This window comes from Caproiciproducens sp. NJN-50 (assembly GCF_004103755.1).
Taxonomy (GTDB): domain Bacteria; phylum Bacillota; class Clostridia; order Oscillospirales; family Acutalibacteraceae; genus Caproicibacter.
Map to the genome: position 1 here is coordinate 2,402,665 of NZ_CP035283.1, position 57,671 is coordinate 2,460,335.

Genomic DNA, 57,671 nt, shown 5'->3' on the forward strand with positions numbered 1-57,671 from the left:
CACGGTTGTCGCAGAGATGGTAAAAGCCTGTGTAAAAGAAAACGCTTCTGCGGCGCTATCACAAGAGGACTACAACAAAAAATACAATTCGCTCGTGAAGCGGTATGAAAAGGCAACGAAACGGGTTGATGAGCTCTGCGCGGAGCGTACACGCAAGCAAGACCGTGACCGCGAGCTCCGGCTATTCATTGAGTCCATAAAGGAACAGCCTCTCATTCTCGAAAGCTGGGACGAAAGGCTGTGGATTGCACTGCTCAATAAGACTACGGTTTTCCACGACGGCAGGATGGTATTCGAGTTCAAAAACGGAGCAGAGATTGAGGTTGGGCTGTAAGGCTCAGCCTCTTTTTTTACCCTTGCACCCACCTCCAAGCATTAATGCACCCACCTCGAATTTTTGCACCCACTCACGGACAATCGTTCTGCGCGGGTATGGAAAAATGCAAAAATGCTCGGAGGCTGGGTGCGTTTTGTGCTATCAGGCAACGCAGTGCAAAGAGATAAAATACAAAAAAATCCCGTAACTACGGGCTTTTCCGGCATAAAGCAAGAACGCTAATGTTGACACCTACCGTATCAATATTAGCGTTCTTATATGGTGGACCCGAAGGGGATCGAACCCTCGAACCTCACGGATGCGAACCGTGCGCTCTCCCAAACTGAGCTACGGGCCCATGATGTATGAATTTGTTTTAATATTGCAGATAGGTTACTGTTGTGATGGCACTGAGCCCGATGTGGTTTTACGACCAATCCTCGACCTCCGCGTTGCGAACGCGGCGCTCTCCCAGCTGAGCTACGAGCCCATGTGTTATTCAATTTTGTGATGTGACCGATATGACTGCCAAGCGAGTTACGTACCGTTGCGAAAACCATTCCGCCCTGCTCTCTCAGCTGAACTACAGGTCCATGTGTTACCTCAGCAACGGTTGCTATTATATCACGTTGCGTTGAAAAATGCAACCACCAATTACATTTTTCTGCCTTTTTCTAACTAGTTAGATTCATCCAGCACATCTGAAAGACACAACCAAAAAAGAACCCCTTGCATCCCGAAGCGCCCAAATCCAGTTACAGTCCGTCCGTAGCGGTCATCATCGGGAGTAATTATCCGATTTACTGGATTTGTTTGCAGGGACAACAAGGGTAGGTTTTCAACTAATTTTTAAGATACAGTGCCGCAACGGAGTCGCCCGAATACTCCGGGAGAAGACTGGGAACATGAACACTTTTCTCAATGTATCCTGAACCGATTCCAGTGGAAGAATAAATCAGTGCAAAAAGAACGCCGGTCTGGATCCAAAGTATTGTGACATCCGTCAATCCATGGACAAAAACAGCGGCGGAAGCGGCCGCCATTAAAATGTTCATATCCATGCAGATGTTATTGCGCACTCGAAGGAACAACAGCTTTAACTGTACGCCGACATAGATCCCGATGCAGGCAAAGCCGACGATTCCGAAATTCAGCAGAACATCAAGAAATAAATTGTGACAGTGATACGTTTTGTATCCGGAAAACTGTTCGTAGATCATCTGATAGGCCATCGCACCGCGCCCAAAAAACAGGTGCTGCTCAATTCCCTTGACGGAAGCCGTCCAGATGGAAAGTCTCTGGGCCAGCGTTCGGTCAATCGCCTGCGAACCGCGTGGTAAAAGCTGAGGGAAAACAGCCAGCAATCCAACGAAAACAACAACCGAAAGAATAAAGGCAACCGCAATTTTATTTTTCTTTTTCAAAAAAAGCATAACGGCAACCGCCGCAAACATCGCGGTAAAGGATGAAAAGCTGGCGGTCAGATACAGGCCTATGAAATTAAGTCCGATCACTGCAAAATAGAAAGCGCTGAGTTCCGCATTCGTAAAAATACGGTAAAGCGCAATGATTACGACGAATTCGATGATCATGCCATAATAGTTCGCATTGATAAATACCGACACCGGACGATAATCCGGTATGGTGGAAAGCGCAGAAGCTTTTTGATACAAAGCGACAAACAGGCTTATAATGCTGCCGACACAGATCAGGTCCATCGCCTCGTTAAAGATGGAGCGCGTCATGATGCTGCGGATATAAAGCGCGCAGCTGACCACCGCGTAAATCAGAATGGAATACGCCATACCGATGTAATTATTGTATATTGCCGCGACAAAAAATGTAACAATTAAAAACGCAAACAGAAATTTTGTATAAGGCGCCTCAAATGCGCGAACCCTTTTCTTGCAGTTGATCATCGTCATCAGCGCGATCCCGATTACGACAACCATGCTGACATAAAACGGGGCAAAGATAGAAGCGGTCAGTAATATTACCAGAAGCCGATCAAAATCCGCATAGACCAGCTGAACGTTCCGCAGAAAATCAAATCGGATACTCTCTTTCACAGCTTGAAGAATAACGGTCAGCTCCTTTTCTTAAAATTTCCTCTCCTCATGCCACAACTGATAATTATATCACACCACCGGAACGAAACAAGATCAATTCTAATTGAATCGCCAAATATTAATCAAATCTATTTGTTAATTATAACGAAAAAAATGAACATAATTTTAAGTTTTTAACAATTAATTGGAAACATTCTATGATTTCATCTTTTTTATGATACGATAGAGGTAAATAAAATGTTAAAACGAAGCGGAGAAAGTTGAATGATGGAAAACACCAACTCTTATTGTGAACGGTTTCATCCGGACTATTCATCCGGGCTGAACTCGGAACAAATCAAGGCCCGGCAGAATCAGGGGCTCGCGAACGGCCGGGAAGAATCCGGCACCCGCACCACCGGTCAGATCGTGCGGAGCAATCTCGTCACTCCGTTCAATATCCTGAACTTGATTCTCGCTTCTCTGATTATTATGGTCGGCTCCTACAAAAACCTGCTGTTTCTCGGCGTGATCGTCTGCAACACCCTGATCGGCACCATACAGGAAATCCGGGCAAAAAAAATGATCGACCGCCTGTCGCTGATCACAGCGCCGAAAGCGCATGTGATCCGAAACGGGAAGGAGAGCGAAGTCCCGGTCTCAGAGCTTGTCCTGGACGACGTAATGCTTCTTTCCACGGGAAATCAGGTCTGTGCGGACTGCGTCATTTTAAACGGAGAGTGCGAGACGGATGAATCTTTGATCACCGGCGAATCCGATCCTGTGCCAAAGCGCAGCGGCGACAGCCTTTTCAGCGGCAGCTTTCTGGTCGGCGGCAGCTGCAGGGCCCAGGCGGAACACATCGGCGAAGACAACTACGCCTCCAAAATCGCCGCGAGCGCCCGCTACCTGAAAAAACCGAATTCCGAGATCATGACCTGGATGAACCGCATCATCAAAATTACAGGATTTGCCATTCTGCCGATCGGCATCCTGATGTTTTACAAACAGATGACCGTTTCCGGTCAGGCTCTCCGCCCCGCGGTAGTCAGTACGGTCGCCGCGCTGATCGGCATGATTCCGGAGGGGCTCGTGCTGCTCACCAGCGTAGTGCTCGCGGTCGGGATTCTCCGCCTTTCGCGGCATAAGGCGCTGGTGCAGGAGCTGTACTCCATCGAAACGCTCGCGCACGTGGACACTCTTTGCCTGGATAAAACCGGAACTCTGACGCAGGGCACGCTCCAAGCCGAGGCTGTCGTTCCTCTGTGCGACATTCCCCGGGAAAGAGCGGAAGAGGCCCTTTCGGCTCTCGCGGCCGCCATGGACGACCATTCTCCAACGATGAACGCTATCCGGGAGATCATGCCGCAGCCGCCCGAATGGACCTGTGAGAGCAATGTTTCCTTTTCCTCCGCCCGCAAATGGAGCGGCGCCTGTTTCAAGGACAAGGGGAGCTTTGTTCTCGGCGCGGGGCAGTTCGTTCTGAAAGACCGGTTTGAAGATGTCCGTCCTCAGGTGGAAAAATACGCGGGCCGCGGAAAACGCGTTCTTCTTCTCGCCCACTCGGACAAGCCTCTTGGGGACCGGGAGCTGCCCGAAGGCCTTAAGCCCTTGCTGCTTGTCCTGCTCAGCGACAGGATCCGGCCGGGCGTCCGGGAAACGCTCGCCTATTTCGCCGATCAGGGCGTTGAACTGAAAGTGATTTCGGGCGACGATGTCCACACCGCTGCAAGCATTGCCGAAAAAGCGGGATTGAAAAACGCGGACCGCTGCGTGGATGCATCCAGCCTGAAAAGTGAAGAGGAGGTGAAGGAAGCCGCGGAAGCCTATACGGTATTCGGAAGGGTCACTCCGGATCAGAAATTGAATCTGATCCGGGCTCTGAAGGAGAAAAAACACACTGTCGCCATGACGGGCGACGGGGTCAACGACGTCCCCGCCCTGAAGGAAAGCGACTGCAGCATCGCGATGGCGTCCGGAAGCGACGCCGCGCGGACGGTTTCGCAGATTGTGCTGATGGACTCGGATTTTTCCTCCATGCCCCGCATCGTGGCGGAGGGACGCCGCTGCATCAACAACCTTCAGCGGTCCGCGTCTCTGTTCCTGGTCAAGGCGATCTTCTCCGCCGTCATCGCGGTTCTGTTTCTTTTTCTGACCTGCGCCTATCCGTTTCAGCCGATTCAGTTTACGCTGATCAACGCCGTCTCCATTGGGATCCCGTCGTTTTTTCTCGCGCTGGAGCCAAACCGGGATCGTTTGCGCGGAAGCTTTATCGGAAACGTCATGCAGAAATCGGTTCCGGGGGCGGCAGCTATGACTCTGAACATCGTGCTTCTGGTCGCCCTCTCCTCCTTCCTGGGCTTCTCCCGCGCGGAACAGTCCACACTCGCCGTGCTGATCACCGGTTTTACCGGACTTCTGATTCTGTTTAAGATCTGTTTCCCTTTCAACACGGCGCGGGTCATCCTCTTTTTGACCATGGCAGTGCTCTTTGTTCTTGCGCTTGTCTTTTTCCCTTCCCTGTTTGAGGTGACCGTCCCGACCATTCCCATGCTGCTGATGCTGGTTCCGATGTTTCTATTTGCCGCAAGCGCGATGGCCGTCATCTATCATCTGATCGAACGGATCTTTCTGCGAAAATAATCACCGAAGCCCGATTTTCTTAAAAAAGGAGTCGCTCGAAAGACCCGCGGGCCTGATATACCTCCCCAATCCAAACAAACACTCCGGCGTATTTGTAATATAGTTCGTCTTTTTCATGCAGTTCATGCTCGCCTGAAATCCGATCTCTTTGAGAACCGGAACCGATTCCTTGCTGACGGCCCCGAACGGGTACACAAAAGCCGTCGGTGCCTGCCCGGTATGTTCCAGCATCTCCGTCTGCATCTTTCCCAGGTCCTTCCGCAGGACCGACTGGTAGGAAACCGCGCTTTCCCATCTGAGCTTCTGGGCGCCGTATCTCCCTTTGGTTGCGTGGAGGTTATAGGAATGGTTTTGAATTTCAACCAGGCCGGAATCTGCCATTTCCTCGATCTCCCCCCATGTCAGGTAGGAATAGTTCGGGTGATCGGCGTCGCCTTCCGTATACTGGTCTGTATAGTAGCCTACCGGAGAAATCACGATTTTGGCCTGATATTTCTCCGCGATTGGATACGCATAATAATAATTGTTGTAAAACCCGTCGTCAAAGGTGATCATCACGGGCTTCTCCGGGAGCGGGACCTGCCCGTACACGTAATTCAGGAGGTCGCGGACCACGACTGTATGATAACCGTTTTTTTGCAGCCATGCAAAATCGCTTTCCAGCGTTTCCGGCGATACGGTATAATTCCCCTGAAAACGCGCCTCCCGCAGGATGCTGTGGTACATCACAATGGGCAGCGGCACCCCGTTTTTCTTTTCCGCTTGCCGGACCGCGGCCACTGTCCCCCCGCAGAAGCAAAACGCGAGCAGAACCACAGTCAGGGCAGACAGAAAAAAGCGATGGATTTTTATCGATCGAAACATAAATAACCCGCCCCCGTTTAATATATGGAAGCGGGCCGCAGGATATCACTGATTTCATCCCATCCCGGTTTTCAGAAAGGCACCGCAATGCGGTAAACGACAAAATAATGGAATATGCTCCCGGCAAGGACAAACAAATGCCAGACGGAGTGAATGTATTTTCTTTTTTTCCCGATTCCGTACAAAACGGCCCCGACTGTGTAAAAAACGCCGCCAAGCACCAAGTTCCGAATCGAAGTTCCATCCAGATGGGCGATCAAAGGCTTTAAAAAGAAAAGGACCAGCCACCCGAGCCCGATGTAGCAGATCATCGAAAAGACCCGGAACCGTTGGACGCTGATCGCATTCAACGCGATTCCAACGGCGGAGACGCCCCAGACAATCGCAAACAGGACCCAGCCGGTCGCGCCGCCGAAGGAAAGCAGCGCGACCGGCGTATAAGTGCCGGAGATCAAAAGGAAAATCGTGCAGTGGTCCAAGGTGCGCAGCACCCGTTTTCCCCTGCAGACGCCTAAACCATGATACAGGGATGAAATAAGATAAAGCAGGATCATGCTGCCGCCGAATACCGACACGCTGACCAGGGTCAGCGTGTCCCGCCGGCAGTTGAGAAGGAGTAAAACCAGCCCCGCGGCCGCGGCCAGCATGCCGATGCCATGCGTCGCCGAATTCAGAATCTCCTCCGGCACGGTATAAGAAGGCAGTCCCAATTCTTCCCTGCTCAGCTTGCGCCCGATTTTTTTGACGTCGCCGCTCATGCTCTATCAGCCCCATTACATGTAGTTTTAATTACTATGTGTAATAGTCTATATCATTATTTATTGCATGTCAAGCCGGTCCAGGCCTTCCATCCGAAACGAAGGAATAAAATTTTTGCTGGCGGACCGCCGTTCCTGAACATATCCATCCAGATTCAAGGAAAAAAGATGGTTCTGGACCTTTTCATATTCCCTCGCCGTGATCCTCCTGTTCAGATCCGGAAGGCGCTCCGCCTTCCCGCAGGGCACGTATTGGGCCATCAGGCTGACGGGAACTCCGGGCAGATTGGCCGCGAGCCAGTCCAACACGGCGATGGAATCCCGCGTGTGGCCGGGCAGCATCAGGTGGCGCACAAGGGTCCCCTTTTGCATCATCCCGTCCGCGTCATACTCAGCGGTCCCCGTCTGCCGCGCCATTTCGAGCACGGCGGCGCGGGAAACAGCCACATAGTCTTCCGCGCCGGAAAGCCGTCGGGCCAATCCGCTGTCCGCGTACTTGAGGTCCGGCAGATAGATGTCGACCAGCCCGTCCAGCATGCGCAGAGTTTCAATGGTCTCATAGCCTCCGCAGTTGTAGACGACCGGGACAGGCGGACTCCAGAGGGACAGCGCCTGGGCGACCGCCGGAACAAAATGCGTGGCCGTGACCAGGTTGATATTGTGCGCCCCCTGCTTCACCAGGCTTCGGAATACGGCTGAAAGCTCCTCCGGCGTCAGGATTTTCCCGGCATTCCTCCGCGTGCTGATCTCATAATTCTGACAGAAAACACACTGCAGCGAGCAGCCCGTGAAAAACACGGCTCCGGAACCGCGCGTTCCGCTCAGGCAGGGTTCCTCCCAAAAATGAAGCGCCGCGCGCGCCACCACGGGATCCGCGCCCATGCCACAGAAGCCCTTCCCCTCTTTCGCTTCGCGCAGCGCACCGCAGCGCCGGGGGCAGAGCCCGCAGTGTTCAATCCGCATCCATGTCCTCCTTCAGCGCCAGGAACGCCGCCAGGCCGCCGCGCTTCCCCCGGCTGGCCCGATGGGAAAACAGGAGGTCGGGATGACATTGGGTGCAGAGTCCGGAGACAGAGATATTTTCCCCCCGCACTCCGGCGCTCATCAGAATGCGCCTGTTCGCCTCCCATAAATCAATATGGTATTTTCCCTCTCCGTCTTCCCTGATCCATTCCCACGGGGAAAGATCGCGCATCCCGGCAAAAGTTTCATAGACGGGAGCGTCCACTTCAAAACAACAGGGACCGATCGACGGGCCGATCACGCAGACGACGTCCTCCGGACGGCTGCCGAATTCCCGGGCCATCGAACGCACCGTCTCCGCGCCGATCCGGGCCGCGGTCCCGCGCCAACCGGCATGGGAAAGTCCAGCCGCCTTTCTGACCGGGTCTGCGAAATAGAGCGCGGCGCAGTCCGCATGGTGCGTCACAAGCGTTACTCCGGGCTCGTCGGTGATCAGTCCGTCCACGCCCGAAGGCTTTTGCTTTGTAAAGCCTTCCCCGCGGTTTTGCCTGCCGACCCGCCGGACCACCGTTCGATGGACCTGCGCCGAGGACACCAGCGAATCCGCGCCAAACCCCGCGGCCTCACAGATGCGGCGGTAATTTTCCATCACGTTTTCGTCGGGGTCCCCTCTTCCGAACGCCAGGTTCAGCGAAGAAAACTCATTCCGGCTGACGCCTCCGATCCGGGTGGAAAACGCGTGGCGAACAAACGGCAGGGCTTCGAGCGCCGGAAACGTTAAAAATTCAATTCCGTTTTTCCGATTCAGCTTCACCTGTTTTTCCTGCAATACCATAACAAGCCTCCGAATTTTTCTGCGACTTCGATTGTAGCACAGAATGCCGCACGGCACAACGTAAATGTTCCTTTCTGTCCCAGCCCCAAAAAAAGAGAGCTGTTCGCTCTCCGGCCTTGAAGTGCAGTTGTCCCGCGGCATGAAAACCGCTACTCTTTTGTATTCTTTTGCTGCTCCTGAGCCAATTTGAAAATGCGGGCCATTTCCAATAACTTTTGTCTGTTTTCTACGGTAAGTCCCCTGATCTCACTCTGGATCGCACAGGTAAAGTCATCGAACGCCGCCTCCATCTTTCGCGGCTGACAGGATTCTCCCAAAAGGCCGCTGATTGGCACATTCAGAATTTCCGCATACCGATTGGCAACCGTTATTTTCGGCGTGCGCTGATTGGTTTCGTAACGGCTGATAACCTGTTTTGAGGTCCCGAGAAGTCTTGCAAAATCCTCTTGCGACATGCGGTGCTCCAGGCGGATTGCTTTGAGTCTGTCTCCAAATCTTTGTTCCAATCCCATCACCCGTATTTCTCTAATGCTTTCATTAAAGCATAAATCGTCACCAAATGCAAGACGGCAACTTCTCCCCAAAAGCCTGATATGGCAGTTGCAAGTCCTAAAGTTTGTACAATCGCCGGACAATTGATAAAAAACAGTATTATTTTAAGCTGGTGTCGGCAAGCTTTCCGTAAATTTTTTTGCGTCACATGTCACCAATCGGGTGACTGCGTTTGCCTTGCTGCCTCCGGCCCAATCATCACAAGGGTGTCATTGACCTCTGCGGAAATAAATAGAATTAAAATTGATATATACTAATGATAAAGAATGCCCGCAGGCAAAATCCGGCCGCAGGCTATTTTAGTTCCCGAATTTCCGGATGGCTGAGTCGTGAAATCATCCGGCGACGCATGAATAATGACCGTGCGGCCGACAACCTCTTTCACCGTAAACCTGTCAGTGAAAAATGCCATGAAGGCATAACCCCGATTTCCGAACAGCGGGGGAAGATCGCCGGCATGCGCGGGATGCGGGCAACCGCGCGGATTGTAGTGACCTCCGGCATTTGCAAAGGGGTCCTCATCGTTTCCGGTACAAGAAGTGCCCTCGTGAATATGAAATCCGAACACATTGGATGCACATGTCTCTTCGGCGGGAAGGCCATGAATCTGCGCGACGAGCAGCACCCCGTCCACAGCCTGATAAAACGAAACCGCCCCATGTATGTCGGGATGATCATGGCTGCCAGCCATGATGGCACGGGCTTCAGGCACCCTCCTCAGCATATTTTGCAAATGATTGATTCCAAACTGTGGCAAAGGAACCACCTCCTGAATTATTCTATGCGGGAGAAAATAAACTGCCAACAAAAAGTAAGGAAGCGTTTTATGAGTACAAACAGCGATTTGATTTTAGCTTCTTATCCGGAAAAGACCCGGCCCAAAATGCTCCGGGGCAAGATTCCCCCGGCCGGAATCTGCTTCAACGTCCGGCACCCGGAGCGGCGGCCCGCATATGCCGGATCTAAAATCCTGGTCTCACCCGGACAAAAGATTTGTTCCGCACCGTCCAGACCGGCTCGGACTTTTTCAGGAGGGAATGCCGTTTCTCCGGCTGCAACCAAATCCGGCTCCGCAACGATCATGAGGACAAGGACGATCTCTGCAAACGCGAAAAAACAGAAGCTGAACAGGAGGATTCACAATGAGTCAATCAGCGGGAATTGTCCGACTTTTAGATGATCTTGGAAGAATCGTGATTCCAAAAGAACTGCGCAAGGCCATGCGGCTGGAAGCCGGGACACCGATCGAAATTATCGGACAGGGCGACAGCATCCTTCTCCGCAATTACAGGCCGGACCCGCTCGAGACTGAAAACGAGGAACTCCGCCAGCGGCTGGCTGAAATCAACAATCTGGCCGCGTCTTTCGAGCAGGAGGGGCCATTCGACCCGCAGGAAACATTTGGCCGGATGCAGGAAATCAAAGAACTGAGCTTTTGGGAAACCGACGACAAGGATGTTTGATCACAATGCGCATCGAAGGCCGGCCCCTCCGCCCAGCCGGGGACAAAGGAGAAACGAATAAGCCCTCCCGGCTCCACCTGAGCTGAGAGGGCTCCATTCTATTTCCAACAACGGTATTTCTTATGCTTGTGGTGTCCTTTGTGGACCGGCTCTAAAAAAATAATAATGCTGCCCATTACAATTCCGAGAAGCATTGGTGCAATAAACCTCATCATGACAGTGCAACTCCTTTTTTCAAAATGGTCTATCATATTATGCGCATTTCCGCTAAAATTAGCCGTTCGTCTTTTTTTAGAGTGCTTTTATGATAGCCTTCGACACGCCCGGACGGCACGCCACCGGGCCGAACCCGCAAAGCGCCTGTCCGGCTTGAATTTGGAACTTTATCAGCAGTTTGACAAGCGTTTTTACAGGCCAGGGGCAGAAAAGATCTTTTCCGAGCGGCCTAACTCCGGATATCCAGAATGATTGGCGGGAAACAGTGAAACTTATAGTTCAATGATTTTTGTAGAAGAGAACAAACATAGCGATTAAGAGCAATGAAACAATGGAAAGCAATATGTTCAAAACTGTATCTATAAGAATCAAATCCATAAGTATGCCTCCTTCAGACGTTCTTCCGTATGGAACTAATTGGGAAGAAAATAGTAAAAAAGTTGTAATAATTGTAACAAAAATGTAATCATTTTGCAAGTGAAAAATTTTCCAGTTGTTTGGAAACAGGAAAATTTAGTGGCGGATCCCGATATCCGGCCATGTCTGGCAGGGTAAGGTACAATAGGATAGGCCGCTTTTTGCGGTACATATTTGCCGGAGGCATCAAACTAATGGACAAAGAATTGAAACAGCAATTGGAATGGATGAACACCAACCTAAACACCATCGCAATGAACCAAGCGATCCTTTATACCGAATTAGAACAGATCAAAGAACGGCTGCCGCAGTCGGATGAACCGACCGGCTGATAGGACAAAGCCCCGCCGGAAGGATGGCGGGGCAAAATTTTATGCCGCTTTTCGCGTTGTATCATAAAAAAAAAGAGAGCTATTCGCTCTCTTTTTGCGCCTCGGCAGCTCGTGTTTCCGCCGTATCCTCAGATTCCTCCCGAAACGGCAGAATTGTTTTTTTCACGACCATTCCTTCATATTTCAGCTTAAACTGGACCCGGCCGAAAAAACGATGGCCGCAGTGACGGCAGGTAAACGGGGCGCGGAAGCTCTTGTTATGAAGCTGCCATTTGCCCGACCTGCGCGCGCGGCGGCCGCACTGGTCGCAATAGAAAATAAGGTCCGACGGCTGGATCTGAGGATGGTTCAGATTGCAAACCGCCACGGTGCGGAACTCGACGCGGTTGTAGAATTCCTCCGTCTCGGCATCCTGCAGAAACGGCTCCAGTTTTACCGGATCGTAAAGCTTTTGCAGACAACGCATCGAAAGCAAGCTGTCGCCCAGCGCCCGGTGATGATCGAAGCCGCTCTCATCGATTTTCAAAAGCTGGGCGGCCGTCGAAAGTCCCATCTGCTTCGTACAGTCGTAGGAAAGACATCGCTCACAGTAAGCCTGAAGATTCACATAGCGCCGAAGGAACGGAATGCGCCTGCTTCCGCAGAAATATTTGTAATTTTCAATCAGCGCGAGAATGTCCGAAGTGCCCCAGGTCATGATGACACAATCCCCGGCCCAGCGCCGGAAACGGCTGACAACCTGCAGAAACTGCGGCCCGTCCGCCAGCTCTTCGTTCGTAATGCTGGTCAGGTCTCTGATTTTTCCGCTGATTTTCTTGCCAACCTGAGGGCGGATCAGCATTTCAAACGTATCAAGAATATGAAATTCCTCATCCACCTTGACGGCGCCGCATTCGATGATCTCATTCATAAAGCCCTTGAGCCGTCTGCTGTAAGCGCCGTTCCATTCCAGGTCCAATATCACGAATTCCATTATTTTTTCCTGGCGGCCTGCTTCATCCGAAGCTCCTTGCTCAGAATCATTTTGCGCATGCGGATGCTTTTCGGCGTAACCTCGACAAGTTCGTCGGCGCGGATGAATTCCAGGCACTGTTCCAGGCTCATAATGCTGGGCGGAGTCAGCTTGAGCGCTTCGTCGGAGCCGGAGGCGCGGGTATTGGTCGCGTGCTTTTTCTTACAGACATTGACGACGATATCGTCCGATTTTGGGCTTACGCCGACGATCATTCCTTCGTAGACCTCAACGCCGGGGCTGATAAAAAGCCTGCCGCGGTCCTGTGCGTAAAAGAGGCCGTACCCCGTGGATTCGCCCGCCTCGTGGGCAATCAGAGAGCCCTGCGGACGCTGGACGATTTCACCCTTGTAAGGCTCATAGCTGTCGAATACGTTGTTCATGATGCCGTTGCCGTTCGTATCCGTCAGGAATTCCTGCCGGTAGCCCATCAGTCCGCGGGCCGGAATCTTGAATTCCAGGTGGGTCGTGCCGTTGCCGCGCGCACCCATGTTCACCAGCTCCGCCTTGCGCGTTCCCAGCTTTTCCATCACCGCACCCACGTAATTGTCGGGAACCTCGATCATCAGCAGCTCGATCGGCTCACACTTTTTGCCGTTGATCTCCTTGTAGATCACCCTCGGGCCGGTCACCTGAAACTCGAAATCCTGACGGCGCATCTCCTCGATCAGAATCGAAAGATGCAGTTCGCCGCGCCCGGATACCTTGAACGTGTCAGGGGAATCCGTTTCCTCCACGCGCATCGCGACATTCGTCTCCACTTCCTTGAAGAGACGGTCGCGCAGATTGCGAGAAGTGACGTATTTGCCCTCCCGTCCGGCAAACGGACTGTTGTTGACCATAAACATCATGGAAACGGTCGGCTCGTCGATTTTGACAAAGGGAAGCGCTTCCACGCAGTCGGGAGCACAGATGGTCTCGCCGATATTCAGGCCGGTGATGCCCGACACGGCGACCAGGTCCCCGAGGGACGATTCTTCCACTTCCCGGCGCTTCAGGCCCTCGAACTGGTACAGCTTGGTAATTTTAACGTTGGCCGTCGTCCCGTCCCGATGGCAGAGGACCGCGCTGTCGCCGACCCGGATATGCCCGCGCTCAACGCGGCCGATCCCGACCCGGCCGATGTAGTCGTCATAATCGATGTTGGAAAACAGGATCTGCATCGGTCCGTTCGCCTCACCGGACGGAGCCGGGATATTTTTCAGGATCGCGTCGAACAGCGGCTTCATGTCGCCCTCGCGGGCGTTCGGGTCGCCGGAGGCATAGCCGTCGCGCGCGGAAGCGTAGATCACCGGAAATTCGAGCTGGTCCTCATTGGCGCCCAGCTCGATGAACAGGTCGATCACCTCGTCGATCACTTCATCCGGCCTCGCGCCCGGGCGGTCGATCTTATTGAGGACAACCAGCGGCTTTTTACCGAGCCCCAGCGCCTTTTTCAGCACAAAGCGCGTCTGCGGCATGCAGCCCTCGAACGCGTCGACTAAGAGCAGCACCCCGTCGACCATCGTCAGGATACGCTCCACTTCCCCGCCGAAATCGGCGTGGCCGGGAGTATCCACAATATTGATTTTAACGCCGTCATACATGACGGCTGTATTTTTCGCCAGAATCGTAATTCCGCGTTCGCGCTCCAGATCGTTTGAATCCATAACCCGTTCGGCGACGGCCTCGTTCGCACGGAAAACGCCGCTCTGCCTTAGGAGCTGATCCACCAGTGTCGTCTTGCCGTGGTCGACGTGCGCAATAATCGCGACATTTCTGACGTCGTTTCTTACATCCATTGATTTCCCTCTTCTTTCAAATTCGCAGACGTATTATTATATCACATCCATTTGTATTTGTGAACAGTGAAGGCAAAATATAAAAGGTTGGCCGCAGTATCCGAGAAAAGCCGCCGCGGAAATTCCGCGGCGGCCCCTTCAGTGCTTCATTCAGATAAAAAACTCAAGGCGGATTACACAAAAACGGCTTCTCAACACTGAGAAGCGCGAATCGGCCGCAGGTTCAGCCTGCTGGAGCAAACGACGAGGCTCGGGCAGTGCAGTTCCGGGCCGCGTTCCGCGGACCCCTGCACGGGGTCCGGAGATACGGAAAGCGGGTTCGGTCCTCCGGGCTGCGCCGGAGTTCTCGCCTCGCGGCAACTCAAAAGCAAGGACCGGCTCACTGCCGGCCCTTCTTCTTGGAGCGAACGACGAGGCTCGGGCAGTGCAGTTCCGGGCCGCGTTCCGCGGACCCCTGCACGGGGTCCGGAGATACGGAAAGCGGGTTCGGTCCTCCGGGCTGCGCCGGAGTTCTCGCCTCGCGGCAACTCAAAAGCAAGGACCGGCTCACTGCCGGCCCTTCCCCTTGGAGCGAACGACGAGGCTCGGGCAGTGCAGTTCCGGGCCGCGTTCCGCGGACCCCTGCACGGGGTCCGGAGATACGGAAAGCGGGTTCGGTCCTCCGGGCTGCGCCGGAGTTCTCGCCTCGCGGCAACTCAAAAGCAAGGACCGGCTCACTGCCGGCCCTTCCCCTTGGAGCGAACGACGAGGCTCGAACTCGCTACCTCCACCTTGGCAAGGTGGCGCTCTACCGGATGAGCTACGTTCGCAACACTTTAATGCAAGTGCTATTATAGCCAAAATGCCTCGGTTTGTCAAGCCGGAACAATAAAAAATCCCATGGGCATTTTCCATGTTTTCTATTTCGTCGGGTTTATGTTATAATAACCTCACGGCGGAAGCGGAAGCAAAGCTTCCGACACCTGAGAGAACACTGAACCATGATTGCGGGCCGATCACGTTTTCTCCGGCTTCGCGGTTCATGTTATAATACGTTTGACATACGAATCACAGGTAGGGATAAAATGAGTTATTCGATAAATCTGGGAGCTTGGAATTCGGTTTTTGCGGTTCCCTGCTCCGTCGTCGATCAAAATCTGAAGCTGGCCGGGTCCGTGCAGCTCAAGGTTCTTCTCTGGACTCTGCGCCATGCGGGAGAGCCGTTCGAGGCGCAGGATATCGCCTCGGCGCTGGGCATCGAGCGGGCCGACGTAAGAGACGCGCTGCTCTACTGGCAGGAAGCCGGGCTGTTTTCCTCGGGCGGAACGGCGGAATCTGCTAAACCGGCAAGGCCGGAAACACAAGCCCCCAGCCAGCCGGCCGGGGAAACGGCCAAGCCAGCTCCCGCGGCGGAAACGCGGCGCGTGCTTTCCCGCCCGCAGAAACCGGACAGCGGGTTCGTCGCAAAGCGGATTGAGGAATCGACGGATATTTCCTGTCTGATGCAGTCCGCACAGCAGGTTCTGGGGCGGCTGATTTCGGGCGGGGAATCCGCGACGCTTTTGATGATCCACGACGAGTTCGGTCTGCCCAGCGATGTGATCATCATGCTGCTTCAGTATGCCGCAAGCATTGGGAAGGCGAACATGCGTTACATAGAAAAAACAGCGATGAACTGGGCGGATGAGGAAATCAACACCCACGAAAGGGCGGAGGAGAAGCTCCTTCGCCTGACCGAGTGCCGGCAAGCCTGGCGGCAGGTGGAGCAGGCGCTGGGAATGCCCCACCGTTCACCCTCTTCGAAAGAGGAGGCGTTTGCGGACACCTGGGTCGCGCAGTGGAAATTCGGCGGCGACATGATCCGCGAGGCATACGACCGGGCCGTGGACGCGACCGGAAAGTTCAGCGCAAGCTACATGAACCGGATTCTGGAGCGCTGGAAAAAAGCGAATATTTCAACTGTGCAGCAGGCACAGAGGGAGACGATGGAACGGGCGGCGGCACGCAGGGACAGCAAGGGCAGTCCCCTCTCCCAGGAGCTGGATGAGTTCGAACGCTCGGGAATATTTGACAATTTCGACAGGAAGTGATTCTGACGGGATACGATCGGGAAGTCTACGAAGCCGCGGACCGGATCCTGCGGGAGCGCCGCCGGGAAGCCGAGCTGCTGCAGGAAAAGCGCCGGACCGTTTTTTACAGCGTCTGCCCCGAAGCTCAGAAGTTGGAACAGCGCCTCGCTAAAACCGCCGTGCGCGCCGCAAAAGCCGTGCTCGGCGGAAAAAATGCGAGGGAGCAGCTGGAACTTCTCCGGGCGGAAAACTTACGGCTCCGTTCCCAGTGGAACGAGCTGCTGCGGTCGGCAAATATGACAGAAGAAGACCTGGAGCCGGCGTACCGATGCAAAAAATGCAGAGATATGGGCTACGTCGACGGCAAAATGTGTTCCTGCCTGAAAGACTTGCTGCGCGAGGAAGCTTACCGCAGGCTGAACGCTCTGACGCCTCTTTCGCTCTCAACATTCGAGAGTTTTTCGCTTGAATATTACCCCGACAGAGTTGAACAGGGCCCCGGCCGCTCCCCTCGGAGCGCGATGCGCGAAATTCTGGAAAACTGCCGGAAATACGCCGAGGCCTTCTCCCCCGCCTCTTCGCAGAACCTGATCATGCAGGGCGCTACCGGGCTGGGCAAGACCCACCTTTCACTCTCGATTGCGAATGAGGTGCTTCAAAAAGGATTCGGCGTCGTCTACTGCTCCGTCAACAATCTGATCGCCCGGCTGGAAAACGAACATTTCGGTCGGGATGAAACCGGTGATTCCGGCAGTCTTCTGGAATCCTGCGACCTTCTGATTCTGGATGACCTCGGGACGGAATTCCGAAGTTCTTTTTCCATTGCTGCGGTGTACAACATTGTCAACACGAGACTGCTGCTTCGCAGGCCGACCATCATCAGCACCAACCTGTCTATGCGCGAGCTTCAGGACCGGTATTCCGACCGGTTCGCCTCCCGCGTCGCCGGAAGCTATGTTCGCCTGATGTTTCTCGGCCATGACAACAGGATGCAGCGGCTCCTCGTTCAGCACGGAAAAAAATAAGGATGCTCCCGGCATCCTTATTTTGAAAGCGTTTACCTATTTTCGGAATCGGTGTTTTCCCTGCTCTGGGATTTCAGATACGCGTTGATAAACCCGTCCAGGTCGCCGTCCATCACGGCGTCGATGTTGCCGGACTCATATCCGGTACGGTGGTCCTTCGCCAACGTATAAGGCATAAAGACGTAGGAACGGATCTGGGAGCCCCACGCGATTTCCTTCTGCACGCCCTTGATGTCCTCGATCCGCTCCAAATGCTCCCTCTCCTTGATTTCCATCAGCTTTGACTTGAGCATTCTCATGGCAACGTCGCGGTTCTGGTACTGGCTGCGCTCCACCTGGCAGGCGACGACGATGCCGGTCGGAATATGGGTCAGCCGGACCGCGGAGGACGTCTTGTTGACCTTCTGCCCGCCGGCGCCGCTCGCACGGAAATAATCGATTTTGATGTCGTCCGGGTTGATTTCGACTTCAATCGTGTCGTCGATCTCCGGCATGACCTCGAGCGAGGCAAACGAGGTGTGCCTGCGCCCGGAGGCGTCGAACGGAGAAATCCGGACCAGGCGGTGGACGCCGGACTCCCCTTTCAGAAAGCCGTAGGCGTTCTCCCCGGCAACCAGGATGCTGGCGCTTTTCAGGCCGGCCTCTTCCCCGTCCAGATAGTCCAGCGTCTGTACGGTGAATCCGTGGCGTTCGCCCCAGCGGCAGTACATGCGGTAAAGCATCTCCGCCCAGTCCTGCGCCTCCGTGCCGCCCGCTCCCGCGTGGAACGTCAAAATCGCGTTCTTCGCGTCGTATTCGCCGGTCAGCAGCGTCGTCAGGCGCATGGAATCCAGTCCCGCGCGGAACTGTTCCAGTTCCTGCTGCGCCTGCGGAAGCAGGGAAAGATCCCCTTCTTCGTCCGCAAGCTCGATCAGCGCCATCAGGTCCTCATAGGAGGATTTCAGGCGTCCGTATGATTCTATTTTATTCTTGAGCGAACTGGACCTCTGCAGAATCCTCTGGGATTTTTCCATATCGTCCCAGAAATCCGGCGCGGTCGCCTTTTGGTCCAGCTCGGCGATCTCTTTGCGCATGCCTTCCAGGCCGAGCGCGTCGGCTAACTCCTTCAGCTCCGGCTCCAGGCCCTGGAGGGAAAGCCTCAGTTCTTCATATTGCAGCATTTGATTCATCCTTCAGAATAAATTCCATTCGTTTGATTATAGAATATTTTAAGGATAAAGTCAAAAGTTACTTTCTCCCGCGCGCTATTTTATGTTGGGAAACAGGTGAATTTATGAATTAGTTGAAAACTTATGGGGCAAAACATTGAAGTTTTCCTAAATTTTTTATAAAATGAAATTATTAAAAGGAGGCTCCTGTATGACTGATTATGTCGGTTTGAATTGTCCGGTATGCGGAAAGACATTCACTGCCGAAGACGATATCGTTGTTTGCCCCATCTGCGGCGCACCATACCACCGGCACTGCTACGCCGAGGCCGGGAAATGTGTTTTTGAAGAAAAGCACGGAACGCCGGACGCCTGGGCACCGCCCGGTAAGGGAAAAGAGGCCGGGGAGCAGGGCCGGACCAAACGGTGCCCTCGCTGCGGTTCCTTCAATTCCGACCAGGCGCTGTTCTGCGAGCAATGCGGCCAGTCTCTGGAGGGAAAGCGCCCGAACGATCCCGGAGCGGCCCCTCCCTATGTCCCGCAGAATAACGCCCCGTTTGCCGGAGGGCAGCCGGACGGCAACCCGTTTGGCCAGAACGGCTTTCCCGGAGGACCGCCGCCGTTCTATCCCGCCGCCGGGATCCCCGGTCCGAATGAAACGATCGACGGCGTTCCCGCCGGCGATGTTGCCCGTTTCGTGCAAACCAACACACAGTACTATCTCACTGTTTTTATGAACCTGAAACGGTTCAGAAGGAACAGGTTTAACTTCTGCGCCTTTTTGTTCCCGGGCGCGTGGATGCTCTACCGCAAGCTGTACAAAGCCGGTTCCATCGTCACGGCGGTCATGTTCGGCCTGTACATAGCGTCCGCCTGGGTAACCGAACATTTTCTCAATCCGATCATCCAGTTTCTTTTCCTGCAGACCGGGATTACCGGCGACACGCTCACCCCAAGCAACGAACAGATTGAAAAGCTCATGGAATTGATTGAAAAGCTGCCTTCGTACCAGGTGACTCTGATGGCGGTGCCGGCTTTGATCTTCCTGACTCAGCTGATTCTGATGCTTGTCTTCGGTTTTTCCGCAAACCGGATGTATCTGAAGCACTGCATCGGTAAAATCACGGCCATCCGGAAAGAAACCACACGGCCATCCGATAACGCTGTACGGATGCAGGAAGAGGGCGGGGTCAATCTTTCCCTTGCCATCTGTCTTGGGATCTGCTATTTCATTCTTTCCTATATCCCATCCATTTTTTACTAGGAGAATCGAACATGAAAGTCACAAAAGCCGTTATTCCGGCGGCGGGACTCGGCACCAGAGTCCTGCCCGCCACAAAATCCATGCCAAAGGAAATGCTTCCCATTGTGGACAAGCCGGCGATTCAGTACATCGTGGAAGAGGCTGTGCGCTCCGGCATCACGGACATCTTAATCATCACAAACCGGGGCAAAGGGCTGATTGAAGACCATTTCGACCGCGTCCCCGAGCTTGAGGCAAGGCTGACGCAGAGCGGCCCCGAAAAGGAAGAAATCCTGAACGAAATCGTCGGGATCGCCCACAAGGCGAATTTCTTTTTCGTTCGGCAAAAGGAGACGCGCGGCCTGGGCCACGCGGTCGGCTGCGCGAGGTCCTTTGTCGGAAACGAGCCGTTTGCAGTGCTGTACGGCGACGATGTGGTCATCGGGGAAGACCCCGCCTGCGGACAGCTGATCCGCGCTTACGAGGAGTACGGCAAGGGCGTCCTCGGAGTCAAGATGGTTTCTGAGGAGGCGATTTCGAAATACAGCTCCCTGAAAGTGGAACCTCTGAGGGGCAACTGGTTTTCCTGCACCGACATGGTGGAAAAGCCCTCGCCGGATCAGGTTCTCTCCCTCTATTCCATTTTGGGGCGCTGCATTCTGACTCCGGAAATTTTCGATATTCTGGACCACACGGACCCGGGCGCGGGCGGAGAGATTCAGCTGACCGACGCCATGCGCACCCTCGCCCGCCGCGACGGCATGATCGCGGTCGAATATTCCGGGACGCGCTACGATATGGGCAACAAGCTCGGGATCATGAAAGCCCAGGTCGAAGTCGGCCTGAACCATCCCGAAATCGGGCGGGAATTCCGGGCTTATCTCAAAGAGATCTGCCAAACCCTGTAATAACCGCTACAAATTTTCTATTGACGGAGTTCCCGCCGGCTGATATAATAGTCCTGTTAAGCCGCTATTGCGGCTTTATCCTTGCTCCGGACACAGTTCCGGGGCCATAAGTCCAAAAGGAGGTGTTTTGACAATGGCAGATGTAAAGAATTCCTATGAAACCGTTTTTATTCTTTCCACCAAATTGGGAGAAGAGGGGATTACTTCCACAATTCAGAAGTTCAAGGATCTGATTGCGGAACACGCCACCATCGACAATGTTGACGATTGGGGCAAACGCAGACTGGCCTATCCGATCCAGAAGGAAGAAGAGGGCTACTATACGCTGATTGCTTTCACCAGCTCCCCGGAATTCACTGCGGAACTGGACCGTGTCTACAACATTACGGACGGCGTGCTTCGTTCCCTGATCGTGAAAAAGGAAGCTCCGGATCAGGCTAAGCCTGAAAAGGACAAGACGGAAGAGAAAAAGGAAGCGTGACCTGAAATGCTGAATGTCGCTGTTCTGATGGGAAGGCTCGTCGCAGACCCGGAACTGAGGCACACGCCGAACGGGATTTCCGTGACCAGTTTTACCATCGCCGTGGATCGATCCTATGTAAAGGCCGGAACCGATCGGCAGACGGATTTTATCGACGTCGTGGCGTGGCGCAACAACGCTGAATTTGTGTGCAAATATTTCCGGAAAGGCCAGCTGGCCGCCGTCCAAGGTTCCATTCAGACGCGGACCTACACCGATAAAGACGGAAACAAGCGCAAAGCGGTTGAGATTGTTGCCGACAATGTCCATTTTGCGGAACCGAAGCGGGAAAGCGGAGGTTCTTCCGGCGGTTATTCCAGAACCGGAAATCCGGCGAACGACCACATCGAGCCACCGCCACCCGCATATGCAAACGGCGATACAGGTGATTTCGAGGAAATTCCATCCGATGATGATCTTCCCTTCTGACCTTTTGACACAACCGATTGAAGTAAAATAGAATAAGGAGGTTTCTCATGGCTGACAATCAGAACGACAGACCCGTCAGGGAGCGCAGAGGCGGCCGCAAGGGCCGCAAAAAAGTCTGCAGCTTCTGCGTGGACAAGGTCGAAACCATTGATTACAAAGATGTCGCAAAGCTGCGCCGCTTTGTCTCGGAACGGGCAAAGATTCTTCCCCGCAGAGTTACCGGCACTTGTGCTCATCATCAGCGCGAATTGACGGTCGCGATCAAGCGTGCGCGCCACCTTGCATTGCTTCCGTTCAGCAGCGACTGATTCAGCGGATAAAATCGGGCTGCTCTGGGAATCCGGTTCACACCGGTACCAGAGCAGTTTTCCTTTTTCAGGAGGCGGCCATATGCTCTTTGACATGCACGCTCATATGTTCAGCGACAAAATCGCAGAAAAGGCGCTCTCACGCCTGGCTCTGCTGTTCGGTGACCAGCCCATTACAAACGGGACCGTCGGCGACACCGAGCAAAAGATGAAGGAATGGGGAATTACCGCTTTCACGGCTCTCAATATCGCGACAAAGCCGGGCCAGCAAAAGGTGATCAACGACTGGGCCGCGTCCGTCCAAACCGATTCCGTCCTCTGCTTCGGAACAGTGCATCCGGACGCGCCGGACGCTGCGGAGGAAGTCCTGCGGATTGCCCGTCTCGGCCTGCACGGCATAAAGCTTCACCCCGATTCTCAGAAATTCCTGATTGCGGAGCCAAGGCTCTACCCGATTTATGAGGCGGCCTCCTCCCTCGGCCTGCCGATCACCTTTCACGTAGGGCGGGATCCGGACAGCGTGCGAAGCCCCCGCGCGGCGGCATCCGGCATCACCAGAATCTCCCGCCTGTTCCCCAATCTGACGATCATCGCCGCCCATATGGGCGGCGCAAGAATGAGCGATGAGGCAGAGCAGGTCCTTGCGGGGAAAAACGTCTATCTCGACACTTCGCTCTCAAATGTTTTTTGCCCGCCGGAACAGTTCGTCAGAATCGTCAGGAAGCACGGTTCGGAGCGTATTTTATTTGGAAGCGACTGCCCATGGCAAAGCCCGCTGGAAGAATTCAGATGGATCGAACACCTGGATCTTCCCAGCGCGGACAGAGAGAATATCTATTGGAACAACGCGGTGCGAATCCTGAAGATCGCCAAATGACGCTGCGGGGATGCCAATCCCACAGCAAAAAGAATGCCGGGGCTTTTGCCCCGGCATTCTTTTTGCTGTTCACCCCGCGGAAGAAGCGGATGACGACGCGGACGGATTCGGATTAGGCCCTTTGCTGACGACAATGACCACCTTGGAACCATACGCCATCTGGCTGCCTTCCTTCGCATTCTGATACCCTATGACCAGACCGGAGGGCACCGAACCGCTGTACGCCTCCGCCTTCGTGGGAACGAATCCCGCAGAGGTCACATTCTCGGAAGCATCCGGCAAGGTTTCACCTGAAATTTCAGGCAGCGTGCGCACGGCCGCTCCCTCGCTGACAACCACCACAATCGCCGTTCCTTTTGCCATCTTTCCGTTTGCCGCCGGCTGCTGGGAAATAATGCATCCCTCCGGGACCGTATCGGAAAACTGCCTGGTCGAAAGAAGGATCTGATAGTCCGTTCCCTGACTGGAAGACACGTCCTCAACAAACTGATCGTAGTTCTGTCCCACCAGATTCGGAACCGTTATTTTGTTTTCGTCAGATGAATCCGCGAGCTGGTCTGCCGAAGACTTTTCCAGCAAAACCGCCGAAGAAGAATCGGAAGCATCCGTCGCGGCTCCCGCCGCCAGTCCGCGGTCGTCGGTCGGGGTGCGGCTGATCCAGAACATGCCGATCGCCGTAAACACGATCAGCATGACCGCGCAGGAGGCCAAAACCCAGACAAAGCCGGGCAGCTCGCGCTTTTTTTTCTCATCGGGACCCGCCCCGCCCGTTTCCATGCGGCCGGGCATCCGGCTGATCCGCCGGGTTTCTTCCAGCGCGGCCGTCACGGAAGAAGCAGCGGAAAGCTCCACCCTCAGGCGCTCAAACGTCGGCGTCCGGCGGTCCGGTGAAACCTGAAGCGCATTGGCCAGCGCCGTGACCAAATAGGGCGGCAAAGTGTGAAGCACGGCCGTGGGAATAAACAGCCGCGAATCACCCCGGCGCTTCAGCGCATCCGGCGGAAGGGTCCCGGTCAGGGTAAAAAACAGCGAGGCCGCAAAGCCGTAAACATCCGTCGCTTCATTCGGCTGATAATCCATGACGTACTGTTCGATTGCCGCGCATCCATCCGTCATGTCCGGCGGAAGATCGGTATCCATTTGCCGGACCGAACCGATCGAAAAACCGCCGAGTTTCATCCGGCCGTCTTCCATAATAAACAAAGTATCGGGGGAAATCCCCAAGTGGCCCACGGAATGGGCGTGAAGGACGCTCAGCGCGGAAAGCACGGGCATAAACAGCTGCCTCGCAGCGTTCCAGCTGAGTCTTCCGCCGCTCCGTTCCACAAAATAGCGGAGCGTAATGCTGTCGTTCCATTCGGACACCGTATAAGCCGTATGATTTTCTTCAAAGATATCATAAATCTGCACAATGGCGGAAAGCTCGCGCATGTGGGCGATCTCTCTGGAATAACTTAAAAACCGGGCAAACGACTCGTTGAAAATGATTTCACTGCCGCCGACCACGCGCACATCCGTGCCGTTCGCAGCCCGTTCGCTGAGCGTCTGCGGAAAAAACTCGTGCAGCTCGATCGGAATATTCAGAACGGTGTCGTAGCCGATATAAATAATTCCCTCTCCATTGCTTTTTTTCGCAACGCCGACCAGATACCGTTTCTGCAGCATGGTTTTCAGAGGAAGGGCATGCGTCATCTGGGGCTCATCCCCAAGCCAGCCACAGCGGGGGCAAGCCGCTCCGCCTTCTTTTTCGGACATGCAGTTCATACACAGATTTGCCGGATCAGTCATATTGCCGCCTCCGAACTGTTGTTAAGGCCGTTGCCGCACTTGTTTAGTTTTCTTCATCCTCATCCGAATTATCCCAATTGTGCCAAACATTCTGCACGTCGTCGTTGTCTTCCAGGGTATCGAGCAAACGCTGCATTTTAGCGGCCGCATCCGGATCCTCCATTGTTACGGTCGTGCTCGGCACCATTTCAACCTCCGCGGAAACAAATTCATATCCTTTTTTCTCAAGGTCGCTCAGAACGCCGCTGAAATCGTCCGGTTCCGTGTCGATCTCAAAAACGTCCTCATCGGATTGGAAATCGGAGGCGCCGGCTTCAAGCCCGTCTTCCATGACCTTGTCTTCGTCGAGCCCTTCTTTTTCGATCAGAATGACTCCCTTTCGCTCAAAAAGAAAGGAAACGCAGCCATTCTGCCCCAGGTTGCCGCCGAATTTGTCAAAGTAGTGCCGGATGTCGCCCGCCGTGCGGTTGCGGTTGTCCGTCAGGGTCTCCACAATCACGGCGATGCCGTTCGGACCATATCCTTCGTACTGGATGGTCTCGTACTTATTCTCGTCTCCGTCGCCCGCGGCCTTCTTGATGATCCTCTCGATGTTGTCGTTCGGAACATTGGCGGCTTTCGCCTTGGCGATGCAGTCCCTCAGACGGGAATTGGCATTGGGGTCCGGCCCGCCGCCCTGTTTGACCGCCACTGCGAGCTCACGGCCTATTTTTGTGAAAACTTTCGCTTTGGCCCCATCTGTTTTTTCTTTTTTTCGTTTAATATTATTCCATTTTGAATGGCCCGACATAAAAAAAGTCCTCCAAACTTCAATAGCGCTTGATTTTTATCATAGCACAGTTTTTGCGGAATGGCAAGGGCGGCACCGGCGGCCGGTCAAATCAGGGTGCCGCTGTCACAGTAGGAACACAGCAGCATGTCTCCGACCTCCGTAAAAAGGCCCGGCAGGTAGCGTTCCGTCTGCGTGATGCACTTGGGATTGGAGCAGCGGTGCGGATGCGTGGGGTGCGGAATTTTCCTCTTCCGAGGCCGGTCCCGGCTTTGCAGGATGGTCAGGATCAGCGCCATTCTGGCGTAAACGCCATAGACGGTCTGTTCAAAATAAGAAGCGCGCGGGTCGCCGTCCACGTCCACGGAGATTTCATCCACGCGGGGCAGCGGATGCAGAATTTTCAGGTCCGGCTTTGCATTCCGGAGCTTCACGCTGTCCAGGACAAAGACGCCCTTTTGCCGTTCGTACTCCTCCCGGCTTGAAAAACGTTCCTGCTGAATGCGGGTCATATACAGCACGTCCAATTCCGGCAGGGCCTGCTCCAGGCTTTCCGCGGCAGAACAGGTGCAGCCCGCGGCGTCGATCACGTCCAGAACGTATTTCGGCAGAGCGAGCTCCGGGGTGGAAATCAACACAAAGGAGGAGCCTGGAAAGCGGGTCATCGTCCGAATCAGCGAATGGACGGTTCTGCCGTATTTCAGATCTCCGCACAATCCGATTCTCAGGTGGTCCAGCCTTCCCTTTTCATTGGAAAGGGTGACAAGGTCCGTCAAAGTCTGCGTCGGATGAAGATGCCCCCCGTCCCCCGCATTGATAATGGGGGATTTGGAATACAGCGACGCGGCCGCCGCCGCCCCCTCGCACGGATTCCGCATGACGACGATATCCGCGTATCCGCTGACGACCGTGATCGTGTCCTTCAGGCTCTCCCCCTTGGAAACCGACGTGTTTTCCGGATTGTCAAAGCCGATCACTTCGCCTCCCAGGCGGTACATGGCGGTCTGAAACGACATCTTGGTGCGCGTGGACGGTTCATAGAACAGCGTCGCCATGATTTTCCCGCGGCAGGATTCCCGATAGGCCCACGGATTTTTGCGCATACTATCGGCAAGAGCAACCAGCTCCCTGATCTCTCCCACCGAGAGCTGGTCCAGGTCTATCATATCGTAAAGCTGCATCCCTTTCACCCCGAGCTTTCTATATATATTGAGTAATATTTTAACATCGCTCCGGCAAAAGCACAAGACGGCTTTGTAATTTTAAAGGGAATCTATTGACAGATTTGCTATGATTGCATTAGAATGAGTTGTTAACACAGAAACGACTGGAGAAATGGCAGGGCGTTGCAATGAAAATCGGACTCGACGTTGGTTCCACCACTATAAAATGTATTGTTATGGATGAATCCGGCAAGATCTTGTATCGTTCCTATCAACGGCATTATTCCAAGATCACGGAAAAAATGACGGAGCTTCTGGAAAAAGTCCGCCGTGAATTCAACCTGGACGAAACAGCGATGCTGACTGTTTCCGGTTCTGCCGGAATGGGAATCTCCCAGACGTGCGGTCTTCCGTTCGTCCAGGAAGTCTACGCGACCCGCATCGCGGTCGGCCGGCTGATTCCCGACGCCGACGTGATTATTGAGCTCGGCGGCGAGGACGCCAAGATCCTGTTCCTTTCCGGCGGGCTGGAGGTCCGCATGAACGGCTCCTGCGCGGGCGGGACGGGGGCCTTCATCGATCAGATGGCTACCCTCCTGAACCTGTCGCTGGAGGAGATGGACCGGCTCGCCTCTCAATATGAAAAAATCTATACGATCGCATCGCGCTGCGGGGTCTTTGCCAAATCGGATGTCCAGCCCCTGCTGAACCAGGGCGCCCGAACGACGGATATTTCCGCCAGCATCTTCGCCGCCGTGGCAAACCAGACCATCGCCGGGCTGGCCCAGGGCCGCCCGATCCGCGGCAAGGTGGTCTATCTCGGCGGGCCGCTGACGTTCCTGCCGCAGCTGCGGGGCAGTTTCGACCGCGCTCTGAAAGTGACCGGCGTCTGCCCGGAGGATTCCCTTTATTACGTCGCCATCGGCGCGGCATACTGCGGCGCGGTCGAGACAAACCTCGGGGAAGCGCTGGATCGGATCCGCAAATACGGCTCCACGGGAAGCTTTCTCTCCATTCCCCCTCTGTTCCGGAATGAAGAGGAGTACGAGGCGTTCCGCGAACGGCACGCACAGTGCAGGGCTCCGCGGGGAGACATCGCGTCCTACCGCGGCGATGTCTGGCTCGGCGTCGACGCGGGTTCGACCACGGTCAAAGCCGTGCTGCTAGGCAAAGACGGAGAAATCCTCGATTCCGTCTATCAGAACAATTCCGGCAATCCCGTCCCGATCATCCGGGATTACCTGCTCGGCGTCTATCAGAACCATCCGGATCTCCGCATCGCGGGAAGCGCCGTGACGGGCTATGGGGAAGAACTGCTGAAAAACGCTTTCGGCATCGACTACGGGATCGTTGAAACGGTCGCCCACTTCACCGCCGCAAAGCACTTCCGCCCGAACGTGGATTTCGTCATCGACATCGGCGGGCAGGACATGAAATGCTTCAAGATCCGGGGCGGCGCGGTGGACAATATTTTCCTGAACGAAGCCTGCTCCTCCGGGTGCGGCTCCTTTTTGCAGACGTTCGCCAGCACGCTCGGCTATGAGATACCGGAATTCGCAAAGCTCGGCCTGTTCGCGGAGCATCCCGTGGACCTCGGTTCCCGCTGCACCGTCTTTATGAACTCCCAGGTCAAGCAGGCACAGAAGGACGGAGCGACGACGGAGGACATCTCCGCGGGCCTTTCGGTCAGCGTGGTGAAAAACGCGATCTACAAGGTGATCCGCGTCGCGAGCGCCGAAGAGCTCGGCCGGAACATCGTGGTGCAGGGGGGCACGTTCCTGAACGACGCCGTGCTTCGCGTCTTTGAAAAGGAGCTCGGCGTGGAGGTCACCCGCCCGGACATCTCCGGCCTGATGGGCGCTTACGGCGCGGCGCTCTACGCTATGGGCAAGCCGAAAAGCGAAAGCTCGCTGATCGGCCTTGAGGAACTTCAGGATTTCAAGCATGAGGTGAAAGTGACCAACTGCGGACTGTGCAGCAACCACTGCCGCCTGACCATCAATATCTTCGGCGGAAACCGGCGCTTTATCGGAGGCAACCGCTGCGAAAAGCCGGTCACCAAAAAAAATGCGAAGAGCGAGCTCAATATGGTGGCATTCAAGATGGATCTTCTGTCCGCTTACCGTGCGTCGGAGCCGGGACCGCGGGGAAAGATCGGGATTCCGATGGGCCTGAACCTGTACGAACTGCTCCCGTTCTGGCATCGCTTCTTCACCTCCCTCGGATTTGAAGTCGTCCTCTCCCCCCTTTCGGACCGCGAGCTGTACCTGAACGGACAGAGCACCATTCCGTCCGACACGGTCTGTTTTCCCGCAAAGCTGATGCACGGGCATGTGCAGGCTTTGATCGACGCAGGGGTCCGGAACATCTTCTACCCCTGTATGTCGTACAATTTCGACGAGGGAATCTCCGACAACCATTACAACTGTCCGGTCGTCGCCTACTATCCCGAGGTGATCGCGGCCAACATGGGCAGTCTTTCCGATTATAATTTCATCCACGACTATGTGGGGATCCACCGCAAACACGACTTTCCGATCAAGATGCACGGAGTTCTTCAGAAAAGCTTTCCGGACATCACCGTCCGCGAAGTCAAACAGGCTGCAAAAGCGGCTTACGGGGAATATGACCGCTATATGGAGCAAGTCCGCCGGAAGGGCGACGAAATGATTCTTGAGGCCGAGCGCGAGCACCTGCCGATCATCGTCCTGAGCGGCAGACCGTATCATCTCGACCCGGAGATCAACCACGGAATCGACAAGCTCATCGTCAGCCTCGGTGCCGCCGTGATTACGGAAGACGTCGTCAGCCCCAGAGCCGGAAAAATTCACACGGACGTCCTGAACCAGTGGACTTACCACGCCCGGCTGTACGCCGCGGCCAAATACGTCTGCACAAGGCCCGACATGAACCTGGTGCAGCTCGTGTCCTTCGGCTGCGGAGTCGACGCGATCACGACCGACGAGGTCCGCAGGATCCTGGAAGAGGGCGGCAAAATCTACACCCAGATCAAAATCGATGAAATCACAAACCTTGGCGCGGTGAAGATCAGGCTGCGCAGCCTGTTTGCCGCCCTGGAGGCGTAGGAGGTGCGGCAAGCATGGCAAAGTTGAAATACAATAAAAAGGGGCGCCTTCTGTTTACGAAGGAAATGAAAAAGGAATACACGATTCTCGCTCCGATGATGGCGCCGATCCATTTCCGCCTGATCGTCAACGTGATGAACAACTGCGGCTACCATTTCGAGTTGCTGGACACCACCGGGCCGAATATCGTGCAGGAGGGACTGAAGTATGTCCACAACGACACCTGCTACCCCGCTCTGCTGGTGATCGGGCAGTTTATCGACGCGCTGCACTCCGGAAAATACGACCTGAACAAAACCGCGCTGGTCATCACCCAGACCGGGGGCGGGTGCCGCGCTTCCAATTATATCCACCTGCTGCGCAAGGCTCTGAAAAAGGCCGGCCTCACACAGATTCCCGTCATCTCGATGAACCTGTCGTTTCTGGAGCACAACCCGGGATTTCAGATCACCCTTTCCATGATCCGCAAATTCGTCGCCGGCATCGTTTACGGCGACGCGCTCATGCTGCTGCACAACCAGACGGAAGCCTATGAGGCCAACAAGGGGGAAAGCGGACAAAAAGTCGAGAAATGGATTGCGGAGCTTTCCGATCAGTTCAATCACGGCCACGGCCTTTCGCTCCGGGAGCAGACGGAGAATCTGAACCGTATCGTTCACGATTTCGCCGCTGTTCCGATTCAAAACGTGCCCAGGGTCAAGGTCGGAATCGTCGGTGAAATTTACGTCAAATACGCCGCGCTGGGGAACAATAACCTGGAGGATTTCCTCAAGGAACAGGGATGCGAAATCAATGTGCCCGGCCTGATGGGCTTCGCCCTGTTCAAGGTCGATAACCGGCTGGACGACATCCGCCTCTACGGCGGAAACCCGGTCAAACATTTCGTTGTCAAAAAGTTGATGAACTATCTTCTGAAAATGCAGGACATTCTGATCGAAGCGGTCAAAACAGAGCCGCGGTATCTCGCCCCCACTCCATATGCCCACACAAAGAGCCTGGTCAAGGGCGTGATCGGCTACGGCGACAAGATGGGAGAGGGCTGGCTCCTGACGGCGGAAATGATGGAGCTGACCGAACAGGGATACGGGAATATCGTCTGCGCGCAGCCGTTCGGCTGCCTGCCGAATCATATTTGCGGCAAGGGAATGATCCACAAGATCAGGGCGGTTGACGAACGCTCCAACATCGTTCCGATCGACTACGATCCAAGCGCCACCAGGGTCAACCAGGAAAACAGAATCAAACTGATGCTGGCGGTGGCAAAAGAAAAACTTGCGCAGCAAGAAAAGGAGCGGTAATGTTTTCTAAAAATAAATTGAATATTTGTTGCTATTCCCGGAATTGCCTTCCGCGGATAAAATTGGTTGCATAGAATCCTCCATCGACATATACTTTATATATTGACTGTGGTTCCCGTCAATAAGTAAAACGGCAAACCCGCCGAAAGGCCGGGATGCCAAGCCATGGGGCCGGACGTGGGACAGATTGGAGGAGTTCTCCGTGAAGGGCAAGTCTTTCTGGTTCCAGATCCTGGGCTTTTTCCTGTCAGCCGTCACCTTTGCCTGTCAGACGAACGGATTCCAGGAAAGCAGAATGACTCCGGGGCCGCTGATTCTTTCCGCCGCGGTTTCTCTTTGCCTGCTTTTAATCGTCTGGTACCGCTATGTCGACAAGCCGACCGGCGATTTCCTTCATACAATCCACCGGGCGATCGGCGGCGACTACGGCGCCCGGTTTTCCTGTTATGCGGAAAACGATAATTTTCGCCGCCTGTCCGCCGCGTTCAACCGGCTGATGGGCCGCGTGGAAAGCCAGACGGAAGAACTGACGGAAAGCCGGCAGCTTCAGAGCCTGCTTTACGAAAATGAAAAAATATACCGTTCCGCGCTTGAGCTTACCTGCGAGCGGGTTTTTGAAGCGGACCTCACCCATGACCAGCTGATTTATGGATATGAAACCTATCAAAAGGTCTTTTCCTTTCATCATATCGAACGATTCGAAGATCTGATCGGCAAGCTCGCGGATCAGGCCGTGCATGAGGAGGACGCCGAAAAATTCCGCCGGACTTTCGACCGGCGGAACCTGCTGGAGACTTTCAACAGCTCCGGCGTGCCGGAAATCGTTCTGGAGTATCGGCAAAGGCTGCCGTCCGGCGAGGTCACCTGGGTCTCCACCTCTGTCATTCGGAGCGGCGACCCGGAAAACGGGCTGAAGGTCATCGGTTACGTCAAGAATATCGACGCGCGAAAACGAAAGGAACTGGAGATTTTAAAGCAGTCTCAGAAAGACGGGCTGACCGGGATCTACAACAAACGGTGCACCCAGTCCCTGATCGAGAGCTTTCTGGCGGGCAGCGGAAACGGCGGCCGCCATGCGGCAATCATGCTTGATATCGACGATTTTAAACGGATCAACGACACGCTCGGCCACATTCAGGGAGACGCGGCGCTTTTAAACGTCGCGCAGAGGCTCTCCGCCCTGTTCCGCAGCTCGGATATCGTGGGCAGGATCGGCGGAGACGAATTTTTCGTTTTGATGAAGGACTGCGGTTCCCGCGAAGTCCTGACAGAAAAGCTGGACGCGCTCACGGGCATGTTTGGGGAAATCCATCTGGAAGATCCCTCTTTTCAGGTCAGCGGCAGTATCGGCGTGGCTCTTTACCCGGAAGACGGAACGGATTACCGGGAGCTCTACAAAAAAGCGGATGTTGCACTCTATTACTCCAAAGCTCACGGTAAAAATCAATACCGTATTTACTCCCGGCAATAGACCGGCGCCGTTGCAATTTCCTATTGCAGCGGCGCGTTTTATTGTTTATCAGCACGGTCACCGGCTCCATTTGTCGCTGAGCGAATTGATCTGGTCGGCAAATTTGGCAAGGTCTTTATTTGCGCCGCCTTCGTTTTCCTGAATGACGCGCATCAGGCGGCGTCCGGCTTCCACCAGACGCGCAAACGCGGCCTGCACTCTTCTCGCCTTTGCCTTGACGCGGGCGGGCTCGGTCCCCTCTTCCAGGATGGTGTTGCTGATCAGATCCGCGACCGCCCGGAAATTCGGCGCGTAAGCGTGGTAGCCCAGCGCGTTCAGCTCCTCCGTAAATTCCTGGCAGATCTCCTGCTCGCCGTGGACAACGAACACGCGGTCCGGCTTTTGAGCAAACGACCCGATCCAGCGCAGCAGGCCCTTGTGGTCGGCGTGCCCCGACAGCGCCTTGAAATTGTGGACGCGGGCCTCGACGGCGATTTCTTCTCCGAACAGCTTGACCTGTTTCGCTCCGTCGACCAGGATGCGCCCCAGCGTTCCGTTTGCCTGGTACCCGACGAAAACGATCGAACATTCCCTTCTCCACAAATTGTGTTTCAGATGATGACGGATGCGGCCCGCCTCGCACATTCCGCTGGAGGAGATAATCACCTTGGGCACGCCGTCTTCATTCAGGGCCCTGGACTCCTCGACGCTCTCACAGATGTGCAGGTTGGAAAAGCGCAGTGGGCGGAATCCCTCGCGGATCACACGGACGGTGTCCTCGTCCGCATAGCCGGTCAGATCGCCGCTGTAAATTTCCGTCGCCTCGGCGGCGAGAGGGCTGTCCACATAGACCGGAAAATCCGGCACGCTTTTCACCAGCTTTTTTGCTTTCATCTCCCGGATGAAATAGAGCAGCTCCTGCGTCCGGCCGACCGCGAAGCTGGGAATCACCACGTTGCCGCCTGCGGCCAGCGTTTCATCGAACACCTTCGCAAGGTCCGGAATATAGCTCGTGATCGGGTCGTGCTCCCGGTTGCCGTAGGTGGATTCCATCACTACATAGTCCGCTTCCCGAATATACTGGGGGTCCCGGATAATCGGCTGGTTCAGGTTTCCGATATCGCCGGAAAACACGATCTTTTTCGTTTCCCCGTTTTCTTCCGCCCACAGCTCCACGGAGGCGGAACCGAGCAGGTGTCCCGCGTCGACCATGCGGAACCGGACTCCCTCGCACAGAGGAACCATTTCGTCGTAAACGCAGGGTTCCAGACGCCGGATCGTATCCTGCGCGTCCTCGACCGTATACAGAGGTTCTTCCGGTTCCCTGCCGGCCCGTTTTCCCTTTCTGTTCTCGTTCACGGCGTCCATTTCCTGAATATGCGCGCTGTCGCGCAGCATAATGGACAGCAGGTCGCAGGTAGCCCCCGTCGCGTAAATTTTACCCCGGTATCCGTTCCTGACCAACAGCGGAAGACGCCCGCTGTGGTCGATATGCGCGTGGGTGACGATCACATAGTCGATCTGCTGCGCGTAAAACGGCAAGTCCCTGTCGCCGCCTCCGTCCGCGCCCTGCTGAAGCCCGCAGTCAATCAGGATCCGTTTCCCGCAGGCCTCCAGACAATGGCAGCTTCCCGTCACTTCCTTGTCCGCTCCGTAAAAAGTCAGCTGCATCTTTCTTCCTCCTGTTTTCCATTCCGCACAGCCCCGTCCCTGAGCACAAGCTCCACCGGGCAATGGTCGCTTCCCATGACATCGGTCAGGATCCTGCTGTCCCCGACCCGTTCCCTCAGCTCATCCGACACCAGGAAATAATCGATGCGCCAGCCGGCATTCTTTTCCCGCGCGTGAAACATGTATGACCACCATGAATAAGTGACCGTGTCCGGATAAAGCCAGCGGAAGCTGTCTGTAAAGCCGGATTCGAGCAGCCGGGTCATTTTTTCCCTTTCCTCCTCGGTAAAGCCGGCATTGCGCAGATTGCTCTTTGGATTTTTCAAATCGATCGCCTCGCGGGCGACATTCATATCTCCGCACACAATCACCGGCTTATGCGCGTCAAGGCCGGCCAGATATTCACGGAACGCATCCTCCCACTGCATGCGGTAAGAGAGCCTGGCCAGCTCGCGCTGGGAATTCGGCGTGTAAACCGTGACCAGCGTAAAATCAGGAAATTCCAGCGTAATGCAGCGCCCTTCCGTGTCGTGCTCCGGAATCCCGATCCCGTACCGAACGGAAAGCGGCTCAACCCTGGAAAACACCGCCGTCCCGGAATATCCCTTTTTCTGCGCCGAATTCCAGTACTGCCGATATCCCGCCAGCGTCAGCTCCGCCTGGTCCGGCTGCATCTTCGTTTCCTGAATGCAAAAAACATCGGCTTCCGCCTGTTCGAAAAAGTCCAAAAATCCCTTGTTCAGACACGACCTCAGGCCGTTGACATTCCATGAAATCAATTTCACCGGCATTTCCCTCCCTTTTTAAACATAGTATACCATATTCGTCCCCCATTCGTCATCATTTTGCATTGATTTCCATTCTCCATTCAGGTTTTGCAAACTCCGTCTTGTATAAAACGGATTTCCCGGCTATAATGGGATTATTGTCCGGACCGAATATCACAAATGGAGGATTGCTTCATGAAATATCCGATTGTTACCATGAAAACTTCTAGGGGCTCGGCCGAGATAGAACTTTACCCCGATATCGCCCCAAATACTGTGAACAACTTTATCTCTCTGGTCCAAAAGGGGTTTTACAACGGGACGCTGTTTCACCGCGTGATTCCCCATTTCATGGTTCAGGGGGGCGACCCGCTTGGCAATGGAACCGGCGGCCCCGGCTACAGCATTCGCGGAGAATTCACCTCGAACCGCTTTCAAAATGACCTGAAACACGCAAGGGGCGTCATTTCCATGGCGCGGACCGTGGAACCGAACAGCGCAGGCTCCCAGTTCTTCATTATGGTGGAGGATTCCCCTTATCTGGATGGTGAGTACGCGTCTTTCGGACGGGTCATCTCCGGCATGGAGGAAATCGACCGGATCGTCAACGTGCCCCGGGACTATGACGACAAGCCTCTGGAGGACGAAGCCATCGACTCCATGACGGTGGAAACCTTCGGTGAAACCTATGAAAAACCAAAAACCGTTTAAAGGAAGGCAGCATGTCCGTATTTAAAAAATTTATTCGATATTACCGGCCTTACAAAGCCATTTTCTACTTTGACATCTTCTGCGCGCTTCTTCTCTCCGCGATCGACATCTCCCTGCCGCAGGTTCTCCGCTGGCTGACCAGCGGGGTATTTGCCCGGGGACCGGAACAGATCCTGCGGATTCTCTGGCCGCTTGCCGGCCTTCTGCTCCTGATGTGCGCCGCCCGCTACGGCTGCCAGTATTTCATCACCTCCTGGGGCCACGTGATGGGCGCGCGGATGGAAAGCAACATGCGGCAGGACCTGTTCGACCACTTCCAGCGCCTTTCCTTCTCCTACTACGACCGGAACAACACGGGCGACCTGATGAGCCGCCTTGTCTCCGATCTGTTTGATATCTCGGAACTGGCGCATCACGGCCCGGAAAACATTTTCATCTCCGTGGTCAAGCTCCTCGGTTCTTTTCTGCTTCTGCTGTTTATCAACGTTCCGATGACGTTGATTCTGGCGGCCGTGACCGTGGTCATGGTGCTGTTCAGCATCAGCCAGAACAAAAAGATGCGCGCGACCTTTATGGACAACCGGAGGAAAATTTCCGGCGTCAATTCCCGCGTACAGGACAGTCTGGCAGGGATCCGCGTGGTGAAATCCTTCGGGAACGAGGCGCTCGAACATGACAAATTTGAGCGGAGCAACCTGATGTTTCTCGATTCAAAAATCGACAACTATAAGATCATGGGGATTTTCCGCGCCGGCAATTCTTTTTTTGAAGGCCTTTTGTACCTAACCGTTCTGATCAGCGGCGGATACTTCATCGCTTACGGCGGGCTGAAACTTTCGGACCTCGCCGTTTACGCCCTGTATATCACGATCTTCATCAACCCGATCGACGTTCTGGTGGAATTCACCGAGCAGTTCCAGAAGGGATACTCCGGTTTCAAGCGGTTTCTCGAAGTCATCGAGACCGAGCCGGAGATTGTGGACCGGCCCGGCGCCGTGGACCTCGGCGAAGTGAAAGGAAACATTGAATACCGGGACGTTTCGTTCAGCTACAACGAGTCCGAACAGGTCCTGAACCATATTGATCTGAAAATCGACGCAGGGCAGACCATTGCGCTGGTCGGCCCCTCCGGCGGAGGCAAAACGACGCTCTGTTCCCTTCTCCCCCGCTTTTACGACGTGACCGGCGGAAGCGTTTCGATCGACGGAATCGACGTGCGGAAAATCCGCCTGGAATCTCTCCGGAACGCGATCGGCATCGTGCAGCAGGACGTTTACCTGTTTTCCGGCAGCATCCGCGACAATATCGCCTACGGCAGGCCGGACGCGTCGGACGAGGAGATCGTCGAGGCCGCGCGCAACGCCAACATCCACGATTTCATCATGGGTCTGGAGGACGGCTACAACACTTATGTCGGAGAGCGCGGCGCGCGTCTTTCCGGCGGTCAGAAGCAGCGCATCTCCATCGCCCGCGTCTTTCTGAAAAACCCGAAGATCCTGATTCTGGACGAAGCCACCAGCGCCCTGGACAACGAAAGTGAGCGCCGGATTCAGGCGTCGCTCGACCTGCTCAGCCGGGACCGCACCACCGTCGTAATCGCGCACCGGCTGTCCACCATACGGAATGCCAACGAGATCGTCGTCATCGGCGACGACGGCATTCTGGAGAGCGGCACACACGATTCTCTGCTGCGCGCGGACGGGATCTACGCAAGGTATTACAATCTTCAGTATGAAGGGCTGGAGGAGATGGAATAATCGAACGGCCGCGGGGCCGCCCGGATCCGGGCGGCCCCGTTCTTTTTATAAAGTTTTAGCACTCTTTTCATTAGAGTGCTAAAATTCATAATAATTCAAAGATTATTTCAAAAATTATTCATATATGGCAGATATACTGTAGTTGTTGAAAGGGAAAACAAAGAATTCCCGATAGATCAAACGGAAACGGAGGTTTCGAGTATGTTTGATTTGATTCCTTTTAGACACAGCGAAAGCAGTTTGTTTGATGAATTCGACCGCATGATGGGCGAAAGTTTCTGGAACGGTATGGACTCTTTTCATTCCTTTCGGACCGATATCCTTGACAAAGGCGATCGATATGTTCTGAAAGCGGATCTGCCCGGATTTCAAAAGCAGGAAATCAACATCAGCGTGGAGGGCGACCGGCTGGTCCTGAGCGCGGAACATAAAGAAGAAGGAAACGAAAATAAAAAGAATTATCTTCGCAGGGAAAGAAGATATGGGGCGTTCAGCCGGAGCTTCGATATCAGCGGCATCGACCCTGGCCGGATCAACGCAAGCTACCAAAACGGCGTGCTGGAATTGGAACTGCCGAAACTGGTCCAGGCAAAACCGCAGGAAAAAAGAATTGAAGTAAAATAGCCGGCTCATCATAACGGCAGATGAATCACTAAAAAAACAGGAGGTTTTTTCTATGTTTGACTTGGTTCCTTTTGATAACAGATCCGGCGGGATCTTCGACTACTTCGACCGGGTGATGAACAACGGATTTTTCGGCAGCCCGGACGCCGACTGTGCTCCCTGCCGCGCGGATATCCTCGACCAGGGAGACAAGTTCGTGCTGATGGCCGACATGCCCGGCTTCCGGAAGGAAGACATCAAGATCGGCATCGACGGCGATGTGCTGACCCTTTCCGCCGAGCGCAGGGAAGAAGCGAACGGCAGCGGAGAGAATTTTGTGCGCAGGGAGAGGAAATACGGTTCCTTAGCCCGCAGCTTCGACATTCAGGGCATCGACACCGGAAAGATCAGCGCAAGCTATCAGGACGGCGTATTGACCCTCGATTTGCCGAAAATCGTAGAAACGAAGCCCTCTTCCCGTAAAATTGAGATTCAATAATACGAAAAGTATTCCTTTGCAAGGCTCCGTCAGCGCGCCCTTCGCGCAGGACTTTCAAAATATGACTCTGATTCAATTTAAAGGAGGTTTTCAGTATGTTCGATTTGGTTCCATTTGAAAGCAGGTCCGGCAGCATCTTTGACACATTCGACCGGATGCTGAACAGCAGCTTTTTCGGTGAATTCGGAGCGGAGTCCGCTCCCTGCAGAACCGACATTCTGGAGGAAAATGACAAGTTTGTGCTGAAGGCCGACTTGCCGGGATTCAAAAAAGAGGACATCAAGCTCTCCGTCGACGGCGACAGGCTGCAGCTGACCGCCGAGCACAAGGAAGAATCCGGCGGCGGCCAGAAGAACTATGTCCGCCGCGAAAGAAGGTACAGCGCCTTCAGCCGCAGTTTCAACCTCCAGGGCATCGACGCCGACAAGATCAACGCGAGCTATCAGGATGGCGTTTTAAACCTGGAACTTCCGAAACTGGCTGAGACAAAGCCCGCTTCGCGTAAAATCGAAGTGAAATAATACGCCATGTACAAAAAAGAGGATGCGCATGCATCCTCTTTTTTGTTATTGTCCGCTTTTCGTAGAATCCAAAGAAAAAGTGAATTCCATTTCCGGATTCCTTGGCATGGATAAAAACGGGATCCAGATTTCCACCTGCTCCGGAACGGATTCGGCCGGGTTCAGAAAAGCCTGCCTGACGGGGAAACCGCGCCGCCCGGCGGACGGAAAATAGCGACCGGCCCGTCCGCCATGCCGATCCATCCAACCGCAACCGCATCATCGGAAGAAGAAGATGCAGTCCGCGAACCGACTTGCCGTATCTCCAGCTTTTCCGCGTCAGGCAAGGGCGGATCGATCATATACCGCAGACAGGGACAGTAACGCCGCGCGAAATCCGGTGAACTGGAAAGAATCTGGTGCAGGTCCACGCATTCCAAAGCATCAACAATAAGGCGGTGCGCATTCCCCGTTACCGGATGAATAAATTCGATTTTTCGGTCCTCGGCCATTTTCCCGACCGGAAGGAAAAAGCGGGCCCCGACGGGGAAAGAACGCCGGGTCTCATGCAGGCAAACCGTCAGGGTTTTCAGCGCGAGGAGGGAGGAAACAGGCACATGGCACCGCGTCCATGCGAAACAGGCGTCTTTTAAAAACCCGTTTTCCCCAATCAGCGGCTGCAGCTCTCCCCCGTCGTGGGGGTCCCAGGGAAAATAGAATCTTCCCTGCCCGCGCCATCCGTTTTCGATTTTCTGACCATTAATCAGAAAGCCTTTTAACGGAAGGGCCTCAATGAACGGCAGCTGCGCCCAGGCAACTTCCCTTTCCTCTTCCGACAGGGTTTCACCTTCGTCATGGCACCGGTCATAAAAAACGCGGGCCGCTCCATTCTCAAGCACGGCAACCACGTCAAAAACAATTCCCTGATCGAACAGATAAATCAGGGGAATACGGTACTCAAGCCCGTCGTAAGAAAAGCTCCAGTCAACACGCAGCGGCCGGCCCGGCTTTTCACCGGCGGGCGCTTCCTGCCCGGGGCAGATTTTCCAATAAACATCCATGCGGGGTCCCCCTCTCTAAACCGAAGGCCATGATTTCAGCTGCCGGACCGGACGGACGGTCTTCGCGGAGCGCTCACACAAGCAGAAGCGGCAGGCCGTTTTCCCGCGCGGCTGTGCACATTGGTATCATTATATCACCGCCGAATCAAAAAATCCACGTCCGGTCCGGCCGAAGGGTGCGCGGGAGGAACATCTAAATTACGGTTTGTCTTTTTCGATTGGCAAAGTGATTTCGGCGGTCGTTCCGGAGTCCGGCACGCTGTGGTAGGAAAGCCCATATCGGGATCCATAGTTAAGCTGGATTCTCTCCTGGATGTTTTTCACTCCAATATTGTTGAAGCGTTTGTCATTTTTGAATCCGGAATTGATCTGCTGAAGCTTTCCGATATCCATCCCGCAGCCGTTATCGATCACTTTGATATGCAGCATATCATCAAGATAGTAAGAGGTGATCTGGATTCTGTAGACCCGCTCGGCATCCCTGAAGCCGTGAATAATGCTGTTCTCAACCAACGGCTGCAGCAGAAACCGGATCATCTTATGATTCAGCGTACCCTCGTCCAGGGAAGTCGTCAGTTCGAACATATCAAGATACCTGAGTTTTTCGATCGTAACATAATTCGTCACGCTGTTGATTTCATCTTTCAGAGTTGTCAGGGAATCATGAGGAGAGAGATTGTATTTCAGCAGATTGATGAGCGCTGTGATCATTTCCACGATATTGTCCATATTCTGCATCGCCGCCAGCCATTTGATGGAGTCCAGCGTATTATAAAGAAAATGGGGATTGATCTGAGCCTGCAGGATCTGAAACTGCATCTCGGTCTTTTGTTTTTGGTTGTCGAGCTCTCTCTTCAGATAAACATTGATTTTATCGATCATCAGATTAAAGGAATGGCACAGCTGGCTCATCTCGTCCTTGCCGCGGATTTCAACATGGTAGGAAAGATTTCCGACTTCCACACTTTTGCAGGCGTCGTTCAGGGCCCGGATCGGTTTGGTGAATTTTTGGGCCAGCAGCATGGAAAACAGCAGAGAGATCCCCGCAGCCAGCAGCAGGACGATTTTAAAATAAACGTTCATTTTCTTTGTTTCGATCGTAACCAGATCGGCGGGGATCACACGGATCACTTTCCAGTTGATATTGTTCAGCTGCTTGCAGACAACGATGTTGTCCACTCCGAAAACCTTTTTATCCTGAACGAAATCGTTGTTCATCAATATCTCTGGGAACTGCCTGATCACCGGCTCAAACGAAGTGGAAAGCGGATATTCAAAGATGATCTTGCCGCCGGGACTGCAGATGAATGCGCTTTCGTTTTCCTCAATCGCAAAATTGACAAATTCTTCTTCTATGTATTCGTAACTGATGTTAATCACGATATAAGCCTTATCCTCCGGTTCCTGTGAATTAATGATCGGATAGATGTAGGAAAAAACATCGGAAACATTTTTGGGATATTTCTGGACCAGCGTGTGTTTTTCAGTCCAAAAAGGCGTATCGGAGCCTTCCATTCTGATTTGCTTCGTATAAAAGTCAAGCGTATCCGCCGTATTGATGACGGAATCGGTTGCGCCGATCTGCCCGTCGTCTCCAATCACCTGAATGCTGTTTACATATGGTTCCAGACTTGAAATGTTTTGTAAAAACAGATTCATGGCCGCCACATTATTGTCCGAAATATTTTTATTGACCTTCTTGTAAAGGAAAGGCTCCAGCTGACTGCTGGTGGACAGAATCGTGGCGGTGTGCTGAGAATTTTCTATGATCCCGTCCAATTCGGATTTGATTTTATCCGTGGAAAGCACATTATAATTGATCTCATTTTGATAAAGACTCTTCGCATAGGTGTCGTTAATGACAATCCAAAAGAACAAAAGGAATAGGATCAGCAGACCAAATATGGCAAAAAACATTTTATACTTGATCGAATATATTTTTTTCATATCCTGCTCCTCCATGTTTTAAGAACCCGGTCCGCCCGTGCGGGCACGTTTCCAATTATTGTAAATTTGCTTCTATATTTTATCATATTTGCATATTTTTCTTAATGTCAATTTAAATAATTCAGAAATTATATAGAATATAATTGGCGTATTGGAAATTGGGAGGTGTAATAGTGTTGCGAAAAGTATTAATCGTCGACGATGAATTTTTAGTCCGATTAGGTTTGAAAACAACTATTAACTGGCCCCAGTACGGTTATAATATCGTAGGCGAAGCTTCAAACGGACTGGAAGCCTTGAAATTGTTTGACAGATTAAAGCCGGACGTATTGATGACCGACATTAAAATGCCGGATATGGACGGGTTGGAGCTCATCTCCGAAATCAAGAAAAAGGGCAAGGAAATCCAGATCATCATCATCAGTAATTACAGGGATTTCGATTACGCCCGTCAGGCAATAAAATTCGGCGTCTCCCAGTATCTGATTAAATCGGAAATAAGCCAAAAAAGTTTGCTGGATACCCTAAGTACGCTTTCTTTTGTAAATAAGCCTCAGCCGCTGGCAGAGCTGGACGGCGGGCAAAAAGAATATATCCGCAGCCAGGTCTACAATGATGTCGCACGCAGCGGCCTCACTTCCGGCGCGTTTGCCGTTCCGCCGGAGGGCCTGTTCCCCGAACCCGCCTATGTCGTCTTGATCTGTTCCTGCGATTCCTCCCAGCTTGCGGCCAATACCGCGAATATTTTAAGCAATATGCTGAGTTCCTTAATCGATCTGCATTTCCACAATGCATTTTCCTATGTCACGCAGATGCAAAATAAAATCATCTCGACGGTGGTCGCGCCGGTTTCCTTTGCAAAAACGGATATCAAAGAGCTTTTGCTGAACCAGAGCAGAATGCTTGCCCGCAACATCAAACAGTACAGCAACGTCGACCTGAACATAGGTTTAAGCCTTCCCGGAAATTTTCTTCGTTTTCCCGAAATGTTCGTGGAAGCGGAAACGGCAAAACAGGACTGTTTTTTTATTTCTGACACAGTCTCCATGTATCGCGGCAGAACGGACGCATCCTTTGACATGCGGCAAAAAATAAATATTGAAACGATCAGGGAGTTTGTGGACAAAGGCGACGCCGCGGGGCTGGATCAATATATTGCGGACATCTTCACCCAGTTGAGGAAAGCAAAAAACTTTAAATATTTTAAAAACTGTTATATTGATTTCCTGGCCTTCGCCAAGTCGATCTATAAGAGAACCGGCGGGGAGAAAGATTCCGCTTTCGCCAAGAATTTTGACTATGAAAGCCTGAACCGAATCTCCTCCATCAGCATCGCGGAAAAATATGTTCACAATTTGTATTCGCAGATCTTGAATCTTCTGCAAAACAAAAGCTGTGGGTACAGTTACTTTATCAAAGTCTGTTTATCTTTCATCGAAAGCCACTATTCCTCCAGCATCACATTAACGGACGCCGCAAAAGCAGTTAACATCAGCAGCAGTTATCTGTCGCTTGTGTTCAAACAGGAGACCGGGATCAATTTCAGCGATTATCTGATGCGGTTCCGGATCGGCAAAGCAAAGGAACTCCTGAAAACTACAAATCTGAGGATCTACGAAATAGCGGAAAAAGTCGGATTTTCAAGTCCATATTATTTCAGCAAGGTATTTAAGGATGTGACAAAACTAACTTGTAAGGAATATAAGGACAAATTCATTCAGATTTCCCCTTCATAAGAAACGGCATGGAAAATGAGCCGTGAAATGAGGCCGATCCGCTGACCGGCTTTAAAAAGAACTGGCACCGGACGCCCGGTGCCAGTTCTTCTATTTTTGCTTTTTGTACAGATCGTCATAGTAGCTGATGCGGTCAACCTTCGGCTGAGAGCGGCCCCCGGAGAAATCAGAAGCCAGCCAGATGTCGGCAAGCTGCTTGGCAAGCTCCAGGCCGATGACGCGCGCGCCCATGCATAGGATCTGCGCGTTGTTGCTCTTCCTTGCCCGCTCCGCCGAATAGCAGTCGTGGCACACCGCCGCGCGGATTCCCGGCACCTTGTTGGCGGAGATCGACATCCCGATCCCCGTGCCGCACATCAGGATGCCCCGGTCCGCTTCGCCGTCCGCGACGGCCTGGGCGACTTTTACGGCAATGTCCGGGTACAGGACCGGCCGGCCGTCATAAGTCCCTTTATCCACGATTTCATAGCCTTCCGAAATCAGGTACTCCTTGATCTTTTCCTTGAAGTCATACGCGGCTTCGTCGCTTCCAACGATCAGCTTCATAGCAGCGCCTCGATTCCGTCCGCCATCGCTTTCAAAAGAATACAGCAGGATACCGAGCCCGCGTCCAGAACGCCCCGGGAGCGTTCGCCCAGCCGGCTGGAACGGCCGAACTTGGCGACCAGATTTTTGGTGGAATTCATCCCGTCCTCCGCGGCTGTTTTCATTTTTTCAAGGGCCGCTTGGAACTCTCCGCCCTCCTGCACGGATTCTTTCAGGGAATCGCCCGCGGGGCCGAGGGTATCCATCAGCGTCTTGTCCCCGACCTGCGCCTGCACGATTTCCCGCAGCCCGGAAAGACCCTCTTCGACCATTCCGGAAAAATCACGGAGGGAAATCTCCGTCAGGTCCCGGCCCCTTTCCGCCATGCCCGCAAAAATCGTGCCGTAAATCGGCCCCATGGACCCGCCGATCTCCGTCATCAGAACCGTACTCAGTTCGTCCAGGCCCTCCGCAAAAGAAATGTCACGGTCCGCGATCCGCTCGCCGAACAGGGTGAAGCCTTTATTCATATTCATGCCGTGATCGCCGTCCCCGATCAGACCGTCGATATCGCCGAGATACTTTTTATTTTCCTGAATTGCCTTGACCATCCCGAGAAGAATGCTTTTCCCCTCCGCATTTTGAAAGGTTGACATGTTTTTCCTCCCTTAACGCCAGTCGATGGATTCCCTGCCCGCCGCCCGCCCGCGGCCGGAGGGAATCGTGCGCGCCAAAAGTTTTTGGGTTAAAACTGCTTCAGTCCCACGGTATTGACTGGCAGATCCATCAGCGTTTTTAATTCGTCGTCCAGCTTCATCACCGACAGCGTCGCGCCCATCATCTCCATGGAGGTAAAGTAGTTGCCGACATACGCGCGGTGGACCTTCAGCCCCTCGGCGTTCAGGATTTTTTCAATCTCGCCGTACAGGACGTAAAGCTCCATGACCGGGGTGGCGCCGAGGCCGGAGACCAGAACCGCCACTTCGTCGCCGGCTGTGAACGGATAATCCGGCAGAACGACTCCCGTCATGCGTTTCGCCATCTGCGAGGCCGTTTCCAGTTTGCAGACTTCGATTCCGGGCTCGCCGTGGTGGCCGATGCCGACTTCCATGGTCCCGTCTTCAATCGTGAAATTGGGGTGCCCGACGGCGGGAAGCGTGCAGGGGGTCAGCCCGATCCCAACGCTTCTGGTGTTGTCGATCGCCTTCTGCGCGGCCGCGATGACTTCCTCCAGCGACGCCCCGGTCGCCGCTTTCGCTCCCCCGGCCTTCCACATGAAAATCTCGCCCGCAACGCCGCGCCGTTTTTCCCTCTGATCCTTTGGAGCCGAGGCCACGTCGTCGTTCGCCACGACCGTTTTGACCTCAAGGCCCTCCTTCTTCGCCATTCTGACGGCCATTTTGACGTTCATGTTGTCTCCCGAATAATTGCCGTACAGGCAGGCGACGCCTTTCTTTCCATCCGCCGCGCGGAAGGCGTCCAGAAACGCGACCGCCGTCGGCGAAGAGCAGATTTCCCCGACCGCCACCGCGTCGACCATGTTTTTTCCGCAGTAGCCGATGAACGCGGGATCGTGCCCGGAGCCTCCGCCCGTCACGACGCCGACCCGGCCGCCCGTAAATCCCGCATACCGGATCGCCCTCCGATTCTCCGTCCCCGCGATCAGATCCGCATGCGCTTTCAGAAACCCTTCCAGTTCTTCGTTTACAATGTCGTCGGGGTTGTTTAAAATTCGCTGCATATCATCACGTTCCCTTGATTCAAATTTTGGGGCCGCCGATTCGCCGGGAGTCCCCGGTGATTAAAGGACAATGCTGGCGCTTTAAAAAGTTGAGAAGAAGGAGGAGAATGAGTTTAATTACTCCCGAAACCGGCGGTCCCCAAGGTGTAATACAAAATTTTACGGTTTAAATCAGGAATGAATTCAGAACTTAAACGCTATTTTAAAATCACCGTATTTGCCGGTCGCATAATCGAACGCTTTTTCCCACTCGTCAAGGCTGAAGAGTGTCCTGATCACGCCGTCCGTCTTGAGATTTCCGTTGCAGATATTGTCAATCACAAACGGGTAGCAATAAGGGCTCAGATGGACGCCAAGAACATCCAGTTCCTTTTCGTCGCTGATCACGGACCAGTCGACCGTGGTCGGCTGTGCGAAAACACTGAATTCAACAAAGCGGCCGAGTTTTCTGACCATGGCGAGCCCCTGGAGAACGCTGGACGGATGTCCCGTCGCCTCCACATAGATATCACATCCATATCCGCCGGTCAGCTTCATAATCTCCGCGACAACGTCCTGATTCTTCGGGTTGAACACCATGTCCGCACCGAACTCCTTCGCCTTTTCCAGCCTGGAATCTTCCATGTCCAGAACAATCAGGTGTTTGGGATTTTTCATTCTCGCATAGGTAATCATACCCAGGCCGAGCGTGCCCGCTCCGGAAATGACAACAATATCCTCACACCCGATCTGCGCGCGGTCGATGCAGTGTTTGGAACAGCTGTAGGGCTCAATGAGAAGCGCCTTTTCCAACGGCAGTTCTTCGGGGACCCGATGGACGATGGCCGTTTGGGGGAAGCGGACGTATTCCGCCATGCCGCCGTTTGTCTCCTTCTGGAACCCCAGCAGATAATGCGGCTGGCACATCCAGTAGTGTCCGTCTTTGCAATACCGGCATTTCCCGCAGGGAACGATCTGGTCGGCCGTGACCCTGTCGCCGATCCTGTAGTCCGTGATATTTTTGCCTGTTTCAACGATATGCCCAAGGAGTTCATGTCCGGGAATGAACGGGGGCCTTACCCAGGAAGGTTTTGTTTCATCGCCCCAGAACCTGGCGGCGCCCTGGCGGCATTTCAAATCACCCGCGCAGATGCCGCAGCCTTCCGTCTGGATAATAATGTCGTCCGGCCCGCATTCCGGGGTCGGATAAGAGGTTTCCAGACGATAATCTTCTTTTCCATACGCGACCAGAGCTTTCATTGTTTTTGGATAATTTGACATAAGATTATCTCCTTATTGATTCAAATTGCAGGATATCACTTTTCAATCCTGCTTAGCTTTCGCTAGAGGTTTGGCCGGGACGAATTCTCTCCCCCGTTTTCGGGTCAAACAGGTGCGTTCGTTCCGCGTGGAAAATCAAACGAATGATCTGTCCCTTTTGGTAATAGACATCTTTTTCCGTCGTGATATTGAGCAGGGATTTGCCGATTCTGACGCTGATGTGGCGCTCATCTCCCAGATCTTCATACACGGCTACCGGGACAGCCGTGCTGACCGAATCACCGCCGGAAATCAACACATCCACCGGGCGGACGCCAAGAATGACATCCATCCCGTCAGAGACAACCTCTCTGTACCGCTGCGGAACCTCGATACGGACATCGCTGTTTTCAAAAGTGAACAAAAAGTGGCCATCCGCCCTGACGATCGTGGAAGGCAAAAGGTTCATGGGGGGCTCTCCGATAAAGCCCGCTACGAAAACATTGCCGGGGTCATCGTAAACCTCCAGCGGAGTTCCCATCTGCTGCAGTTCTCCGTCCTTCATGATGACGATCCGGTCAGCCAGAGACATCGCTTCCAGCTGGTCATGCGTCACAATGATTGTCGTGCATTTGATTTCGTGGTGCAGGCGCTTGATCTCCTGCCGGAGTGTCTGGCGCATTTTGCCGTCCAGGTGGCTCAGGGGCTCATCCAACAGCAGCAGCCCCGGTTTTCTGACGATGGCCCGCGCAATATTCACCCTCTGTTTCTGCCCGCCTGAAAGAGCCGTCGGCTTCATCTGAATCAGATCGTCGACTTTCAGCAGAGGAGCCACATAGTCAATTGATTTCCTGATTTCTTCCTCGCCGATCTTTTTCGCCCTCATGTTAAACGCAAGGTTATCGTATACGCTGAGCGGCGGATACAGAGCATAATCCTCGAATGCAAGTCCGATGTTCCGGTCCTTCGGCAAAAGATCGTTGATTCTGATCTCATCGATGTAAACATCCCCCGAGGTGATCTGCTCCAAACCGGCAAGCATGCGGAGTGTGGTCGATTTCCCGCAGCCGGACGGGCCGAGAATCCCGACGAATTCCCCGTCGTTGCAGGAAAAGGAAAGATCCTTTACAGCAAAATCATTCAGAACCTTCTTACGAAACAGTCCTTTTCTCCCGTCATATCTTTTATAGATATTTTTTAATGTTAACTGTGCCAAAATTTCACACCGTACCTTCCGCTTATGATTTTGCCAAAAATCGGTTCATAGCGCTTCTGGTAATGAACTTCTGCGTTTCGCTGTCAAAGAAAATGAGATTCTTTTCATCGAACTTGATGTAAACTTCCTGGTCAAGTTCTGCTTTTGTATGATTTGGAGCAACCAGGTGAAATCTTGTGCCGAAAATGTCCACCGTCATGACCACTTTATTTCCGATCGGCTCGTTTGCATAAACGCTTCCCCGTACCCAGTCCCTGCCCTCCTGCTGAAAACTGAAGCGGATATCGTTTCCCCGGACGCCGATATCTATCTTTTGAGCCGATTTTTTAAGCTGCGGGACAACGTCGCCGCATGGAACAACGGTTACATTTCCTTCAAATGCCCTCAGTTCCAGGGCGTCGCCGTTTGTATTCAGTTCCGCCGGGAAAATATTGATTTCCGGTTCCCCGAAAAGCTTTGCCACGAACTCATTGCTCGGAAGATAGAACATTTCATTCGAAGTGCCGATCTGTTCAAACCGGCCGTTGTTGAGAACGGCGACCCTGTCCGCCAGGGACATGGCTTCCATGTAATCGTGCGTAACGTAAAGCGTCGTCGTGTTAAAGGCACTCTGCATCTCTTTCAGCTCACTGCGCATGAAATGCCGCAGCTTCGCATCCAGGTGAGCAAGCGGTTCGTCCATCAGAAAAACATTCGGTTTTCTGACCAGACACCTGCCGATGGCGACACGCTGGCGCTGCCCGTTGGAAAGCTCGCTCGGCCTGCGTTCCAGAAGATGCTCGATGCTCATCATTTTGGCGACCCGATTCACGGCTTGCCGTATATGTTCTTCGCTTTCTCTGTAAAGCTTGCTGCGCATAGGGGAAGCAATATTGTCATAAACCGTTTTCTGCGGATACAACGCATAATTTTCAAATACCATTGAAACATTCCGGTTCAGCGGTTCCACGTGATTGACAATATTGTCGTTAATTTTCACCAGGCCCTTCTGAGGAAATTCGATGCCTGCGATCGTTTTCAGAAGAGTGGTCTTCCCGGCTCCGGCCGGGCCGAATAACACAAAAAACTCATTGTCTTTTACACAAAGGCTGATATCGTCGAGGGCTGTTTTTTCCCCATAGTTCTTTGTGATATTTTGCAGTTCAATCTGGGCCATCTCTTAACCCCCCATTATCCTTTCACCGCACCGAAGCTCAATCCGCGGACCAGATGTTTCTGAATGAAGAGGCACGCAATGACTTCAGGCAGCACCGCTATGGTGGAAGCCACCGCAACCTGCCCATAATGAACCGTATCGGAGGCAAGGTAACGCAAGGATGTGATGGTAATGGTCTGGATGCTCGACCCGCTGAGGATCAGCGGGAAGGTAAAGTCATTCCACGCAAAAATAAAGGCAAGCAGCGCCACGGAAACAAGCCCCGGCTTAATCAGCGGAACCAGCGTCTTCAGAAAAATCTCATACCACCTGTATCCGTCCAACTGGGCCGCCTGCTCGATTTCGACGCTGATATCTTCAAAGTACCCTCGAAGCACCCAGATCAGCAGCGGCATCGTGACAAGCTGATAGACCCAGATCAGCCCGAAATAAGTGTCATATAACCCTATCTTTTGAAAGATAAGAAAAACAGGCAGGGAAACGAGAATCTCCGGAGCGAATTTGAAAGAAAGAATCGTGAAAGCGACATTTTCTTTTTTCTTGAAGTTATATCTTGCGAGCGCATAAGCGATTGGCACCCCCGCGACGATCGTAATCAGAACGGCAAGGGCCGAAACGACAAAATTCTGATAAAACGCTTTGAAATAATCGGTTCCAATCAGGACCGCGGAATAGTTGGCTGTTGTCGGATGGAATCTGAAAACCGTATTGTACATCTCCGTATCCGGTTTAAAGGAGCAAAGAACCATCCACAGCAGGGGAAACAACGCAAACACCGCATAAACAGTCAGTCCGAGGTTGCGGCCGACCGCCCCAAGGACTTTGAATTTTTTTCTGCGCTGGTAGCTGTTTCGCAGTTTTGAATCCATTTGATTGTTATCCATACAGTTCACCTCTGTTATAATCCCTGGGCCTGTCTGGCAAGTTTGCGCTGCCTGTTGACAATTGCCTTCGCAGAATAATTGATAATGACCCACAAAACCAGCAGATAAGGCATCGCAACGCCCACCCGCGAATATTTAAACGCCGTCATATAAGCCGTCAACGAAATATTCATCAAGGAATCCCCCGGGCCGCCTTTCGACAGGGAAAAAATAACTCCGAATTCCTGAAGAGCCGCCATGAGTCTGAACAAAAGCGCAATGTACATGAACGGTTTCAGCATCGGGAATGTAAGAGTCTTAAAGGTAAACCATGCGCTGGCGCCATCCACCTGCGCCGCCTCAAAAGGCGACTTGGGCAGTGACTGAATCCCGGCCAGTACCAAAAGCAAAATAAACGGCGTGTTAACCCAGGTATCAATCAACACTGCGGTAAACATGGATGTCTTGTAGGACGAAGCCCATGGGAAGTTAAAAACTCCAAAAACATTTAGAAATTTTTCCAGAACACCAACCGTGTTGGATGTCATTAATTGCCAGATCAAGACTGCAATCGCCGGTGCGACCATCAGCGGAAAAGTAAACAGGACCTTAAGAACCTTGCTGTACAAAGTGTCTTTTTTCAACAGCAGCGCAATCACCGTTCCCAAAACCATCTGGACTACCGTTGCGGAAACGGCATAAATCAGGGTGATTAAAAGGGCGTGGTAAAAATCCACATTGGTCAGCATGTCAGTCCAGTTTCTCACCCCGACAAAACGCCAGTGCATGCTTTTAAAGGAATAATTGGTAAATGAAAGGAAAATGGCGAGGATAAACGGGATCAGAATGCCAATCAATACGATCATACCCGGAGTAATAATGTAATATGGCCTTCTTTTTATGGTCCTGGGGATTTCGTTGTAATTCACTGGAATATTTTTTCCTTCACTTGGCATCTCGATTGCCTCCGTTAATCAGACTCAGGTATTTCAAATATGCCGCACGGACCGAATCGCCTGATGCGGCATATTTTTAATACCGCTGGGGGGAGAAAAAATGAGCAGTTCTTCTAAAAGCTGATTTAGGGCAAAATTCTATTTTGTTATCCTACGTCGACATCCTCGACCGCCTTATCCATCTTCTTTTTCAAGTCGTCCATACCCGCCTGCACATTCGAGTATTTTCCTGCAACAATGTCCTGAAGGGTTGCCGCCCAGTTCGTCGTTGTTTCAAAAAACGACGGCTGCGGAGTGAACAGAATCGTGGAATTGTCAATGGTGGCTTTGAAGGATTCCAGATATCCGGTCTGCGCACTCATCTTTTTTTCGTATTCACTGGAATTAATCACAGACTCGCGGCACGGATCGAGACTGTTCTTTTCAATCGTGGCATATTTCGCAAAATCCTTCGATGTGAAATACTGGATGAAATACCAGGCGGCTCCTTTATTCTTGGAGGCGCTGTTCATTGCGAGAGCCCAGGTCCAGAAATTGGATTTCGGCGTGTCTCCTTCTTTCACAACAGGAATCGTTGCCCACGCAAGGTTTCCCGCCTCCTGTGAAGCGCCCTTCCAGTTCTGCTGCACTCCGACAGAATCCGAATCCAGCATCATAGCCGCTTTTCCTGCTCCCAGGTCGGCGCTGCAGTCGTACCAGGTATAGCTTGACCAGCCCGGCGCACAGCCCGTTTTCACCAGATTCGTCCAGTAAGTCGTCATTTTTACCGCTTCCGGTGAATTCACTTTGGAAACCAGTTTTCCGTCCTCGATTGCAAAATCCGACGCGCCGAAGTTTGAATATGTACTCATATATCCAGGATGGATCGTGCCCCAGTCGCGGGCGCCGCGAATTGCCAGTCCGTAAGAACCCGTGCCGTTCCAGTTCTTTAATTTTTTGCTGACGTCCGCAAGTTCGTCCAGAGTCTTCGGGACCTGAAGATTTAACTGCTTAAATGCTCTTGTATTATAGGAAAGAGTGTAAATTTCAGACATCAGCGGGAGTCCCAGCAGCTGGCCGGAACCAACTTTGTGGCCTGCGGTGCCGTCCCATTTCAGAGCATTCACAACGCTTGGAACAAAATCGTCAAAATCATAATCCGACGATGTCGCGCCCGCGTCGCTGGTATAATTCGACAAATCGTCTACATAACCTGCCGAAGAATAATCCCACAACTGATATGCCCCGGACATGAACACGTCCGGATCGCCGCTGCGGCTGGAAAGCGATGTGGAAACCTTGTCAAAATAGTTTGCTTCCGGGGTGACGGTATGCTCAACCTTAATTCCGGTTTTGTCTTCGAATTCCGACAGTTTGGCAATGATCGGAGCAGAACAGAAATGCTGAACAAAATATACTTTCAGAGTCGTGCCGGAGTATTTCTTCCAGTCAAACTGAGACGGTTTCGCCTGTGTTTGTTCCGCGCTGGCGGACGACGCCGTGTTTCCGGAGCTGGCGCTTGGGGCAGTGCTGTTTCCTCCCGAACATCCCACCAGGGAGCTTGACACCATGGCCAAAGTCAACAAAATTGCAGCTTTCTTCTTGAAGTGCATTAATACAACCTCCCTACACGAAAAATGAATATAATTTTTGCCTTATCAGCTTTCTTCTCAGTATTTTAATATAATTCCTGCCTTTTTTAAATTGATTATTTTTTTATTATTAGCAATTTGTTTATTTTTTGTAAGGCGGGATTCGATCATTTTATAAAATTTTATCAATACCATCAAAACGATATTAATTTGCTAAAGATTTCACAGCCCGGTTTTCACCAAAGTTCCGGAATTTTGCCGGAGGCCCGGATAACCGGCTTTCAGAGACAAACCATCATATCCTATTTCCGGCGGACATAAATTTGATGAAAAGGATGTGATGAAAGTGAAACAGAATCAAATAAAATCAACACTCGCAATCCTTTTATTCTCCGCGTTTTTTCTGTTGATCGGGAACAGAATCGCGTCCATGCACGCTTTGCCGATCACCGTAGCGGATTATGAATCGGAACTGAAGGAGCAGGTATTTGCGAAAGTTACAAAAATCGATTCGGTCACGCCGGACCCTACGGACTCCAATACCAACGTCGTCAAATTCACCTGCATCCTCGCGGCGGGAAAAGAAAAGGGAACTGCGGTTCAGGCGACTCAGTATTGCTACAAAAACAACGCGACCATGCCTCCTCAGGTCAGTGTCAACGACAAAGTCGTCCTTGGAATACTGTCCTCTGGAAGCTCGACGGAGTATGCATTCGAAAATTACGACCGAATCGGACAAGTGCTTCTGCTGTCTCTCCTCTTTGCCGGACTCATTCTCCTCTTCGGCGGTAAAAAAGGAGTCAAAACCGTCCTTTCCCTCGCGCTGACCTGCATGGCAATTTTTTTCGTTTTCATCCCGTGCATCATGGCGGGATTCAACGTTTATCTGTCGACTGTCATAATCTGCGTCTATATCATCGCGGTCTCTGATACTCTTACGGGAGGGCTCGGCCTGAAAAGTCTCGCGGCTGCATTGGGCTGTTCCGGCGGTGTGGCATTTTCAGGGTTCCTCTACATTTTCATGGGAAAGGTCATGAAATTAACCGGATCCTATAACGATCAGACCTCCTTGATTATGCAGACCTTTGTACAATGTCCGATCGACCTGAAAGCGGTCGTGTTCGCGATGGTCACGGTCGGCGCGTTGGGCGCGACCATGGACGTCGCCATGTCGATTGCGTCATCTCTGGAAGAAATTCGGGAGAATAACGATCATTTTAAAAAACAAGACCTGATCCATTCGGGCTTCAAGATAGGGAAAGATATTATGGGCACGATGACAAACACGCTGATCCTCGCCTATATCGGCAGCAGCCTTGTCACGGTGCTGATCTATGCTGCGTCCCATTACCCGATTCTTCAACTGCTGAACAAGGAAGAAATCATCATTGAGACTCTCCAGTCCCTGATCGGCAGCCTTGGGATGCTGATCACAATTCCGTTTACCACGGTCATATCGGCTTATCTGTTCCAGAAGCAGAAACGACAGCCGTTCGCCAAAAAAGATCTTACGAGCCGCGTGTCCTGTCGGCAAAATGGCAACCGCGATTTGGACTTCCCCGTTCACGAAAAAAAGTCCAGCCATGTCGGTCACTATGATCCCTATCGTTGAATCGGTCCTCCCCCGTCAAGAGGCCAGCCGGATCCGCACCGCTCCGGTCCGCAGCCAAACCTAAAATCCAGCCGTGTAGGGAGAGTTCATTCTTCGGAATTGAAAGGGATCAGGGAACGACTGCCACGGCCGGATAAACCAACCGGCCGATATAGCAAAGCCCCGCCTCCGGCGGGGCTGGATCTTATACTCCAGAAACATGAAAAAGCCGCATGAACACTAGAAAACTAGAATTCATACGGTTTCAGGCCCGATGCCGGCGGCCGGAAGAAATTCGCCCTTTTTAATACTTGTGAAAGGCGGCTCAGTTCACCGGAACCACTGCTCCCTTAAAAGTATCGTTGATAAATGTTTTAATCTCTTCGCTCTTCAGCACTTCCACAAGAGCTTTGATGTCCTCACGATTTTCATCGCCCTTTCGGACCGCAAGGATGTTTGCATATGTGGTGGCAGCCAGCGAATCCGGTGTTTCCACCTCCAGTGCGTTTTCGACCTTGAGCCCGCCTTCCAGAGCATAGTTGCCGTTGATGATCGCAATATCCACGTCCGGGAGAGATCGGACAAGCTGAGCCGCCTCGATCTCACGGAACTTCAGGTTCTTTTTGTTTTCCACGATGTCTCTCTGCGTGGCTGTAACGCCCGCCCCGCTCTTGAGCTTAATCAAACCGTTCGCCTGAAGAAGCAGCAAGGCTCTCGCTTCATTGGAAGTGTCATTGGGCACCGTAACGGTCGCGCCGTCTTTTAGATTGGCCAGCGCTTTCGTCTTGCCGGCATAAATCCCGAACGGCTCATAGTGAATCGCTCCCGCGGACACGATATTGGTCCCCCTTTCCTTATTGAATTCGGTCAGGTACGGCTGGTGCTGAAAATAGTTCGCATCGAGCTGTTTGTCTTCCAATGCGGTGTTCGGCAGAACATAATCGGAGAATTCCTTGATTTCAAGGTCATACCCCTTGGCCTTCAGCAGTTTTGCCGCTTCCTTCAGAATTTCGGCATGCGGAGTCGGGGAAGCGCCCACTACGATCTTTTTTTGTTCCGAAGCGGAAGACGCTGCCGGCGAAACCGCCGGCGCCTCTGAAGAGGCCGCCTGGGAAGATGCCGTCTGGGAAGATGCCGTCTGGGAAGATGCCGTCTGTGCGGAAGAGGCGCCGCCGGAATTCGCGCAGCCCGCCAGCGCACTAAGGGAAAGGAGTGCTGCCAGCAAAACGGAAACGGATTTACTCTTTTTCATAAATTACCCTCCAGTACTTGTTATGGGATTTGACTATTTTCTTCTGTCAAACGACGCGGCCATTTTCATGCCGAACCCTTGAAAGACCTGGACGATCAGCACAAGAAGCACGACGGTCATCAGCATGATTCCGTTTTGGTAACGGTAATAGCCATAATTGATGGCGATCGTGCCCAAACCTCCGCCGCCCACAAAACCCGCCATGGCGGAATAGCCTAAAACCGTCGTAACCGCAATGGCACAGCCGACGAGCAGAGACGGCCTTGCCTCCGGAAGAAGGACTTTCCATACGATCTGAACATTGGAAGCTCCCATGGACTGTGCCGCCTCAACCACGCCCGCGTCGACCTCTTTCAGCGAAGACTCCACAAGCCGGGCAACAAACGGGGCGGCGGATAAGGTGAGCGGAACCACGGTTGCCGTGGAACCGATGATGGTGCCGGTAACCAGGCGGGTAAATGGGATGATCGCCACCAAGAGAATTAAAAACGGTACGGACCGGGTCAGGTTTACAATGACGTCCAGCGTTTTGAACAGCCCTGTGCAGGGGTGGAGCCCGTCTTTCGAACTTGTGACCAGAAAAATGCCGACCGGCAAGCCGATCATATAAGCAAACAGCGTTGACAGCAGCGTCATGTACAGGGATTCGCCAATGCCCTGAAGAAGCATTAAAACGGTTGACTCATCCCACATAATCATCCACCTCTTCTGCGGTCAGACCTTTCGCGCGGATATAATGGAACATTTTCCGCGCCAGCGCCTCTTCTGCCGGAAGCTGCACGACCATCTGCCCAAACGCTTTGCCGTTCAGGTTTTTTGTGTCCGCATAAAGAATATTAACAGGCGCCTTACAGGCAAGAACCATGCCGGCCAGTACCGGTTCAAAAGAGGAATTGCCGTTAAAGACAATGCGCATACAGCGTTTGCTGATCTTTACCGCTGTGCCTCCCGCGTCCGGGTAAACGAATTTGTGGGCTGCGGCCGTCTTTGGATTTGTAAAGATGTCTTCCACCAGTCCCGTTTCAGCAATCCTGCTTTCGTCAATGATCGCGACCCTGTTGCAGATCCTTTCAATTACGCTCATCTCATGGGTAATAATCACAATGGTAATTCCGAGCCGTCCGTTAATGTCTTTCAGCAGGCTGAGGATCGACTGCGTGGTGGCGGGATCGAGCGCGCTGGTTGCCTCGTCGCACAACAGCGCCTTTGGGTTTGTTGCAAGCGCCCGCGCAATGGCGACGCGCTGCTTCTGTCCCCCGGACAGTTGCGTGGGGTAGGATTCCACCCTGTCGGAAAGCCCCACCAAGTCAAGAAGCTCCCTCGCTTTTTTCTTCGCGTCAGATTTGTGGATTCCGGAGATTTCCAGTGGAAAGCAGACATTTTCGAGCGCGGTACGCTGCATTAAAAGATTGAACTGCTGAAAAATCATTCCGATGGATCGGCGCACGCCGCGCAAATCCGATTCCTTTAGCCTGCATAAGTCTTTTCCGTCAAAAAGGACATTCCCCTGCGTGGGCCTCTCCAACATATTCATACATCGGACCAAGGTGCTTTTCCCCGCGCCGCTCATGCCGATAATGCCGAAAATATCGCCCTTTTCAATCGTGAGGCTGATGTCGTTCAAAGCGTGAATCTCTGTGTCCTTTGTCTGGAATGTTTTGCTCAGATTGTGTATTTCAATCAGCGCCTGACCCAATAGCGTCTTACCTCCTCATCTTCCGGACTTGCGCCATACCTTCCGAATGGTCCCCCCTGTTTTACCTTGTATGCCGCCTTAAATCATTTTATTTCAGGCCGGTCTTTTCAAGAGCCTGCCGGATATCCCCAATAATGTCTTTCGTGTCTTCCAGACCCACGCTGAAACGGAAAAAGCCTTCGTGGAACTCTGCCGGATAAAGGTACTGCCGCTCGTCGTTTGGGCCGAGAAAAACGATCAGGCTTTCGTCGTGCCCGAGGGAAACCGCCGACGTAATAACGCGCAGGTAACTCACAAACCGGTTGTGCGTATCTGCATCGGCATTCAGGCCGAAGGAGATCATGCCGGAAAAG

55 protein-coding genes and 3 tRNA genes (2 of these 58 only partly in view) are annotated in these 57,671 nt (G+C 53.2%); 22 read left to right on the plus strand and 36 right to left on the minus strand.

Annotated elements, in window-relative coordinates:
• Positions 1-334: the final stretch of a recombinase family protein gene (locus tag EQM14_RS11605; protein ID WP_128743193.1), read on the plus strand. 1,250 nt of this gene lie to the left of the window's left edge; 334 of the gene's 1,584 nt are visible here — the last part of the coding sequence; its start codon lies beyond the left edge, outside the window; its stop codon occupies positions 332-334.
• Positions 335-596: 262 nt separating this feature from the next.
• Here EQM14_RS11605 and EQM14_RS11610 read toward each other — a convergent pair.
• The 3 genes from EQM14_RS11610 to EQM14_RS11620 all read right to left on the minus strand — a co-directional run bounded on the left by EQM14_RS11610 (position 597) and on the right by EQM14_RS11620 (position 2,385).
• Positions 597-674: transfer RNA gene (locus EQM14_RS11610), tRNA-Ala, on the minus strand.
• A 53-nt stretch (positions 675-727) separates the two neighbouring features.
• Positions 728-806: transfer RNA gene (locus EQM14_RS11615), tRNA-Ala, on the minus strand.
• Positions 807-1,158: 352 nt separating this feature from the next.
• Positions 1,159-2,385, minus strand: a complete 1,227-nt coding sequence (locus tag EQM14_RS11620) for an O-antigen ligase family protein (RefSeq protein WP_128743194.1) — start codon at positions 2,383-2,385, stop codon at positions 1,159-1,161.
• A gap of 264 nt (positions 2,386-2,649) precedes the next feature.
• On the opposite strand from EQM14_RS11620, the gene EQM14_RS11625 reads away from it, so the two are divergent.
• On the plus strand, positions 2,650-5,007 hold the full coding sequence (locus EQM14_RS11625) for an HAD-IC family P-type ATPase (protein ID WP_128743195.1): 2,358 nt from the start codon (positions 2,650-2,652) through the stop codon (positions 5,005-5,007).
• Here EQM14_RS11625 and EQM14_RS11630 read toward each other — a convergent pair whose 3' ends face one another.
• The 6 genes from EQM14_RS11630 to EQM14_RS11655 form a co-directional block, all read right to left on the minus strand.
• Positions 5,008-5,871 carry a polysaccharide deacetylase family protein gene (locus EQM14_RS11630; protein ID WP_128743196.1) on the minus strand — a complete coding sequence of 288 codons (864 nt, stop codon included), beginning with the start codon at positions 5,869-5,871 and terminating at the stop codon, positions 5,008-5,010. It lies immediately after the preceding gene.
• Positions 5,872-5,942: 71 nt separating this feature from the next.
• Positions 5,943-6,629, minus strand: coding sequence for a PAQR family membrane homeostasis protein TrhA (trhA, locus tag EQM14_RS11635; RefSeq protein WP_128743197.1), 687 nt, complete (start codon positions 6,627-6,629; stop codon positions 5,943-5,945).
• Between the two features lie 60 nt (positions 6,630-6,689).
• Positions 6,690-7,592 (minus strand): radical SAM protein, encoded by a 903-nt coding sequence (locus EQM14_RS11640; protein WP_128743198.1) that lies wholly within the window; start codon positions 7,590-7,592, stop codon positions 6,690-6,692.
• Complete coding sequence (gene pgeF, locus EQM14_RS11645; RefSeq protein ID WP_128743199.1) at positions 7,582-8,427, minus strand: peptidoglycan editing factor PgeF; 846 nt, start codon at positions 8,425-8,427, stop codon at positions 7,582-7,584. The genes EQM14_RS11640 and pgeF overlap by 11 nt, the downstream gene beginning before the upstream one ends.
• A 149-nt stretch (positions 8,428-8,576) precedes the next feature.
• Entirely contained in the window at positions 8,577-8,933 is a 357-nt protein-coding gene (locus EQM14_RS11650; protein ID WP_164919062.1) for a helix-turn-helix domain-containing protein, read from the minus strand.
• Positions 8,934-9,232: 299 nt separating this feature from the next.
• A complete protein-coding gene (locus tag EQM14_RS11655; RefSeq protein ID WP_128744322.1) occupies positions 9,233-9,703 on the minus strand; it encodes a superoxide dismutase family protein in 471 nt (156 codons plus the stop codon).
• A gap of 418 nt (positions 9,704-10,121) precedes the next feature.
• On the opposite strand from EQM14_RS11655, the gene EQM14_RS16890 reads away from it, so the two are divergent.
• Both EQM14_RS16890 and EQM14_RS16405 read left to right on the plus strand, forming a co-directional pair.
• Complete coding sequence (locus EQM14_RS16890; protein WP_128743201.1) at positions 10,122-10,442, plus strand: AbrB/MazE/SpoVT family DNA-binding domain-containing protein; 321 nt, start codon at positions 10,122-10,124, stop codon at positions 10,440-10,442.
• Positions 10,443-11,269: 827 nt separating this feature from the next.
• On the plus strand, positions 11,270-11,407 hold the full coding sequence (locus EQM14_RS16405; RefSeq protein WP_164919063.1) for a hypothetical protein: 138 nt from the start codon (positions 11,270-11,272) through the stop codon (positions 11,405-11,407).
• 79 nt (positions 11,408-11,486) lie between these two features.
• Here the strand turns inward: EQM14_RS16405 and EQM14_RS11665 are convergent, their stop codons facing one another.
• The 6 genes from EQM14_RS11665 to EQM14_RS11680 all read right to left on the minus strand — a co-directional run bounded on the left by EQM14_RS11665 (position 11,487) and on the right by EQM14_RS11680 (position 15,009).
• Entirely contained in the window at positions 11,487-12,380 is an 894-nt protein-coding gene (locus tag EQM14_RS11665) for a 3'-5' exonuclease (RefSeq protein ID WP_128743202.1), read from the minus strand.
• Positions 12,380-14,200 (minus strand): translational GTPase TypA, encoded by a 1,821-nt coding sequence (typA, locus tag EQM14_RS11670; protein WP_128743203.1) that lies wholly within the window; start codon positions 14,198-14,200, stop codon positions 12,380-12,382. Before typA ends, EQM14_RS11665 begins: the two co-directional genes overlap by 1 nt.
• Positions 14,201-14,391: 191 nt before the next feature.
• Positions 14,392-14,583, minus strand: a complete 192-nt coding sequence (locus tag EQM14_RS11675; RefSeq protein WP_128743204.1) for a hypothetical protein — start codon at positions 14,581-14,583, stop codon at positions 14,392-14,394.
• Complete coding sequence (locus tag EQM14_RS16410; RefSeq protein WP_164919064.1) at positions 14,580-14,750, minus strand: hypothetical protein; 171 nt, start codon at positions 14,748-14,750, stop codon at positions 14,580-14,582. The genes EQM14_RS11675 and EQM14_RS16410 overlap by 4 nt, the downstream gene beginning before the upstream one ends.
• On the minus strand, positions 14,747-14,917 hold the full coding sequence (locus EQM14_RS16415) for a hypothetical protein (RefSeq protein ID WP_164919065.1): 171 nt from the start codon (positions 14,915-14,917) through the stop codon (positions 14,747-14,749). Before EQM14_RS16415 ends, EQM14_RS16410 begins: the two co-directional genes overlap by 4 nt.
• A 16-nt stretch (positions 14,918-14,933) precedes the next feature.
• Positions 14,934-15,009 (minus strand) — tRNA-Gly (locus EQM14_RS11680).
• 255 nt (positions 15,010-15,264) lie between these two features.
• Here EQM14_RS11680 and EQM14_RS11685 point away from each other — a divergent pair.
• Both EQM14_RS11685 and EQM14_RS11690 read left to right on the plus strand, forming a co-directional pair.
• Entirely contained in the window at positions 15,265-16,269 is a 1,005-nt protein-coding gene (locus EQM14_RS11685; protein ID WP_128743205.1) for a DnaD domain protein, read from the plus strand.
• A complete protein-coding gene (locus tag EQM14_RS11690; protein ID WP_243112517.1) occupies positions 16,266-17,273 on the plus strand; it encodes an ATP-binding protein in 1,008 nt (335 codons plus the stop codon). Before EQM14_RS11685 ends, EQM14_RS11690 begins: the two co-directional genes overlap by 4 nt.
• Positions 17,274-17,305: 32 nt before the next feature.
• On the opposite strand, the gene prfB is transcribed toward EQM14_RS11690, so the two are convergent.
• On the minus strand, positions 17,306-18,433 hold the full coding sequence (gene prfB, locus EQM14_RS11695) for a peptide chain release factor 2 (RefSeq protein WP_128743206.1): 1,128 nt from the start codon (positions 18,431-18,433) through the stop codon (positions 17,306-17,308).
• A gap of 199 nt (positions 18,434-18,632) precedes the next feature.
• Between prfB and EQM14_RS11700 the strand changes: the two genes are divergently transcribed.
• The 6 genes from EQM14_RS11700 to EQM14_RS11725 all read left to right on the plus strand — a co-directional run bounded on the left by EQM14_RS11700 (position 18,633) and on the right by EQM14_RS11725 (position 22,706).
• Positions 18,633-19,685 carry an RING finger protein gene (locus EQM14_RS11700; RefSeq protein ID WP_164919066.1) on the plus strand — a complete coding sequence of 351 codons (1,053 nt, stop codon included), beginning with the start codon at positions 18,633-18,635 and terminating at the stop codon, positions 19,683-19,685.
• 11 nt (positions 19,686-19,696) lie between these two features.
• Positions 19,697-20,572: a UTP--glucose-1-phosphate uridylyltransferase gene (locus tag EQM14_RS11705; RefSeq protein WP_128743208.1), complete on the plus strand. Its 876-nt coding sequence runs from the start codon at positions 19,697-19,699 to the stop codon at positions 20,570-20,572.
• A gap of 133 nt (positions 20,573-20,705) precedes the next feature.
• Positions 20,706-21,053: a 30S ribosomal protein S6 gene (rpsF, locus tag EQM14_RS11710; RefSeq protein WP_128743209.1), complete on the plus strand. Its 348-nt coding sequence runs from the start codon at positions 20,706-20,708 to the stop codon at positions 21,051-21,053.
• Between the two features lie 6 nt (positions 21,054-21,059).
• Positions 21,060-21,521 carry a single-stranded DNA-binding protein gene (locus tag EQM14_RS11715; RefSeq protein ID WP_128743210.1) on the plus strand — a complete coding sequence of 154 codons (462 nt, stop codon included), beginning with the start codon at positions 21,060-21,062 and terminating at the stop codon, positions 21,519-21,521.
• A 47-nt stretch (positions 21,522-21,568) separates the two neighbouring features.
• Entirely contained in the window at positions 21,569-21,829 is a 261-nt protein-coding gene (rpsR, locus tag EQM14_RS11720; protein WP_128743212.1) for a 30S ribosomal protein S18, read from the plus strand.
• 82 nt (positions 21,830-21,911) lie between these two features.
• Positions 21,912-22,706, plus strand: coding sequence for an amidohydrolase family protein (locus EQM14_RS11725; RefSeq protein ID WP_128743214.1), 795 nt, complete (start codon positions 21,912-21,914; stop codon positions 22,704-22,706).
• A gap of 69 nt (positions 22,707-22,775) precedes the next feature.
• Here the strand turns inward: EQM14_RS11725 and EQM14_RS11730 are convergent, their stop codons facing one another.
• From EQM14_RS11730 to pyrB, 3 genes are all read right to left on the minus strand, one after another.
• A complete protein-coding gene (locus tag EQM14_RS11730; RefSeq protein ID WP_128743215.1) occupies positions 22,776-24,494 on the minus strand; it encodes a PASTA domain-containing protein in 1,719 nt (572 codons plus the stop codon).
• 43 nt (positions 24,495-24,537) lie between these two features.
• Entirely contained in the window at positions 24,538-25,284 is a 747-nt protein-coding gene (locus EQM14_RS11735; RefSeq protein ID WP_128743217.1) for a YebC/PmpR family DNA-binding transcriptional regulator, read from the minus strand.
• 86 nt (positions 25,285-25,370) lie between these two features.
• The gene (pyrB, locus tag EQM14_RS11740; protein ID WP_128743218.1) at positions 25,371-26,444 is read right to left on the minus strand and encodes an aspartate carbamoyltransferase; all 1,074 of its coding nucleotides are present in this window, start codon (positions 26,442-26,444) and stop codon (positions 25,371-25,373) included.
• Between the two features lie 170 nt (positions 26,445-26,614).
• On the opposite strand from pyrB, the gene EQM14_RS11745 reads away from it, so the two are divergent.
• The 3 genes from EQM14_RS11745 to EQM14_RS11755 all read left to right on the plus strand — a co-directional run bounded on the left by EQM14_RS11745 (position 26,615) and on the right by EQM14_RS11755 (position 32,281).
• The gene (locus tag EQM14_RS11745) at positions 26,615-29,512 is read left to right on the plus strand and encodes an acyl-CoA dehydratase activase-related protein (protein ID WP_128743220.1); all 2,898 of its coding nucleotides are present in this window, start codon (positions 26,615-26,617) and stop codon (positions 29,510-29,512) included.
• Positions 29,513-29,526: 14 nt separating this feature from the next.
• Entirely contained in the window at positions 29,527-30,810 is a 1,284-nt protein-coding gene (locus EQM14_RS16825) for a 2-hydroxyacyl-CoA dehydratase (RefSeq protein ID WP_128743222.1), read from the plus strand.
• Between the two features lie 202 nt (positions 30,811-31,012).
• Complete coding sequence (locus EQM14_RS11755; protein ID WP_128743223.1) at positions 31,013-32,281, plus strand: sensor domain-containing diguanylate cyclase; 1,269 nt, start codon at positions 31,013-31,015, stop codon at positions 32,279-32,281.
• Between the two features lie 57 nt (positions 32,282-32,338).
• On the opposite strand, the gene EQM14_RS11760 is transcribed toward EQM14_RS11755, so the two are convergent.
• Together EQM14_RS11760 and EQM14_RS11765 are read right to left on the minus strand one after the other, a co-directional pair.
• Positions 32,339-33,931, minus strand: coding sequence for an MBL fold metallo-hydrolase RNA specificity domain-containing protein (locus EQM14_RS11760; RefSeq protein WP_128743225.1), 1,593 nt, complete (start codon positions 33,929-33,931; stop codon positions 32,339-32,341).
• On the minus strand, positions 33,922-34,716 hold the full coding sequence (locus EQM14_RS11765; RefSeq protein WP_128743227.1) for an exodeoxyribonuclease III: 795 nt from the start codon (positions 34,714-34,716) through the stop codon (positions 33,922-33,924). Before EQM14_RS11765 ends, EQM14_RS11760 begins: the two co-directional genes overlap by 10 nt.
• 177 nt (positions 34,717-34,893) lie before the next feature.
• On the opposite strand from EQM14_RS11765, the gene EQM14_RS11770 reads away from it, so the two are divergent.
• The 5 genes from EQM14_RS11770 (at position 34,894) to EQM14_RS11790 (ending at position 38,789) form a co-directional block, all read left to right on the plus strand.
• Entirely contained in the window at positions 34,894-35,409 is a 516-nt protein-coding gene (locus EQM14_RS11770) for a peptidylprolyl isomerase (RefSeq protein WP_128743229.1), read from the plus strand.
• A gap of 11 nt (positions 35,410-35,420) precedes the next feature.
• Positions 35,421-37,166, plus strand: coding sequence for an ABC transporter ATP-binding protein (locus tag EQM14_RS11775; RefSeq protein ID WP_128743231.1), 1,746 nt, complete (start codon positions 35,421-35,423; stop codon positions 37,164-37,166).
• A gap of 201 nt (positions 37,167-37,367) precedes the next feature.
• Positions 37,368-37,790, plus strand: a complete 423-nt coding sequence (locus EQM14_RS11780; protein ID WP_128743232.1) for an Hsp20/alpha crystallin family protein — start codon at positions 37,368-37,370, stop codon at positions 37,788-37,790.
• A 52-nt stretch (positions 37,791-37,842) separates the two neighbouring features.
• Positions 37,843-38,268, plus strand: coding sequence for an Hsp20/alpha crystallin family protein (locus tag EQM14_RS11785; RefSeq protein ID WP_128743234.1), 426 nt, complete (start codon positions 37,843-37,845; stop codon positions 38,266-38,268).
• 95 nt (positions 38,269-38,363) lie between these two features.
• A complete protein-coding gene (locus EQM14_RS11790) occupies positions 38,364-38,789 on the plus strand; it encodes an Hsp20/alpha crystallin family protein (protein ID WP_128743236.1) in 426 nt (141 codons plus the stop codon).
• 161 nt (positions 38,790-38,950) lie between these two features.
• On the opposite strand, the gene EQM14_RS11795 is transcribed toward EQM14_RS11790, so the two are convergent.
• Both EQM14_RS11795 and EQM14_RS11800 read right to left on the minus strand, forming a co-directional pair.
• Positions 38,951-39,829 carry a hypothetical protein gene (locus EQM14_RS11795; RefSeq protein WP_128743238.1) on the minus strand — a complete coding sequence of 293 codons (879 nt, stop codon included), beginning with the start codon at positions 39,827-39,829 and terminating at the stop codon, positions 38,951-38,953.
• 198 nt (positions 39,830-40,027) lie between these two features.
• Positions 40,028-41,776 (minus strand): sensor histidine kinase, encoded by a 1,749-nt coding sequence (locus tag EQM14_RS11800; protein WP_164919068.1) that lies wholly within the window; start codon positions 41,774-41,776, stop codon positions 40,028-40,030.
• A 176-nt stretch (positions 41,777-41,952) separates the two neighbouring features.
• Here EQM14_RS11800 and EQM14_RS11805 point away from each other — a divergent pair, with 176 nt between their 5' ends.
• Positions 41,953-43,512 (plus strand): response regulator transcription factor, encoded by a 1,560-nt coding sequence (locus tag EQM14_RS11805; RefSeq protein ID WP_164919069.1) that lies wholly within the window; start codon positions 41,953-41,955, stop codon positions 43,510-43,512.
• Between the two features lie 90 nt (positions 43,513-43,602).
• On the opposite strand, the gene rpiB is transcribed toward EQM14_RS11805, so the two are convergent.
• The 9 genes from rpiB to EQM14_RS11850 form a co-directional block, all read right to left on the minus strand.
• Positions 43,603-44,058 carry a ribose 5-phosphate isomerase B gene (gene rpiB, locus EQM14_RS11810; protein WP_128743243.1) on the minus strand — a complete coding sequence of 152 codons (456 nt, stop codon included), beginning with the start codon at positions 44,056-44,058 and terminating at the stop codon, positions 43,603-43,605.
• Positions 44,055-44,693 carry a dihydroxyacetone kinase subunit DhaL gene (gene dhaL / locus EQM14_RS11815; RefSeq protein WP_128743245.1) on the minus strand — a complete coding sequence of 213 codons (639 nt, stop codon included), beginning with the start codon at positions 44,691-44,693 and terminating at the stop codon, positions 44,055-44,057. Before dhaL ends, rpiB begins: the two co-directional genes overlap by 4 nt.
• An 89-nt stretch (positions 44,694-44,782) precedes the next feature.
• Positions 44,783-45,778, minus strand: coding sequence for a dihydroxyacetone kinase subunit DhaK (locus EQM14_RS11820; protein ID WP_128741725.1), 996 nt, complete (start codon positions 45,776-45,778; stop codon positions 44,783-44,785).
• A 183-nt stretch (positions 45,779-45,961) separates the two neighbouring features.
• Complete coding sequence (locus EQM14_RS11825) at positions 45,962-47,038, minus strand: alcohol dehydrogenase catalytic domain-containing protein (RefSeq protein ID WP_128743247.1); 1,077 nt, start codon at positions 47,036-47,038, stop codon at positions 45,962-45,964.
• A 52-nt stretch (positions 47,039-47,090) separates the two neighbouring features.
• Positions 47,091-48,233 (minus strand): ABC transporter ATP-binding protein, encoded by a 1,143-nt coding sequence (locus tag EQM14_RS11830; RefSeq protein ID WP_128743249.1) that lies wholly within the window; start codon positions 48,231-48,233, stop codon positions 47,091-47,093.
• Between the two features lie 22 nt (positions 48,234-48,255).
• Entirely contained in the window at positions 48,256-49,389 is a 1,134-nt protein-coding gene (locus EQM14_RS11835; protein ID WP_128743251.1) for an ABC transporter ATP-binding protein, read from the minus strand.
• Positions 49,390-49,403: 14 nt separating this feature from the next.
• On the minus strand, positions 49,404-50,273 hold the full coding sequence (locus tag EQM14_RS11840; protein ID WP_243112518.1) for a carbohydrate ABC transporter permease: 870 nt from the start codon (positions 50,271-50,273) through the stop codon (positions 49,404-49,406).
• Positions 50,274-50,287: 14 nt separating this feature from the next.
• Positions 50,288-51,208: a carbohydrate ABC transporter permease gene (locus tag EQM14_RS11845; RefSeq protein ID WP_128743253.1), complete on the minus strand. Its 921-nt coding sequence runs from the start codon at positions 51,206-51,208 to the stop codon at positions 50,288-50,290.
• 146 nt (positions 51,209-51,354) lie between these two features.
• Positions 51,355-52,800, minus strand: coding sequence for an ABC transporter substrate-binding protein (locus EQM14_RS11850; RefSeq protein WP_128743255.1), 1,446 nt, complete (start codon positions 52,798-52,800; stop codon positions 51,355-51,357).
• A 325-nt stretch (positions 52,801-53,125) separates the two neighbouring features.
• On the opposite strand from EQM14_RS11850, the gene EQM14_RS11855 reads away from it, so the two are divergent.
• Positions 53,126-54,391 carry a YibE/F family protein gene (locus EQM14_RS11855; RefSeq protein WP_164919070.1) on the plus strand — a complete coding sequence of 422 codons (1,266 nt, stop codon included), beginning with the start codon at positions 53,126-53,128 and terminating at the stop codon, positions 54,389-54,391.
• Positions 54,392-54,695: 304 nt separating this feature from the next.
• Here the strand turns inward: EQM14_RS11855 and EQM14_RS11860 are convergent, their stop codons facing one another.
• From EQM14_RS11860 to EQM14_RS11875, 4 genes are all read right to left on the minus strand, one after another.
• On the minus strand, positions 54,696-55,622 hold the full coding sequence (locus tag EQM14_RS11860; protein ID WP_128743258.1) for a MetQ/NlpA family ABC transporter substrate-binding protein: 927 nt from the start codon (positions 55,620-55,622) through the stop codon (positions 54,696-54,698).
• 33 nt (positions 55,623-55,655) lie between these two features.
• Positions 55,656-56,315, minus strand: coding sequence for a methionine ABC transporter permease (locus EQM14_RS11865; protein ID WP_128743260.1), 660 nt, complete (start codon positions 56,313-56,315; stop codon positions 55,656-55,658).
• Positions 56,305-57,318 (minus strand): methionine ABC transporter ATP-binding protein, encoded by a 1,014-nt coding sequence (locus EQM14_RS11870; RefSeq protein ID WP_128743262.1) that lies wholly within the window; start codon positions 57,316-57,318, stop codon positions 56,305-56,307. The genes EQM14_RS11865 and EQM14_RS11870 overlap by 11 nt, the downstream gene beginning before the upstream one ends.
• An 88-nt stretch (positions 57,319-57,406) precedes the next feature.
• Positions 57,407-57,671, minus strand: partial view of a trans-sulfuration enzyme family protein gene (locus EQM14_RS11875; RefSeq protein ID WP_128743263.1) — the 3' end only. It continues 929 nt past the right edge of the window; the window shows 265 of its 1,194 coding nt (coding positions 930-1,194); its start codon lies off the right edge, out of view — the gene reads right to left on this strand; the stop codon is at positions 57,407-57,409.

Bases quoted from the DNA above. Each gene is read 5' to 3' on its own strand.
- EQM14_RS11625 (WP_128743195.1), top strand. From the start codon at position 2,650: ATGATGGAAAACACCAACTCTTATTGTGAACGGTTTCATCCGGACTAT.
- EQM14_RS11630 (WP_128743196.1), bottom strand. From the start codon at position 5,871: ATGTTTCGATCGATAAAAATCCATCGCTTTTTTCTGTCTGCCCTGACT.
- trhA (WP_128743197.1), bottom strand. From the start codon at position 6,629: ATGAGCGGCGACGTCAAAAAAATCGGGCGCAAGCTGAGCAGGGAAGAA.
- EQM14_RS11640 (WP_128743198.1), bottom strand. From the start codon at position 7,592: ATGCGGATTGAACACTGCGGGCTCTGCCCCCGGCGCTGCGGTGCGCTG.
- pgeF (WP_128743199.1), bottom strand. From the start codon at position 8,427: ATGGTATTGCAGGAAAAACAGGTGAAGCTGAATCGGAAAAACGGAATT.
- EQM14_RS11655 (WP_128744322.1), bottom strand. From the start codon at position 9,703: ATGCTGAGGAGGGTGCCTGAAGCCCGTGCCATCATGGCTGGCAGCCAT.
- EQM14_RS16890 (WP_128743201.1), top strand. From the start codon at position 10,122: ATGAGTCAATCAGCGGGAATTGTCCGACTTTTAGATGATCTTGGAAGA.
- EQM14_RS16405 (WP_164919063.1), top strand. From the start codon at position 11,270: ATGGACAAAGAATTGAAACAGCAATTGGAATGGATGAACACCAACCTA.
- EQM14_RS11665 (WP_128743202.1), bottom strand. From the start codon at position 12,380: ATGGAATTCGTGATATTGGACCTGGAATGGAACGGCGCTTACAGCAGA.
- typA (WP_128743203.1), bottom strand. From the start codon at position 14,200: ATGGATGTAAGAAACGACGTCAGAAATGTCGCGATTATTGCGCACGTC.
- EQM14_RS11685 (WP_128743205.1), top strand. From the start codon at position 15,265: ATGAGTTATTCGATAAATCTGGGAGCTTGGAATTCGGTTTTTGCGGTT.
- prfB (WP_128743206.1), bottom strand. From the start codon at position 18,433: ATGCTGCAATATGAAGAACTGAGGCTTTCCCTCCAGGGCCTGGAGCCG.
- EQM14_RS11700 (WP_164919066.1), top strand. From the start codon at position 18,633: ATGACTGATTATGTCGGTTTGAATTGTCCGGTATGCGGAAAGACATTC.
- EQM14_RS11705 (WP_128743208.1), top strand. From the start codon at position 19,697: ATGAAAGTCACAAAAGCCGTTATTCCGGCGGCGGGACTCGGCACCAGA.
- rpsF (WP_128743209.1), top strand. From the start codon at position 20,706: ATGGCAGATGTAAAGAATTCCTATGAAACCGTTTTTATTCTTTCCACC.
- EQM14_RS11715 (WP_128743210.1), top strand. From the start codon at position 21,060: ATGCTGAATGTCGCTGTTCTGATGGGAAGGCTCGTCGCAGACCCGGAA.
- rpsR (WP_128743212.1), top strand. From the start codon at position 21,569: ATGGCTGACAATCAGAACGACAGACCCGTCAGGGAGCGCAGAGGCGGC.
- EQM14_RS11725 (WP_128743214.1), top strand. From the start codon at position 21,912: ATGCTCTTTGACATGCACGCTCATATGTTCAGCGACAAAATCGCAGAA.
- EQM14_RS11730 (WP_128743215.1), bottom strand. From the start codon at position 24,494: ATGACTGATCCGGCAAATCTGTGTATGAACTGCATGTCCGAAAAAGAA.
- EQM14_RS11735 (WP_128743217.1), bottom strand. From the start codon at position 25,284: ATGTCGGGCCATTCAAAATGGAATAATATTAAACGAAAAAAAGAAAAA.
- pyrB (WP_128743218.1), bottom strand. From the start codon at position 26,444: ATGCAGCTTTACGATATGATAGACCTGGACCAGCTCTCGGTGGGAGAG.
- EQM14_RS11745 (WP_128743220.1), top strand. From the start codon at position 26,615: ATGAAAATCGGACTCGACGTTGGTTCCACCACTATAAAATGTATTGTT.
- EQM14_RS16825 (WP_128743222.1), top strand. From the start codon at position 29,527: ATGGCAAAGTTGAAATACAATAAAAAGGGGCGCCTTCTGTTTACGAAG.
- EQM14_RS11760 (WP_128743225.1), bottom strand. From the start codon at position 33,931: ATGCAGCTGACTTTTTACGGAGCGGACAAGGAAGTGACGGGAAGCTGC.
- EQM14_RS11770 (WP_128743229.1), top strand. From the start codon at position 34,894: ATGAAATATCCGATTGTTACCATGAAAACTTCTAGGGGCTCGGCCGAG.
- EQM14_RS11775 (WP_128743231.1), top strand. From the start codon at position 35,421: ATGTCCGTATTTAAAAAATTTATTCGATATTACCGGCCTTACAAAGCC.
- EQM14_RS11780 (WP_128743232.1), top strand. From the start codon at position 37,368: ATGTTTGATTTGATTCCTTTTAGACACAGCGAAAGCAGTTTGTTTGAT.
- EQM14_RS11785 (WP_128743234.1), top strand. From the start codon at position 37,843: ATGTTTGACTTGGTTCCTTTTGATAACAGATCCGGCGGGATCTTCGAC.
- EQM14_RS11790 (WP_128743236.1), top strand. From the start codon at position 38,364: ATGTTCGATTTGGTTCCATTTGAAAGCAGGTCCGGCAGCATCTTTGAC.
- EQM14_RS11795 (WP_128743238.1), bottom strand. From the start codon at position 39,829: ATGGATGTTTATTGGAAAATCTGCCCCGGGCAGGAAGCGCCCGCCGGT.
- EQM14_RS11800 (WP_164919068.1), bottom strand. From the start codon at position 41,776: ATGAAAAAAATATATTCGATCAAGTATAAAATGTTTTTTGCCATATTT.
- rpiB (WP_128743243.1), bottom strand. From the start codon at position 44,058: ATGAAGCTGATCGTTGGAAGCGACGAAGCCGCGTATGACTTCAAGGAA.
- dhaL (WP_128743245.1), bottom strand. From the start codon at position 44,693: ATGTCAACCTTTCAAAATGCGGAGGGGAAAAGCATTCTTCTCGGGATG.
- EQM14_RS11820 (WP_128741725.1), bottom strand. From the start codon at position 45,778: ATGCAGCGAATTTTAAACAACCCCGACGACATTGTAAACGAAGAACTG.
- EQM14_RS11825 (WP_128743247.1), bottom strand. From the start codon at position 47,038: ATGTCAAATTATCCAAAAACAATGAAAGCTCTGGTCGCGTATGGAAAA.
- EQM14_RS11835 (WP_128743251.1), bottom strand. From the start codon at position 49,389: ATGGCCCAGATTGAACTGCAAAATATCACAAAGAACTATGGGGAAAAA.
- EQM14_RS11840 (WP_243112518.1), bottom strand. From the start codon at position 50,273: ATGGATAACAATCAAATGGATTCAAAACTGCGAAACAGCTACCAGCGC.
- EQM14_RS11845 (WP_128743253.1), bottom strand. From the start codon at position 51,208: ATGCCAAGTGAAGGAAAAAATATTCCAGTGAATTACAACGAAATCCCC.
- EQM14_RS11850 (WP_128743255.1), bottom strand. From the start codon at position 52,800: ATGCACTTCAAGAAGAAAGCTGCAATTTTGTTGACTTTGGCCATGGTG.
- EQM14_RS11860 (WP_128743258.1), bottom strand. From the start codon at position 55,622: ATGAAAAAGAGTAAATCCGTTTCCGTTTTGCTGGCAGCACTCCTTTCC.
- EQM14_RS11865 (WP_128743260.1), bottom strand. From the start codon at position 56,315: ATGTGGGATGAGTCAACCGTTTTAATGCTTCTTCAGGGCATTGGCGAA.